The organism is Chengkuizengella sediminis, assembly GCF_010078385.1.
In the GTDB taxonomy this organism is placed as follows: Bacteria; Bacillota; Bacilli; order Paenibacillales; family KCTC-33759; genus Chengkuizengella; species Chengkuizengella sediminis.
The window spans coordinates 173,015-230,685 of the sequence record NZ_SIJC01000005.1; the positions used below are offsets into that span (position 1 = coordinate 173,015).

At 33.2% G+C, this 57,671-nt stretch carries 57 protein-coding genes and 1 pseudogene (2 of these 58 running past the window's edge); 15 read left to right on the forward strand and 43 right to left on the reverse strand.

Annotated features, from left to right (window positions below; all coding sequences use genetic code 11):
* From EPK97_RS12190 to EPK97_RS21870, 11 genes and pseudogenes are all read right to left on the reverse strand, one after another.
* On the reverse strand, positions 1–813 hold the 5' portion of the coding sequence (locus EPK97_RS12190) for an MATE family efflux transporter (RefSeq protein WP_162036898.1). 537 nt of this gene lie to the left of the window's left edge; the window shows 813 of its 1,350 coding nt (coding positions 1–813); it begins with the start codon at positions 811–813; the stop codon falls past the left edge of the window.
* 17 nt (positions 814–830) lie between these two features.
* On the reverse strand, positions 831–1,100 hold the full coding sequence (locus tag EPK97_RS12195; protein ID WP_162036899.1) for a metal-sensing transcriptional repressor: 270 nt from the start codon (positions 1,098–1,100) through the stop codon (positions 831–833).
* A gap of 162 nt (positions 1,101–1,262) precedes the next feature.
* Positions 1,263–1,736 carry a hypothetical protein gene (locus EPK97_RS12200; protein WP_162036900.1) on the reverse strand — a complete coding sequence of 158 codons (474 nt, stop codon included), beginning with the start codon at positions 1,734–1,736 and terminating at the stop codon, positions 1,263–1,265.
* A 263-nt stretch (positions 1,737–1,999) separates the two neighbouring features.
* Positions 2,000–2,479 (reverse strand): hotdog domain-containing protein, encoded by a 480-nt coding sequence (locus EPK97_RS12205; RefSeq protein WP_162036901.1) that lies wholly within the window; start codon positions 2,477–2,479, stop codon positions 2,000–2,002.
* Between the two features lie 30 nt (positions 2,480–2,509).
* Positions 2,510–3,049: a hypothetical protein gene (locus EPK97_RS12210; RefSeq protein ID WP_162036902.1), complete on the reverse strand. Its 540-nt coding sequence runs from the start codon at positions 3,047–3,049 to the stop codon at positions 2,510–2,512.
* A 250-nt stretch (positions 3,050–3,299) separates the two neighbouring features.
* Positions 3,300–4,154: a S8 family peptidase gene (locus EPK97_RS12215; RefSeq protein ID WP_162036903.1), complete on the reverse strand. Its 855-nt coding sequence runs from the start codon at positions 4,152–4,154 to the stop codon at positions 3,300–3,302.
* A gap of 335 nt (positions 4,155–4,489) precedes the next feature.
* Positions 4,490–4,789 carry a thioredoxin family protein gene (locus EPK97_RS12220; protein WP_162036904.1) on the reverse strand — a complete coding sequence of 100 codons (300 nt, stop codon included), beginning with the start codon at positions 4,787–4,789 and terminating at the stop codon, positions 4,490–4,492.
* A gap of 3 nt (positions 4,790–4,792) precedes the next feature.
* Positions 4,793–5,350 (reverse strand): thioredoxin family protein, encoded by a 558-nt coding sequence (locus EPK97_RS12225; protein WP_162036905.1) that lies wholly within the window; start codon positions 5,348–5,350, stop codon positions 4,793–4,795.
* Between the two features lie 551 nt (positions 5,351–5,901).
* Positions 5,902–6,330: a metallothiol transferase FosB gene (fosB, locus tag EPK97_RS12230; RefSeq protein WP_162036906.1), complete on the reverse strand. Its 429-nt coding sequence runs from the start codon at positions 6,328–6,330 to the stop codon at positions 5,902–5,904.
* Positions 6,327–7,127, reverse strand: coding sequence for an inositol monophosphatase family protein (locus EPK97_RS12235; protein WP_162036907.1), 801 nt, complete (start codon positions 7,125–7,127; stop codon positions 6,327–6,329). The genes fosB and EPK97_RS12235 overlap by 4 nt, the downstream gene beginning before the upstream one ends.
* Before the next feature lie 148 nt (positions 7,128–7,275).
* Positions 7,276–7,540 (reverse strand): annotated as a pseudogene (locus tag EPK97_RS21870) (D-cysteine desulfhydrase); the annotation flags it as partial.
* 141 nt (positions 7,541–7,681) lie between these two features.
* Between EPK97_RS21870 and EPK97_RS12245 the strand changes: the two are divergent.
* From EPK97_RS12245 to EPK97_RS12255, 3 genes are read left to right on the forward strand one after another with little or no spacing between them, the layout of a single operon-like run.
* A complete protein-coding gene (locus EPK97_RS12245) occupies positions 7,682–8,566 on the forward strand; it encodes a LysR substrate-binding domain-containing protein (protein ID WP_162036908.1) in 885 nt (294 codons plus the stop codon).
* Positions 8,567–8,592: 26 nt separating this feature from the next.
* On the forward strand, positions 8,593–9,306 hold the full coding sequence (locus tag EPK97_RS12250) for a TSUP family transporter (protein WP_162036909.1): 714 nt from the start codon (positions 8,593–8,595) through the stop codon (positions 9,304–9,306).
* Positions 9,307–9,336: 30 nt separating this feature from the next.
* On the forward strand, positions 9,337–9,606 hold the full coding sequence (locus tag EPK97_RS12255) for a GIY-YIG nuclease family protein (protein WP_162036910.1): 270 nt from the start codon (positions 9,337–9,339) through the stop codon (positions 9,604–9,606).
* Positions 9,607–9,772: 166 nt separating this feature from the next.
* Here the strand turns inward: EPK97_RS12255 and EPK97_RS12260 are convergent, their stop codons facing one another.
* From EPK97_RS12260 to EPK97_RS12285, 6 genes are all read right to left on the reverse strand, one after another.
* A complete protein-coding gene (locus EPK97_RS12260) occupies positions 9,773–10,522 on the reverse strand; it encodes a metallophosphoesterase family protein (RefSeq protein WP_162036911.1) in 750 nt (249 codons plus the stop codon).
* Between the two features lie 208 nt (positions 10,523–10,730).
* Positions 10,731–11,924 (reverse strand): hypothetical protein, encoded by a 1,194-nt coding sequence (locus EPK97_RS12265; RefSeq protein WP_162036912.1) that lies wholly within the window; start codon positions 11,922–11,924, stop codon positions 10,731–10,733.
* The gene (locus tag EPK97_RS22420; protein WP_162036913.1) at positions 11,917–12,942 is read right to left on the reverse strand and encodes a DUF58 domain-containing protein; all 1,026 of its coding nucleotides are present in this window, start codon (positions 12,940–12,942) and stop codon (positions 11,917–11,919) included. Before EPK97_RS22420 ends, EPK97_RS12265 begins: the two co-directional genes overlap by 8 nt.
* Positions 12,943–13,127: 185 nt before the next feature.
* Positions 13,128–14,072, reverse strand: a complete 945-nt coding sequence (locus EPK97_RS12275) for an AAA family ATPase (protein WP_162036914.1) — start codon at positions 14,070–14,072, stop codon at positions 13,128–13,130.
* A gap of 208 nt (positions 14,073–14,280) precedes the next feature.
* Positions 14,281–14,589, reverse strand: a complete 309-nt coding sequence (locus EPK97_RS12280) for an MDR/zinc-dependent alcohol dehydrogenase-like family protein (RefSeq protein WP_162036915.1) — start codon at positions 14,587–14,589, stop codon at positions 14,281–14,283.
* Between the two features lie 248 nt (positions 14,590–14,837).
* Positions 14,838–15,296, reverse strand: coding sequence for a site-2 protease family protein (locus EPK97_RS12285; protein WP_162036916.1), 459 nt, complete (start codon positions 15,294–15,296; stop codon positions 14,838–14,840).
* Between the two features lie 232 nt (positions 15,297–15,528).
* On the opposite strand from EPK97_RS12285, the gene fadR reads away from it, so the two are divergent.
* The 6 genes from fadR to EPK97_RS12315 all read left to right on the forward strand — a co-directional run bounded on the left by fadR (position 15,529) and on the right by EPK97_RS12315 (position 22,902).
* On the forward strand, positions 15,529–16,236 hold the full coding sequence (gene fadR / locus EPK97_RS12290; RefSeq protein WP_240903799.1) for a fatty acid metabolism transcriptional regulator FadR: 708 nt from the start codon (positions 15,529–15,531) through the stop codon (positions 16,234–16,236).
* Between the two features lie 91 nt (positions 16,237–16,327).
* Entirely contained in the window at positions 16,328–17,917 is a 1,590-nt protein-coding gene (locus tag EPK97_RS12295) for an FAD-binding oxidoreductase (protein WP_162036917.1), read from the forward strand.
* Positions 17,918–17,939: 22 nt separating this feature from the next.
* Positions 17,940–19,520: a glycerol-3-phosphate dehydrogenase/oxidase gene (locus tag EPK97_RS12300; protein ID WP_162036918.1), complete on the forward strand. Its 1,581-nt coding sequence runs from the start codon at positions 17,940–17,942 to the stop codon at positions 19,518–19,520.
* Positions 19,521–19,629: 109 nt separating this feature from the next.
* Entirely contained in the window at positions 19,630–21,189 is a 1,560-nt protein-coding gene (locus EPK97_RS12305) for an FGGY-family carbohydrate kinase (protein WP_162036919.1), read from the forward strand.
* A gap of 35 nt (positions 21,190–21,224) precedes the next feature.
* Positions 21,225–21,548 carry a hypothetical protein gene (locus EPK97_RS12310; protein WP_162036920.1) on the forward strand — a complete coding sequence of 108 codons (324 nt, stop codon included), beginning with the start codon at positions 21,225–21,227 and terminating at the stop codon, positions 21,546–21,548.
* A 466-nt stretch (positions 21,549–22,014) separates the two neighbouring features.
* Positions 22,015–22,902, forward strand: a complete 888-nt coding sequence (locus tag EPK97_RS12315) for an NAD(P)-dependent oxidoreductase (protein ID WP_162036921.1) — start codon at positions 22,015–22,017, stop codon at positions 22,900–22,902.
* Between the two features lie 73 nt (positions 22,903–22,975).
* On the opposite strand, the gene EPK97_RS12320 is transcribed toward EPK97_RS12315, so the two are convergent.
* Both EPK97_RS12320 and EPK97_RS12325 read right to left on the reverse strand, forming a co-directional pair.
* A complete protein-coding gene (locus EPK97_RS12320; protein WP_162036922.1) occupies positions 22,976–23,353 on the reverse strand; it encodes a DUF1499 domain-containing protein in 378 nt (125 codons plus the stop codon).
* Between the two features lie 94 nt (positions 23,354–23,447).
* Complete coding sequence (locus tag EPK97_RS12325; protein WP_162036923.1) at positions 23,448–24,383, reverse strand: alpha/beta hydrolase; 936 nt, start codon at positions 24,381–24,383, stop codon at positions 23,448–23,450.
* A 361-nt stretch (positions 24,384–24,744) separates the two neighbouring features.
* On the opposite strand from EPK97_RS12325, the gene EPK97_RS12330 reads away from it, so the two are divergent.
* Both EPK97_RS12330 and EPK97_RS12335 read left to right on the forward strand, forming a co-directional pair.
* Entirely contained in the window at positions 24,745–25,674 is a 930-nt protein-coding gene (locus EPK97_RS12330) for a stalk domain-containing protein (RefSeq protein WP_162036924.1), read from the forward strand.
* 226 nt (positions 25,675–25,900) lie between these two features.
* Entirely contained in the window at positions 25,901–26,398 is a 498-nt protein-coding gene (locus EPK97_RS12335) for a hypothetical protein (RefSeq protein ID WP_162036925.1), read from the forward strand.
* 144 nt (positions 26,399–26,542) lie between these two features.
* On the opposite strand, the gene EPK97_RS12340 is transcribed toward EPK97_RS12335, so the two are convergent.
* The 19 genes from EPK97_RS12340 to EPK97_RS12430 form a co-directional block, all read right to left on the reverse strand.
* Positions 26,543–27,505, reverse strand: a complete 963-nt coding sequence (locus tag EPK97_RS12340; RefSeq protein WP_162036926.1) for an ABC transporter permease — start codon at positions 27,503–27,505, stop codon at positions 26,543–26,545.
* 1 nt (position 27,506) lies between these two features.
* Positions 27,507–28,577 (reverse strand): ABC transporter permease, encoded by a 1,071-nt coding sequence (locus EPK97_RS12345; protein WP_162036927.1) that lies wholly within the window; start codon positions 28,575–28,577, stop codon positions 27,507–27,509.
* Positions 28,574–30,112 (reverse strand): ABC transporter ATP-binding protein, encoded by a 1,539-nt coding sequence (locus EPK97_RS12350; RefSeq protein ID WP_420826793.1) that lies wholly within the window; start codon positions 30,110–30,112, stop codon positions 28,574–28,576. Before EPK97_RS12350 ends, EPK97_RS12345 begins: the two co-directional genes overlap by 4 nt.
* A 25-nt stretch (positions 30,113–30,137) precedes the next feature.
* Positions 30,138–31,166, reverse strand: a complete 1,029-nt coding sequence (locus EPK97_RS12355) for a BMP family lipoprotein (RefSeq protein WP_162036929.1) — start codon at positions 31,164–31,166, stop codon at positions 30,138–30,140.
* Positions 31,167–31,551: 385 nt separating this feature from the next.
* The gene (locus EPK97_RS12360) at positions 31,552–31,851 is read right to left on the reverse strand and encodes a hypothetical protein (protein WP_162036930.1); all 300 of its coding nucleotides are present in this window, start codon (positions 31,849–31,851) and stop codon (positions 31,552–31,554) included.
* Positions 31,852–32,015: 164 nt separating this feature from the next.
* Complete coding sequence (locus EPK97_RS12365) at positions 32,016–34,322, reverse strand: thiamine pyrophosphate-dependent enzyme (RefSeq protein WP_162036931.1); 2,307 nt, start codon at positions 34,320–34,322, stop codon at positions 32,016–32,018.
* Positions 34,323–34,350: 28 nt separating this feature from the next.
* Positions 34,351–35,355, reverse strand: coding sequence for a 2-oxoacid:acceptor oxidoreductase family protein (locus tag EPK97_RS12370; protein WP_162036932.1), 1,005 nt, complete (start codon positions 35,353–35,355; stop codon positions 34,351–34,353).
* A gap of 634 nt (positions 35,356–35,989) precedes the next feature.
* Positions 35,990–37,339 (reverse strand): ABC transporter permease, encoded by a 1,350-nt coding sequence (locus EPK97_RS12375; protein ID WP_162036933.1) that lies wholly within the window; start codon positions 37,337–37,339, stop codon positions 35,990–35,992.
* Positions 37,323–38,024 carry an ATP-binding cassette domain-containing protein gene (locus EPK97_RS12380; RefSeq protein WP_162036934.1) on the reverse strand — a complete coding sequence of 234 codons (702 nt, stop codon included), beginning with the start codon at positions 38,022–38,024 and terminating at the stop codon, positions 37,323–37,325. The genes EPK97_RS12375 and EPK97_RS12380 overlap by 17 nt, the downstream gene beginning before the upstream one ends.
* Before the next feature lie 35 nt (positions 38,025–38,059).
* Positions 38,060–39,154 (reverse strand): MFS transporter, encoded by a 1,095-nt coding sequence (locus EPK97_RS12385; protein ID WP_162036935.1) that lies wholly within the window; start codon positions 39,152–39,154, stop codon positions 38,060–38,062.
* Positions 39,147–40,028, reverse strand: coding sequence for an ABC transporter ATP-binding protein (locus EPK97_RS12390; RefSeq protein ID WP_162036936.1), 882 nt, complete (start codon positions 40,026–40,028; stop codon positions 39,147–39,149). Before EPK97_RS12390 ends, EPK97_RS12385 begins: the two co-directional genes overlap by 8 nt.
* Entirely contained in the window at positions 40,015–40,413 is a 399-nt protein-coding gene (locus tag EPK97_RS12395) for a GntR family transcriptional regulator (RefSeq protein ID WP_162036937.1), read from the reverse strand. Before EPK97_RS12395 ends, EPK97_RS12390 begins: the two co-directional genes overlap by 14 nt.
* 218 nt (positions 40,414–40,631) lie before the next feature.
* Positions 40,632–41,270, reverse strand: a complete 639-nt coding sequence (locus tag EPK97_RS12400) for an MOSC domain-containing protein (RefSeq protein ID WP_162036938.1) — start codon at positions 41,268–41,270, stop codon at positions 40,632–40,634.
* A gap of 232 nt (positions 41,271–41,502) precedes the next feature.
* Positions 41,503–43,065 (reverse strand): glycosyl hydrolase family 18 protein, encoded by a 1,563-nt coding sequence (locus tag EPK97_RS12405; RefSeq protein ID WP_162036939.1) that lies wholly within the window; start codon positions 43,063–43,065, stop codon positions 41,503–41,505.
* A 222-nt stretch (positions 43,066–43,287) separates the two neighbouring features.
* Positions 43,288–45,183 (reverse strand): glycosyl hydrolase family 18 protein, encoded by a 1,896-nt coding sequence (locus EPK97_RS12410; protein WP_162036940.1) that lies wholly within the window; start codon positions 45,181–45,183, stop codon positions 43,288–43,290.
* Between the two features lie 268 nt (positions 45,184–45,451).
* The gene (locus EPK97_RS12415) at positions 45,452–46,342 is read right to left on the reverse strand and encodes a PhzF family phenazine biosynthesis protein (RefSeq protein WP_162036941.1); all 891 of its coding nucleotides are present in this window, start codon (positions 46,340–46,342) and stop codon (positions 45,452–45,454) included.
* A 28-nt stretch (positions 46,343–46,370) separates the two neighbouring features.
* Positions 46,371–47,117, reverse strand: a complete 747-nt coding sequence (locus tag EPK97_RS12420; protein WP_162036942.1) for an SDR family NAD(P)-dependent oxidoreductase — start codon at positions 47,115–47,117, stop codon at positions 46,371–46,373.
* 34 nt (positions 47,118–47,151) lie between these two features.
* Entirely contained in the window at positions 47,152–47,919 is a 768-nt protein-coding gene (locus EPK97_RS12425) for a DNA polymerase beta superfamily protein (protein WP_162036943.1), read from the reverse strand.
* A 27-nt stretch (positions 47,920–47,946) separates the two neighbouring features.
* Positions 47,947–48,525, reverse strand: coding sequence for a GNAT family N-acetyltransferase (locus tag EPK97_RS12430; protein ID WP_162036944.1), 579 nt, complete (start codon positions 48,523–48,525; stop codon positions 47,947–47,949).
* A gap of 310 nt (positions 48,526–48,835) precedes the next feature.
* Between EPK97_RS12430 and EPK97_RS12435 the strand changes: the two genes are divergently transcribed.
* Positions 48,836–49,495, forward strand: a complete 660-nt coding sequence (locus EPK97_RS12435) for a Type 1 glutamine amidotransferase-like domain-containing protein (protein ID WP_162036945.1) — start codon at positions 48,836–48,838, stop codon at positions 49,493–49,495.
* An 85-nt stretch (positions 49,496–49,580) separates the two neighbouring features.
* Complete coding sequence (locus EPK97_RS22425) at positions 49,581–50,087, forward strand: DUF6886 family protein (protein WP_338075708.1); 507 nt, start codon at positions 49,581–49,583, stop codon at positions 50,085–50,087.
* Between the two features lie 16 nt (positions 50,088–50,103).
* Here the strand turns inward: EPK97_RS22425 and EPK97_RS22430 are convergent, their stop codons facing one another.
* The 3 genes from EPK97_RS22430 to EPK97_RS12455 all read right to left on the reverse strand — a co-directional run bounded on the left by EPK97_RS22430 (position 50,104) and on the right by EPK97_RS12455 (position 52,019).
* Positions 50,104–50,781 carry a carboxylesterase family protein gene (locus tag EPK97_RS22430; RefSeq protein ID WP_338075704.1) on the reverse strand — a complete coding sequence of 226 codons (678 nt, stop codon included), beginning with the start codon at positions 50,779–50,781 and terminating at the stop codon, positions 50,104–50,106.
* Positions 50,782–50,819: 38 nt separating this feature from the next.
* Positions 50,820–51,353 carry a DUF1572 family protein gene (locus EPK97_RS12450; RefSeq protein WP_170295521.1) on the reverse strand — a complete coding sequence of 178 codons (534 nt, stop codon included), beginning with the start codon at positions 51,351–51,353 and terminating at the stop codon, positions 50,820–50,822.
* 78 nt (positions 51,354–51,431) lie between these two features.
* Complete coding sequence (locus EPK97_RS12455; protein ID WP_162036946.1) at positions 51,432–52,019, reverse strand: TetR/AcrR family transcriptional regulator; 588 nt, start codon at positions 52,017–52,019, stop codon at positions 51,432–51,434.
* Between the two features lie 157 nt (positions 52,020–52,176).
* On the opposite strand from EPK97_RS12455, the gene EPK97_RS12460 reads away from it, so the two are divergent.
* Together EPK97_RS12460 and EPK97_RS12465 are read left to right on the forward strand one after the other, a co-directional pair.
* Positions 52,177–52,890, forward strand: a complete 714-nt coding sequence (locus EPK97_RS12460; RefSeq protein WP_162036947.1) for an ABC transporter ATP-binding protein — start codon at positions 52,177–52,179, stop codon at positions 52,888–52,890.
* Positions 52,883–55,306, forward strand: coding sequence for an ABC transporter permease (locus EPK97_RS12465; RefSeq protein WP_162036948.1), 2,424 nt, complete (start codon positions 52,883–52,885; stop codon positions 55,304–55,306). The genes EPK97_RS12460 and EPK97_RS12465 overlap by 8 nt, the downstream gene beginning before the upstream one ends.
* A gap of 233 nt (positions 55,307–55,539) precedes the next feature.
* On the opposite strand, the gene EPK97_RS12470 is transcribed toward EPK97_RS12465, so the two are convergent.
* Both EPK97_RS12470 and EPK97_RS12475 read right to left on the reverse strand, forming a co-directional pair.
* Positions 55,540–56,262 (reverse strand): MBL fold metallo-hydrolase, encoded by a 723-nt coding sequence (locus EPK97_RS12470; protein ID WP_162036949.1) that lies wholly within the window; start codon positions 56,260–56,262, stop codon positions 55,540–55,542.
* Positions 56,263–56,599: 337 nt separating this feature from the next.
* Positions 56,600–57,671: the 3' portion of a DUF6382 domain-containing protein gene (locus EPK97_RS12475; protein ID WP_162036950.1), read on the reverse strand. 380 nt of this gene lie beyond the right edge of the window; only the last 1,072 of its 1,452 coding nucleotides appear in the window; the start codon falls outside the window, past its right edge — the gene reads right to left on this strand; the stop codon is at positions 56,600–56,602.

A 57,671-nucleotide genomic window follows, 5' to 3' on the forward strand; every position in this document is an offset into this window, starting at 1 on the left:
TCCAATTGCAATAATCATTCCAAAGTAAAGCACTTGTCCTACTCTCATCACAAGTCTTTCTCCAGCAGCAGGTGTGCCTAGTCTCATTAATTTTAGTTGTGATTTCTTATCAATCTTCCAATTATCTTTTTTAATTTGGATGGATTTTGATTTAAATATATAGATAGATAGTCCAATAACTCCAATAAATCTAGATAGAACTGTTGCCCAAGCTGCTCCTGCTAAACCAAAAGAAGGGATGAAGAAAAAACCAAAAATAAGTATATAATCTAATATGATATTCAATAGGTTTGCCACAATACTAACTTTCATCGGTGTTTTTGAATCTCCTGTCCCTCTTAAAATACTACTTAGGACAAACATCAATGAAATCAAAATAGATGGGATAGCTACTATGCGAAAATAAGTATAAGCATGGGAAAGAACATCTTTTTCTACACCCATAAGTTTCAGAAGTGGTTCAGCAAAAAAGATAGAGATGATCCCAAACAAAACTCCTACAATGGCAGATAAAATAATAGCCTGTTGTCCAATTTGACTCGCTTTGTCTTTATCTCCTGCCCCAATATTTTTAGCAACAAAAACATTTGTTGCTACCCCTAGCGACATAAATACAGCAAAGTATATAGCTAATATGGCATTAGTTACACCTACTGCTGACACTTGTATTAAGCCTAATTGAGAAACAAACAGAGTATCTATAAATCCAAGGATGGTTTGAAAAAAATTTTCAATCACTGCTGGTAAGGCTAATACCAATATGAATTTAATAACTTGCTTATTGGTTTGGGATGAACCTAAAGGATGTTCCATAAAAAATTCTTTCCTCCCTAACGTATAAATTTATCAATCGCATCGTTTAATTTTTCAATAACTTTTTCATCACCTTCTTTAATTGCTTCTACGACACACCCTTCTAAATGATCTTTTAAAATTAATTTCCCACAATTATCTAAAGCAGATCGTATGGCTGCAAGCTGAATGAGCAAATCTCCACAATCCCTACCTGTACCTGCCATTTCTTTTACAGAACGAACATGCCCTTCAATCCTGGCTAACCGATTCACTATGCTTTTTCGATGTTTATGATGATCTGACATTTTTATCACCTCATGTTCACTATATCCCCCATAGGGGGTTATTTGCAAGACAAAAATATATAAGAAAAAAAGCCGAATTCCAATATAAGATAAAGGATACCGACTTTCGATAATTCTACTATTTTACAAAAACCCTTTTTTACTTTATTCGTATTTTATATTTTATATCTCTACTAAACTAGCACCCCAAGCATAAACAGGGTCGGTTGTTCCATTAAAACCACCTGGCCAGATTATCACTGTAACCATGTCACTATATTTTATAAACTTATTTGAAACTTTATAGTAACTCCACTCTCTAGTTACTTTAAAAGATTCCAAGGTATTACCTTCACTACCATTTATGTTTTGTATTTTTATTGTTGCAGTATGAGGATGATCAGATTTTAACCATATACTGAATTTCAATTCTTTATTTATAGGGTTCATCTTAATGTTTTGAAAAATCATTGAATTTAACCTCTTCGGGGTGACTTTATTAATTTCCAAAACATCTCCTACAATAGATGATTCTAAATTTGTTTCTACTTTTGAATCTGAGAACCAATATCTCCAGTTGGTAAATTCATTTCTAGCTTTCAAAATTTCTCTTCTACTATATGAGTAATCCAATGCTTCGTTGTAATTATATTTCAATTATGATCTACTCCCTTCATTCCTAAAAACAAAACATAATAATTCGTTATTATTATGAATAAATGTATAATTAATTATATCGTTAGTTGTAACTAACTAAATTATACTTTAAAAAAACACATTTTTCAATGAATTTTTATACATTTATAAGTGTTTTTTTGAATAGCCAGAAGTATAATATTTTCATATAAAAAAAGCTCCAATCGGAGCTTCTCTAAGATGTCGAATCCCTTTTCGTCGCTTTTTTCTACATACATAAATATTCAATAAATTTTCTCTTTCTTCATTCTTTGTTTTCTCATTTCATAACGTTCTGGAGCAGATTCAAATAATGTCCTTTCCTCATCTGTTTCAGGAATAACTTGTGGCACAGGAACAGCCTTTCCATTTTCATCTACAGCAACAAAAGTTAAAAAAGAAGTCGCTGTTTTTTTAAATTCACCTGTTAATAAATCCTCAGATTGAACCTTAACATATACCTCCATTGAACTTCGATGTGTCCAAGTTACAAAAGCCTCTAAAACTAAAGCCTCACTTAGCTTTGCAGGAGCTAAAAAATCTAAAGTATCACTTGATGCTGTTACAATGGTTTTTCTACAATGCCTCATACTTGCTATAGAAGCAACTTTGTCGATGTATTGCATAACTAATCCCCCAAAAACAGTTCCATGATAATTAGTGTCCTGTGGGAAAATAAGCTCTGTCATATAAGTTCGAGATAAATGAACTGGTTTCGCATCCACTAAACAATCCTCCAATATTTTTTATGTATACTAATTCACTTTATCATTTAATGTATTTAATGATAAAATCACCTGATCGATTAAAACCTCTAAATCTGACAATTGATTTTCATTAATTTTTCTTTTGAAATCCAATTTAATCTCATTTTGAATCAAAACCCCTGATACCTCCTGATTGGATTCAAAACTAAACTTTTGTGTGATATGAGGTCTGTTATCCCATATTTTTTGTAATGTCTTTTCTATTATTTGCGCTTGATTACTTACTGCATCAATGGATTGACCAACAAAATCTATAACAAAATTAACCTCAAGTTTACATCCAGGCTGGTGCACATCATGTTCTAATATTTCCATACTTAAATCCTCTACACTTGTTGATAAACTACATTGAGCACTTATTTTTTTATTTTGTTTATTTGAAAATTGTATGGAATACATTCTAGACATGGAAGCTAAATCAACTTGATCTTTACGGTCTGTAATTTGAATTATTTCTTCAAGATCTAAGTCATACACAATCCCTTCCAATACTACTTTAATATTGTCAAAAATCGTTGGATCAAACAATTTCAATCCTCCTTACTATCGTCATCCTCAAATACCAATTATATACATCTTTTTTACCACAAAAACTACTGCTAAAGAAAACTCGATGATTGGCAAGTATTTAACGTAGTCAGAATCTCAAGTTGTCAGCTCATGGATGTGATTAAATACAAAAGAACCTTAAAGAAGTGTTTCCATCTCCCTTAAAGTAGAATTAGTACTTATCTAAATTTATCATAAAAGATATAAAATCACCACTTGTTGATTTATTTTAATCAGTATACATCGAATTTGTAGCTAGCTCGTTGACAAAATGATCTATTACGTTCTTATAATCTATTAGGCTGTATTCTGATATTTGACCCTCATTAATATTCTTTGTTGTAACAATCTTTGATATTACATTTAATTGATCTGTTAGTTCCTCATTTTGTAAACTGGGTTCATTTGATTTCAAATAAGCAATCACACCGGATACATAGGCAGCCGACATACTAGTACCAGATTTTTCAACATATCCTCCATTCAGATCAGCACTTCTAATGTTGATTCCTGGCGCTATATAGGATACCAATTCACCATAATTCCCAAATATCATTTTATTGTTCTGGTCATATCCTGAAATACTATATACTCCCGAATATTTTGCTGGGTAAAATACAGTTTCAATGCCCTGATTTCCCGAGGATGCTACAAAAATAACACCTTTTGATTGACCATATTTTATAGCTAAATCAGTTAGAAGACTATATGATTCAGCATAACTCATGTTTATGATATCGGCTCCATTCATAACAGCATAAATGATACCTAAATAAGTATTTTGTACTTCATCCTTATCTGATATTACACGAATTGGCAAAATTTTAACATTCGGAGCATTTGTAACTATAATCCCAGCCACATGTGTTCCATGACCCACTAAATCTTCAGGTTGTGAATCAAAATCTATGAAATCATATCCTTCCAGCATTTGAGTATTGATTAAAGGATGAGAATCGTCAACACCCGTATCTAAAATTGCAACAATGACTTCGTTCGTTCTATCAGTTGGAAATACAATATAAATAATAGGATACAAAATAAATGTTAAACTCAAAATTATGTTCTTGTATTTATTTCTCATGTGAGTACCCTCCTCTAGTAACATAAAAAAAAGTGCATAAATTTATATATTTACAGTATATTCTGACTTTGAGGATATTGTTTTAACATCAGTTTTACACTTTGTTTACATTGTATTTACAAACTTTTAAGCCATAATAACAACCGTATATGTTCTATATTCAGAGCTATGCAATCATGTTGAAATGTGAAAACATTAAAATTTGGAGCGGAGATAAATGAAAAAACGAACCGGATTTGATCGCACTAGTACGTCAAATATGTGAACTAAGCAGGGGTAAATGTAGAATTTGATAAAAAAGCTGCCAGATATGAATGACCTTCATGTCTGGCAGCTTATTTTAATATTTGATACAAATGATCTACTGAATTCATAGAATATTCTTTTTTAAACAATATTCTATTTTTAAATAAGAGTAAACATGGAACACTTGTAATTTCATAAGTGTTTGTTACATGTGGTAAATAGTTTATATTGCTTTTATAAATTGTTTTGTTTATGTTCATTTGAACTGTGATATTTAACATTCGTTCAGAGAGTTTACAGGTTCCACACATTGGCGTATAAATAAAAAGTGCAAATTCTCTTTGTTCATTCAATATATTTATAAATCGTTTTTCTGAGATTTCTTCCATTGATTACTCTATCCATTTAATATTACAACCAATACTTGGTATTTGGTTGCTATCCACTGATTCTCCAATTAAAATTTGATCTAATGCTTTTCGAATATCTACTCCTGTCACTGGTTTACCATTTCCAGGACGAGAATCATCTAGTTGACCTCTATATATACAAGTCAAGTTTCCATCATAAATGTAAAAATCAGGAGTACAAGCAGCTTCATACGATTTTGCTACTTCCTGCGTCTCATCATATAGATAAGGAAAAGGATATTGAAGTCGCTCAGCATCCTCCTTCATTTTTTCTGGTGAATCATCTGGATAATTCTCTACATCATTCGAACTGATTGCAATGAAAGAAATCCCCTTTGGAATGTAATCATTTGCTAAATTCACCAACTCATCCTGCACATGTTTAACAAACGGGCAATGGTTACAAATAAACATAATAACCGTTGCAGTATCCGACTTTAATTCTTCTAAAGTACGTTGATTACCAGTTAATGGTTCTAATAAACTAAAAGCTGGTGCATTTGATTTTAGTGGAATCATATTTGAAGGTGTTCTGGCCATTAAATCAATCCCTTTCATTTACATTTTGAAAAAGCTTTTAATCTAATCATAAACATAATCAACATGATTGTTCAAGTATATTTAAGATTACACTTTACTATACTCTATACCTTGATCGAAATTATGAAGAACCACATTATCTTATTTGTTTCAAAAAATTATAGTTCAAAACAAAGTAACATATGTATGATAGGTATATTATATATAAATTGTAATTATTTTTGGAATATTTAAATTATTTGAAAAATTTTCAAAATATTGTATAATTATGTACAGGCACAATTTGTTTTAGGGGAAAATCTATCATTTAGTCAAAGGAGGTTATAAACATGGATTTTGATTGGATTGAATTTTTTGTTAACTTTTTTAATTTCGTTATTTCAATTCTAGAATTACTAGGGTAATTATATTGGTATTTTTATTTTATACTTAAATTTTACAACCCCAACAAATTTATTGTGTTAAAACATACTAAACATAGACCAATATGAAAGTTCCCTCAAACCCCCAACAGACGCTTGTTGGGGGTTTGCATATATTTGTTTAAGTAATCATGATTCATCATAAAAAATCATGTGATGTTTTTCTTGCTTATAGTATTCCAATCTATCATTTAACGTTCCAGTATGAAATTCAAACTTATGTCCGTCTGGATCTGTAAAATAGATAGAACGTTTATCTTTTTCATCTCTTTCACGACCTGGAAGTATATGTACATTTAATTGTTTTAATCTATTTAAAGTTTCTTCAAAATCTTCTTCTTTTATTGAAAAAGCGATATGTGTATACGATTGTTGTATTTCATTTCTTGGAATATCTGATTCTTCATTTATAGCTAACCATAAACCATTCAAATCAAAATACGCAAGTTTTCTTCCCTTCACCAATGGTTTTGCACCAAATACGCTCTTATAAAAATCAATCGATTTATCTAAATTTGAAACCGAAAACAATAAATGATTAATTCCCGATATTTTCATAATAGTCCGTCCTTTACGATCTCTATAAACTTCTCTTTATGATCTGGATGGCAAGCAATAATGTAAGGTTCAGAATTCATACCCTCAAATGAATTCCCTTCAAAATCCATTATAATTGCCCCAGCTTCTTTTGCTAGAAGTAGACCTCCATAAAGATCGTCACCTTCGGAATTATAAAGAATAATACCATCAATATCTCCTCTAGCTAACATGGCCCAAAGTATGGATGGTGCCCACAAACTAAGCGTTCTTTTAAACTTTAAATCAAGGAACTGTTTTAATCTCATGGCTTCTGGATTATTTTGGACAACATGTCCTTGGATCCAACCCACCGTCATTTTTTCAATGGATGAAGAAGATTTAACATGAATAAATTTATCTTCACAAATGGCCCCTTTATTTATTTCAGCCATATATATCTTATCTACCATTGAATCATAAATAACCCCTAATACAGGTTCTTTTTTATACAATAGTGTAATGGCGACACCAAATATCGGCAAACCAATAGCGAAGTTGTTCGTACCATCAAGTGGATCTACTAACCATAACCACTCACCTTCAATACCTGACCACCCTTTTTCTTCACTTCTTATTTGATGGTTTGGAAAATGCTCTTGAATTTTATATAATATTACTTTTTCAGCTAAATAATCCACTTCGGTTACTACATCACCATTTGATCCTTTTTCTTCAACCATGACATCATCCCGATTGAATTTCTGACGAGCTACTCTTCCTGCGCTGAGAATTGCATCCACTGCAACCTTTTCAGCAATTTTCAAAACATCTTTCATGGGACACCTCATATTCATCTCTATTAAACTATGACTACCTTTTATAATAATAAACGATATTTGTTGGAGAAAGTTTCTATTTTTTTAAAGTAAAAAATTCACTTCTTCGTTAAATTATATTAATGTTAGTTCGGAACTATCTTTTTTTCTCAACCCCCATCAATCTGTTCAAAAAATGATTACCATTCCCATTCGGATCATATTTACGATTTCTTTCTTCAAAAAGCAATCTGCAACGAAGTCCTTCTTTCACAGCAGCGGCAAGAGTTAACCTACAATGGTTAGATTGAACAGCTCCAGTTGTTATCAAAGTATCTGCAAGTAAATCATCCCTTTTAACGTATATGACGCAATGGTTGAATCGGGGTTTTATATTCAGTATATATATTTCTAGGAAAACGATTTAGATTCATAACTCCTTCTCCTTTTCATGATTTCAATTTTTTTGTTTTTTGTGTATACTAAGGGTAATTTTAATCGTATCATTTGTAAAATTTATTATTTTTATATCTATAATGAGTAATATTAATGATAAAATGAAGGATGTGAAAAGTGTGGACCACCATTTGCATATTTTTATTGCTGTAGCTGAAAAGAAAAACTTTACCCGAGCAGCTGAAGAACTACATCTAACTCAATCTGCAGTAAGTATCCATGTAAAAACACTAGAAGAAAAATTCGGTATTAAATTATTTGAGCGTACAAATAAATTTGTCAGATTAACAAAAGCAGGTGAAATTTTATATTTTCATGCTAAGAGTATTATAAATCAATATGCTCACATTCAGAGACTAATGGATGATTTAAAACTTATCCCTAGCGGACCCCTTCATATTGGCTCTGGTTATACATTTGGAGAGTATCTCTTACCTAAAATCATTTCACGGTTCACTGAAAAACACGCGATGGTTATTCCTAATATTACAATAAAAAATTCACAAGATATCGTTAATCATGTTATCAACCATGAAATAGAACTTGGTATCGTAGAAGATCATATTGATTTTACTGAGTTAGAAACATTTACATTATCAAAAGATGAATTAGTTGTAATAGTATCTTCTAAACACCCATTAGCACATCAAAAGGAAGTTGAATTTGAACAGCTGCATAACGAACAATGGATTTTAAGAAAATCAGGTTCAGGGACTAGAAATACAGCAGATAAAGTATTTGCTTATTTTCAATACTCACCCAAATCAGTCATGGAATTCGGTACATCTCAAATCATAAAAGAATCAGTAGAAGCTGGATTAGGGATTTCGATTATTTCAAAATCAGCAATTCAAAAAGAAATCATTTTAAACACAATCACACCCATCCAACTCAAAAATTATCCTATTGAAAGAGAATTTATATGTATAACACACTCTACTAATTTGAAAACAAAATCAGCAGATTTATTTTTACAATTTTTACAAGAACAAAATTCAATTTAAATCATATACTGAAAGTTGGGCGTCTCGTGGAATGGATTATTTTAATTAGTATCGTATTTATTGCTACATCCTTACAAACAAGTACAGGCTTTGGTTTCTCTATTCTTGGTACACCTTTTTTATTTTTAATCTATCCTGTGCATACAGCAATACAAATCAATATCATTCTTTCTCTTTTTATCTCTATATTTATGATATATAAAGTAAGGAATGAGATAAATAAAACACTAGTAACAAGGTTAATCCTTGGGAGTTCGATAGGCATTATTCCAGGTCTATTCGTGTATTTAACCTTTAATGTAGAAACTTTTAAATTATTGATCGGGATTTTGATTCTAGTTTTAACGTTGCTTCTAATATTTAAATTCACTATGACACAAACTCGATTAAAGGACTTCTTTACAGGAGGTATTTCTGGTTTACTTACAACTAGTATCGGGGTACCAGGTCCTCCCTTGTTATTATACTTTTCTGGTGTAAAAACTGACAAAACAACATTGCGCAGTACAACATTAGGTTATTATTTGTTTATATATTTGATCAGTCTCATCATGCAAATGATTTTTGGAGGAACAAATCAAGTAGTTTGGAGTTCAGCATTAGCAGCAATCCCAGCAGTAATTGGAGGTATATTGTTTGGCCAGCTCTTATTTAAATGGATTGATCAAAGTACTTTTCGTATTATCACTTATGTGATCCTTTTAATTACTGGTAGTTATATGGTGATTTCGAGTTTGTAAATAACTAGAAAATTAAGCGGAGTGGTTCTTATGTTTTACGTTTATATATTAAAATGTTCAGACAATACCTTATACACTGGATATACTAATGATTTGAATAAGAGAGTTGAAGTTCACAATCAAGGAAAAGCTTCAAAATATACTAGAGCAAGGTTGCCAGTGAAGATGGTATATTTTGAACAATGTGATACTAAATCAGATGCATTAAAAAAAGAATATGCAATCAAAAAATTAACTAGAGTAGAAAAATTGAGGTTGATAAAACAAACCAATGAAGATCACACCACGTCCATTCGGTAATTTGAATACCAATACCAACCTTACCATACAAAATAACGGTAAATAGTGGTCTAATCGAAGATTTTAACTATTACAAAAAAATAGAGGACTTTCATGGTCTCACGAAATAAGACCGTTATTTCCCTCTATTTATAAAGTAAAAACTTGAAAGGATTATTGCTTTAAGTCACACACGACCTAGCTTAATCCATTTCGCCCAATCATCTCTGCCATTTTCTATTGCTCTTGCTGCCGCTGCATTCCAATTATAGGGTACTGCAAGATGTTCGATAGTCCACGGTCCTTTGTTTTTAGTTAAAACTATATAATTTGCATGGGGATTTCCAGACTCCATATGATGAGGATATGGTTGGTCATCTATGTATGCTGGCATCCCTACACTCCCAGGATTTAAAACAATTTGTCCAGTTGGTAAATAAACCGTTCTTGGCACATGGCTGTGAGCACAACAAATTATGGATTCCTTTATTTCTTTTACATCCTTCTCAATTTCTTCAGAATGTCTAAGAAAAACACCATGTTGTGCAACTTCCTCAAGTAAATGTGCTTCATCAGAAGTCGGAGTTCCATGACATAGAAAGATATCTTCACTCAATGTTAATGTTTCAGACTGTTGATCCAACCATAACAAGTCGTCTGAGGTTAACTGTTCTTTTACATATGTATAAGTACTAGATTCTATGAATTCTTTAGTAGGTTTCAAGATAAGTCTATCCTGATTGCCTTTAATAGATGTGATTTTATGCAATTGAAGTATTTCAGCAGTCCCACGAGGATCCAATGGACCAGTTAAGCTATCACCCAAGTTTACGATATTAGTGACGCCTCTTTTATTTATATCTTCTAATACAGCGTCTAAAGCCCATGAATTTCCATGAATATCTGCAATAATTGCTATTTTAACTTGGTTTATCATATGTATCTACTCCTTTTTTAATTTTAGGTTTCAGTATACGAATCACTTAGGTGTTATTGCAAATATACCATTTGAATTCACTTCAATTTCAATTTTCCCAAAAAAATTACTAGGCATAGCCTCATCATTAAAACTAAGGGCTTTGACATTATCAACTCGCATTGTTGGAGAAATATTTTCATTTGCAAGAGTTGAAAGTTTAGTTTCATTACTTTTTCAAACTACCTTTGACTTTTTTTATAGAGTGTATAAACCTACTTTTATCTTGTTTATTGATATCTTCTGCACCATATCTTACCCTCTTATAAACTTCTATGATTTCTTTTGATTCATTTTCATCTACTTTAATTCGTGTGAGCCAGTTATCTATGGTTTCGAACGGTTTCCTTCCTTTTCTATGCTTAGCTAAATCATGTTCCAGTCGATCCATTTTCTTTCGAATCAGTTTATTGTTGTGGGAAGAGTATTTTTGACTGACGTAATCTAATCTCTCTGGCCCCTCCTCACTATAAAAGTCAACTGGTAATAAGTAATTTCTAAGTTTTGGAGAGATCGATACATTTTTTAAACGTTTGTACAAATACGATAAAATGAATCCGATGATGATGATTGTTACGACATAACCGAGGATTACAAGTATTGAATTTGAATCCATAGCTTCCTGAGTAAACATAGGAATAGGTTCGTTACTTTCATCACCATGTGTTTTGGAAAATAATTCATTAACACTTCCATTTTGTGAAACGATTGATAAAAGCCATTCCATAATCCTTCCAAACACATGGACAATAATAAAAGAAGATAGGTAGATGAATCCTTTTAATAAAAATGGGAAAATCAAAAAAATACCGAAGGCAATAAAGAAGCAAAAGCTGACTAAGGACAAAAACACCCATAAATAACTATCTTTCCTCCCTTCTTTTGTTCTAATATTTTCTCTTCTAATCAATGGGAAACATATAATTTGTATAAAGAATAAATAAAAAACTTGTTCAATTGAAAAGTTAGCATTCAACAATAAACAGAGAGGTATGATAAAGATGGAAATGAATATCTGTTTTTCAAAGTTATCTATTCTTCCCTCTTTTACATGAAATGAAAATCTCCAGATCGATACGATTGCAATTAAAGTTGAAATAAAAATAGAAAAATCAAAAAGCATTGCAGTCATATATATAAATGGTACGGCAATCAATAGATGTAAATAAGTAACCGCCCCATTTTTCTTATAAATCATCCATCCCATAGGGATTGTTCCAATGAGATATGTAACAAGAAAAGGAATAAATAACGGTGCTTGATCTTCATACATGGAAAACACAATAAATACAAAATACACAAGAAAAGCCTCGTACAAGTAGTTTAACCAAGGAAGGCGGTGATTTTTAATGAAATTAAACAAATGAGCCCCTCCTTGCTTCAAATGGTTTTATATAAGCAGTTTCTTCTTGTTCCTCAACTTTAAAGATCGTACTCCCAGCTAGTAACCAAGAGTGCAAAAACTCTGTGGTTGCTCTTCCTTGTTCTCCAAAATAAATAATAATGGCATCTTCATCCAACCTTTTTTTCAAAGATGTATAAAAATGCTTTGGTTTGATGGTAATGTTTCCTATGGATATTCTTGCAAGCATCTCCATTGCCCTTAATAGATGTTTTTCTCCTTTTCCTGATTCTAAATGAAACGCTGTTTGCGTATGGTTCATAACAACATTTGCATACATTTCAAAAGGAATACCGTGTTTGTGTGCATACTGGCACATAAAAGTTATATAACTAATATCATTTTCCATGTTTAGTGAAAAGCTATTAACCGACGATGGATGATCTATCAATACATTTAAAATAAATGTCCATTTTATATAATTTGTATGATCAAATTCTTTGGTCATTAATATATTATTTTTGGCGGATAATCCCCAATGAATACGAGAGAATGGATCATTCGGTACATACTCTCTAGCACCTCGAATGAGAGAAGTATCCTCAAATAATGAATATCGAGTTATATGATCCCCACCCTTCATTTTCTCAAGAAAATGAACGTTAACGACGGGTTTTGGTTCTGGATAAACCAGTACTTCTGTTCGATAGTTAGATTGATAAAAAAGAAAAGCATAACCGATGTAAAATGGATCAAAAGCTTTTACTTCCATGTTTTGTAATCTTGCAATGCCACGTTTTTGTGCAATAATTTCAATCGGATAAGATTTTTTTGAGTTATATTGGTATGAAATTGAAAACTTATAGGTCGATTTGAAATCATCATCTAACAGTTTAGTTATATTTACACATTTTATAGAATTACTAGATTGAAATGAAATGTCTCCTTGTACAAAAGGAATAATCCCTCTATGTTTAATGCTGACTGGAATGGTAGCTACTTCATTAGGAAATAATTTAATCGTTTTTTTCTGATTCACAAGTTGAACATCATTCTGAACTTTATAAAGATAATGGTAAACTAATGTGTAAATACAAATTAAAAGTAGAATAGATAATATTAAAATAAACGATGAAACCAAAAAATATTCTAACACAAATAAGATAGGCAAAATATAAATTGAGCGCTTAAATATTTCTGGAATATGAACTTCTGTTCTCCACATCATGATAATGTAGACCCTGATTCAACAGGAACTTCAATAGATTGAACAATTTCTCGTATAATTTCGCTTTTAGTGCTTTTTAACATACCTTCAGTTGATAACATAAGGCGGTGGCTTAAAATATATGGTGCTAATTCTATCACATCTTCAGGCAAACAATAATTTCTTCCGTTCAAAAATGCCTTCGCTTGAATCGCTCGCATAAATGCTAACGTTCCTCGAGGACTAACTCCAGTTTCAATTAGTTCTGATTCACGAGTAGCATAAATAATCGCAAGCATATATGTTTCAATATCTTCTGTTATTTTTACATTCTTAATTTCATCTTGTAAACTAGTAATTTTCTCAATGTCTATCACAGCCTCAATTTCTGAGAGAGGGTCTTCCATACGATATCTGTTCATCATTTCTTTTTCTTGATCAAATGTAGGGTAACCTACTGGAATCACCATTAAAAATCGATCAAGCTGGGCATCTGGTAATGGAAAAGTTCCATGTGATTCTGATGGGTTTTGAGTTGCAAACACTATGTATGGTTCAGGAAGTTTAAAGGTTTGTCCATCAATCGTAACCTGCCTCTCCTCCATTGCTTCCAGTAAGCTAGATTGTGTTCTTGGTGTAGCTCTGTTTATTTCATCAGCTAACAAAATATTAGTATGAACAGGACCTAATCTTAATTGAAATTCCTGATCTTTTGGATTAAAAAATTGTATTCCTGTCACATCACTTGGAAGCACATCTGGTGTAAATTGAATGCGTTGGAATGAACCATTTATAAGAGTTGCAAATGTTTTAGCTAATTTTGTTTTCCCAGTCCCAGGGACATCTTCTAGTAATACGTGACCTTTACTTAATAATGATATTAGCAATAATTCAACCACTCTATCTTTACCAATTACTACTTTGCCTACTGAGTTTTGGAAATCGTTTAGAAAATTTGACATCCTAACAGCTCCTTCATTTTGAGTAAAATTTACATTGATTATTTGATAGTGAGAATCCAAAAGTTCAGTTTTCATCACCAATAAGGTTGTTCTCTTTTTGAACTTTTTAAACAACCTCTAATAGGTTACTAGTACTTTTAAAGGACTGATTGTCCCTACACTTAACTCTTCAAAACATTTTATAAGTTCTAGATATGTAATTTTGTGTTCAAAAATATCTTTTATGTAAGGTGAGTGGCATCAATATAAATTCTTCTTTATTACCATCAGAAAGGATACAAATCTCACCTTTGTGTTTTATCACTTTTTGTAAAACTCCAAATGCCTTGTTTCGTGCTGAACATTCGATCCCAAAATCATATATATTTCCAATAAATTCGGATGGTTTAAAAATGTTTGTTACCCCAAAAGATAGTGCATCTTTATGCCTGTATATGTCTGGTTCTACTATATCTACTTGCTTTACTTTATAATAGTTTTTCAAAAAATGAACGGCTAACAACCCCATTGTTCCCATCCCAGTAACCATCACTATATCACTTACTTTTGGTTTTAGTTTTAAAACCCCTTTTGCTGCATCACAAGAAAGAATAGTTAATAAGGCTTCTGAAGCTATTAAACTTCTTCCATTCTAATGATTTTTTACCATTTAATTCTAGTGATTGAAGTTTCAAGTCTAGTCCCTCATTTACTAATGTTAATATTATAGGTTGTATCTCCATTAAAACGTTCCCAAATTTAATACGATTTAATTGGTTGTTGGTTTCAACCTTTATTAAACCTACTTTTAATCGAAAAATAGATTACCTCCAATACTTGCCACCCATCACTTTTAATTAATACAAATTTAAATGGAAACGCATTGATTATAACTAAAGCATAGGAATACAAAACAAAAATGAGGAAAAAACCGTAACCTATAGAAAACGAAGACATCAATAATAAAACAATACTGGCACTTACTAAATTAAAAATAATTCCTCCAAGGTGAATTAAACTTATTTGAAAACCTTTTAGATGTTCCTTTTCTTCCCAATTACAATAACCACCTAAAAAGAAACCGAGTCTAATTGTTAATGTGCTCTTTCTATATATAATTGGTCCTGCCCCAATTGAAATTTCATTCACTTGAGCATTCAATAATTTTGCAAAAAAAGCATGACCAAGCTCGTGTAATAAGTGAACCAAAAATACTGAAAATAAAATGACAACAATAGAATTCATTGTATAATCTCCTGCAGTAGATAGATGTTATATAAAACTACATTATACTACATATGGTTGTGGTTTTTACAACGTTATCTAATTAAATAGGGATCTTACATTCTTTAGATTACCCCTTTACATACAGAGGTCAATGTTATATATTTGTGGTATGACCACAGATTCAAAGAGGACTGACCATAAACCGGAGAATAAATTTCAGAATATTTCAAAAATACTGGAGGCTTTTCATTTGGAAAAAAAACAAACCTTTGTTAACCCTGCTCAAATTATAGATCAACTATTAATGAAAGCGATTTTAAATGGTCAATATCCACCAGGAAGTACACTTCCACCAGAAAGAGAGCTATCATCCAAGTTAGGTATTGCTCGTACTACATTAAGAGAATCCCTACAAAGATTAGCACGAGATAAGTGGCTAACCATTCGTAAAGGACAACCCACACGAGTGAATCATTTCTGGCAGGAAGGCAATCTAAACACACTAGAGCATATTATCGCGAATACGGAACATCCAACTGAAAATTTTGTAGTTCACCTTCTTGAAGTTCGCTCTTCTTTAGCACCAGCATTTGTTCGCGACGCAGTTTTAAAAAACCCCGCGAAAGTCATTGCCATCCTTGCTAAAAGTGATGAACTAGAAGATGATCCCACCAGTTTCACATTATTTGATTGGGAACTGCAAAAACAATTAGCTGTTCTTTCTGAAAATCCAATCTATGTACTGTTAATTAATAGTTTTTCTCAAATTTATGAACATATGGGGCAACTATATTTTTCTCATCAACAAAACCGAGAAGCTACCCACTTGTTTTATACACGTCTATTATCAGCAGCAATGTCAAAGGACGCGACTCAAGCTGAACAAATTACAAAAGAAGATATGTTAAAAAGTATCACGTTATGGAAAAATGCTATCAACTCTACTGATCAGACATAGAGGCTAAAAAGATGATCTAGAAGTATTACAAAATAGATTTTGTAAGCGATTACTTTAATCATTTATATTTATTAACCAAGGGGGAATTAAATTGAGAAGATGGAATGGCTGGGGCGATGAATCTGTAAATGTTGAGTTGCCTGAATCAGCAAAAAAATTTTTAGAAAATGAATTAGGTCCTGGTAAAAAACCAAAAGATATATCATTAGAAAAAGCGCTTAACAATGTACCTGCATCACGTTTACCTGAACATCATCTTATAAACACGGATCCACTGGAAAGACTTCGTCATGCTGCTGGGCAAAGTTTTGGTGACTGGAATGCCATTCGAAGTGGCACAATACCAACTTATCCTGATGGTGTAGCGTTTCCTTTAAATGAACAAGAAGTGCGAGAGTTGCTTCAATTTGCAAAAAAAATAGATGCACATATTGTTCCTTATGGTGGAGGTACGAGTGTTGTAGGTCATTTAGCAGCACTCGAAGGAGACAAACCTACTATCACAGTAGATGTAAGTAGAATGAATAAATTACTTGATTTAGATGAAGACGGGTGCCTTGCTCAATTTCAAGCAGGTATTAAAGGACCTGATCTCGAGGCAGCATTACAAGCTAAAGGATTTACTTTAGGACACTTTCCTCAGTCATTTGAGTATTCCACTCTCGGGGGTTGGATTGTCACACGTTCAGCAGGACAACAATCATTAAAATATGGGAGAATTGAACAACTATTTGTTGGTGGAGAAATGGAAACACCCGTTGGTAGTTTAGAAATATCAAATTTACCAGCATCGGCCGCAGGACCTAATTTACGTGAATTTGTTTTAGGCTCTGAAGGTAGATTAGGCATAGTTACTAAAGCAACAGTTAAAATATCTCCCTTACCAGAAAAGGAACAGTTTTATTCAGCTTTCTTCCCAACTCCTGAGCAAGGCATGGCTGCCATTAGACAAATTGCACAATACGGTATTCCTCTTTCAATGATGCGCTTAAGCTTACCAGAAGAAACGATCTCTACTTTAACTATGGCAGGAGAAAGCAAAGTACTCGCTTTGTTAGATAAATGGTTGAAAATGAACGGTGTAAATGAACAAAAATGTATGCTTGTTTATGGGGTTACTGGAAGTAAAAAAAGTGTGAGATCCTCACTGATTCAAGCCCAAAGTATTATTAAAAAATACAAAGGTGTTCTTGTAGGTACCAAACCAGGGCATCAATGGGTGAAAAACCGCTTTCGTTCTCCATATTTACGCAACAGTTTATGGAACGAAGGTTATGCAGTAGATACATTAGAAACAGCAACAACATGGAATAGAGTGCCAGAAACGGTTCAATCCATAGAAAGTGCTTTAAGAGAAGGGTTACAAGATATGAATGAAAATGTATTTGCTTATACTCACCTCTCTCATATTTATCCACACGGCTCTAGCATTTATACGACCTATCTTTTCCGTGTAGGTAATAACCCCGCTGAAACGAAACGTCGCTGGGAAAAACTAAAAAAAGCTGCAAGTGAAGCGATCGTAAAACATGGTGGAACGATAAGTCATCAACACGGAGTTGGAGCTGATCATCGACAATACCTTGAAAATGAAAAAACGAAATTAGGCATGGAAATGATTCGTTCTCTTTGTCATACGCTTGATCCTGAACAAAGGATGAATAACGATAAGCTAATATAATAAGTCGAAAGGAGTGTTAATTATGAATAACCGCGAAGAAGTCTGGGATCAATTAAGTGAACCATGGGATGTCATCGTGATTGGTGGAGGAATTACTGGGGCCGGAATTTTGAGAAAAGCAGCTAGTCAAGGTCTCCGCTGTTTACTTTTAGAAAAAAAAGATTTTGCATGGGGAACATCCAGTCGTTCAGGTAAACTAGTACATGGTGGTTTACGTTATTTAAAACAAGGGCAATTGAAAACCACCTGGCATTCCGTTCATGAAAGAGAAAAGTTACTCAGTGAATGTGATGGTCTTGTAGAGCCTCTTGGAATTTTAATGCCTTTTTATGAGGAAAATCGATTTGACCCTATTTTGTTAAAAGCAGGATTAACCCTGTATGACATGATGGCACATCGAAAAAATCATCGTAGTTATGATCCTGAGAACATAAGCAAAATGGCGCCAGGAATTAAACAAACAGGTCTAAGCACAGGTTTACAATATTATGATGCAAGGACAGATGATGCAAGGCTCGTATTAAGAGTGTTAAAAGATGGAGAGTTACTAGGGGGCACTGCAATAAACTATTGCTCAGTGGAAGAACTATGTCGAGATCAAAATGGTCATGTGCGCGGAGTCACAGTGAAAGATATAATGTCAAATAAAACAAAAGAAGTATTTGGGAAAATAGTTGTGAATGCAACTGGGGTCTGGGTAGATCAACTCCGAGCTCAGGTAGGTGAGACACCAAAAATGCGTCCCTTACGTGGAAGTCACTTGATTATCCCGAATTGGCGTCTACCACTAGCGCAGGCTATCAGCTTCACGCATCCAGAAGATGGACGTTATATTTATGCACTACCATGGGAAGGTGTTACCTTAGTTGGAACAACAGATATTGATCATAAAGATTCTCTAAATGTAGAACCGAGTATAAGTTTTGAAGAAGGAAAATACTTGTTAGAAGCCCTTAATGATATGTTTCCTTCGTTTCAACTAAAAGCTGAAGATATTTTATCAACATTTGCTGGTGTAAGACCAGTCATTCATACAGGCAAAAAAGATCCCTCTAAAGAATCAAGAGATCATTGTATATGGGAAGAACACGGTTTGTTAACAGTAACAGGTGGGAAATTAACCACCTTCGATTTATTATCTCGTGAAGTCTTAGATAAAATAAAACCACAAATAACCCATATTAATGAATATCATAATAAAATCCAGGATACACAACAAAATATGACAGATCATACAATACTCCAGTCCCATTTAGGGGAATCTATGACACGTCGGTTATACGGACGTTACGGAAATAGATGGGATAGTTTTATAGAAGAAATTGAAGAAAATGGTTGTGAATTTATACCTAGTACGAATATATTATGGTCAGAGCTTCGATGGGCAGCACGACATGAATCTATTTCTCATTTAGATGATCTATTACTGCGAAGAGTACGTATTGGTATGTTATTACCTTCTGGAGGAAGAGAAATAATAAATCGTTTAAAAGAAGAGATTCAACCTGTGCTAAACTGGGATGAGGAACATTGGAATGATGAAATAACTCGTTACCATAAAATATGGAAAAATAACTACAGTCCTGATTTAATACTAAAATGACCTAATAAGTATGCCCACATAATTAAAAAGAGTTTATGTTACAATCTAGGGGTTATCCCTCTTCTATCACAGAGGAGGATTAGGGATATAAAAAAGGGGGATTCAATCCATGAATGAAAGCGTTTTAACAATAGATATTGGAACTCAAAGTGTACGAACACTTGTATTTGATGGGAAAGGTCATCTTATAGATTTTGCCAGAGTGATTTTCAGTCCTGCATATTTTTCTCCTGAATCTGGTTGGGCTGAGCAGCATCCAGAGTATTATTGGAAGTGTGTGGCTGAGTCCTCAGAAAAACTATTTAGTCAAGGTAAAGTAAAAAAAGACTCTATTGTTTCAGTAAGTATCACAACGCAAAGAGGAACAATGGTAAATCTTGATGCCGAAAAGAATCCTTTACGTTCTGCTATATTATGGTTAGATCAACGTAGATCGACAAAATTACCAAAAGTGGGTGGAGCTTGGCAACTCTTATTTCATCTAGCAGGTCTTAATAAAACATTACATTACCTTCAAGCAGAAGCGGAAGCCAATTGGCTCAAGGAATTTCAGCCAGAAATTTGGGAAAAAACTTCCCACTATTTGATGATTTCAGGATACATTAATTATAAATTAACAGATGAAATTGTTGATTCTATCGGAAGTCAAGTTGGATATCTTCCATTTGATTATAAAAAACTAGCTTGGTCTAAAAAATCACACTGGAAATGGAAGGCAATTCCTGTCAAGGAACAGATGTTGCCAAATCTAGTTCAACCAGGTGAGCAGCTAGGTGTGATTACGAAAGAAGCAGCTAAACAAACAGGTATACCTGAGGGACTACCTGTGATTGCAGGAGCTACAGATAAAGCATGTGAAGTACTTGGTACAGGTTGTTTGTTACCACACCAAGGAAGCATTGGTTATGGTACTACAGCAACCATCAATGTAAACTCGAAAAAGTACCTTGAACCTATTAAACTCATTCCCCCTTATCCAAGTGCATCACCAGGAGAATATAATCTTGAAGTACAAACCTTCCGTGGGTTTTGGATGGTTTCATGGTTCAAAGAACAATTTGCTAACGAGGAGTTACAACTAGCCAGTAATTTAGGAGTACCTGCAGAGGAAATACTAGATGATCTAGTCTCAGATATTCCGCCAGGATCTTTGGGACTGGTACTCCAACCATTCTGGTCACCTGGCATAAGATATCCTCGTCCTGATGCAAAAGGTGCTATCATTGGTTTCGGTGGAGTTCATACGAAAGGACACTTTTATAGAGCTCTTCTTGAAGGCTTAGCTTATTCGATACGTGAAGGTCGAGAAAGAATTGAAAAACGTACAAAAGTGCCCATGACAGAATTGATCGTATGCGGCGGGGGTTCAAACAGTGATAAAATGATGCAAATTACAGCAGACGTATTTCATTTACCTGCAATCAGACCAGCAATTAGTGAAGCATCTGGTTTAGGGGCAGCCATCTTAGCTGCAGCAGGAGCTGGACTTCATCCAAATATTGAAACAGCGGTGAAAGAAATGACAAAAAAGGCTCAGGTTTTTGAACCCATGAAGGAAAACGTGAAAATATACGACGAACTTTATAGCCAAGTTTATCAAAAGATGTATAAAAAATTAACTCCATTATATGAATCTATTCAAAAAATTACTGGATATCCTGAGCATTAACTTATTTAGATGGATTCAGAGATAAATTCTCTGTTTTGTTTTCAATCGGATTCGCCATCTGTATTATATTGATTTCATCCTTAAGTAAAAACTCTATGCAATCCATCATTATCTGTAGCATTATTTTTTTTGTTCCGATGATTTTATCCTCTTTTGGAATTAGTGCTTTAGAAAACTTCTTTCGGTATGGTTACATTTATATGATGCAAGTAGATCAGTTTTTCCTAGACTTTAAAGTCTTTAATATATTTGGGACATTTGTATTAGAACCTATTGTAGTTTCCATTGTATTTGTTTCTGTTACAATCATCTTCGCACTTTTATTGCATCCTATCCAAAAGAGAAAACAAGTGAGTTAATCAATCTACAATAAATATCGTTATTTTACATCTCACACTGTATCGTTTTATAGCTCAGTTTACTCTGAGCTTTTTTCCTATAATTCATCATTCTAATTTTCAATGACAATCACCTGCTCGACCTTTTCCCCCATTTCCACCCCCTCACTATCTCCATGATGCTTTAAAAAATTGGTCATTTTCACCATTTTTCACTTTAAAAGCTTTTAATAGGCGAAACAATTATACAAAGAGGACGTTCCTAACATATGATGGTGTATAGAGTTTGTTGGATCCTTGAGTATAATAATTTTTTATGGGTTCTATCTACAAATATAGATAACCAAACTAACAAAAAAAAACCATCGGTTCGGCAAACTCTTTTATGATTTTAAAAAGTAAATAATCTTGTCAAAAATATAGTTTAAGAATATACTTATACAAATTAATATAAATTTTAAACTTATATGTAGAAAAAGGTGAAGCAATGAACATTGAAAAAAGCAATATAACGATCGGATTTATTGGCATTGGCGTGATGGGAAAAAGCATGGCAGGTCATTTGTTGAAAGCTGGATATAACTTACATATTTATACTCGAACGAAAGATAAAGCAACTGATCTCATAACTCAAGGTGCAGTATGGAAAAACTCAGTGACAGAACTAGCTAAGCAAGCCAATGTGATAATCACAATGATTGGATATCCCCAAGATGTAGAATCCATTTATTTAGGTTCTAATGGAATTATTTCTAATGCTAATAAAGGAACTTATCTAATCGACATGACAACATCTACACCTACTTTAGCTCAAAAAATAGCTCAAATTGCTAAGGAAAAGGACATGTTTTCTTTAGATGCACCTGTTTCTGGCGGTGATATTGGAGCAAGAGAAGCTCGTTTAACCATTATGGTAGGAGGAGAATCTCAAGCCTTTGAAGTTTGTAAACCGATACTTGAAAAATTGGGAGTAAACATTACCCTTCAAGGAGAAGCAGGAGCAGGACAACATACAAAAATGTGTAATCAAATTGCTATTGCCACTAATATGATTGGGATTTGTGAATCAGTTGCATATGCGCAAACTGCTGGACTTGATCCTGAAAAAGTATTGCAAAGTATTTCTGCTGGAGCAGCAGGGAGTTGGTCACTAAGCAATCTAGCTCCAAGAATCATCAAAGAGGATTTTGAACCTGGTTTTTTTGTAAAACATTTTATTAAAGATATGGGGATTGCACTAGAGGAAGCATCGTCTATGGGAATGGAAATGCCGGGGCTCGAACTAGCAAAAAAATTATACGATAAGCTAGCTAATCAAGGAGAAGAAGATCGAGGTACTCAAGCGTTATATAAACTATGGGAACAAAAAACATAATAAATAATTTTGAGCCCCCGTAACCTTAATAATGAATGAACAAAGGGGCTTTTTTTCACCATTAAATTCTCATTTAAACAAGAAATCTTTTCGATATTTCAATCATACGTTTTCGATTCACGCCCATATCAGAATAGCCAGTTCGTGAAGCTGAACGGTAGTGAATCACCTTCTCGTGTTCATCAAGGTAGAATTCAACATCGTCTACAAAACGAAATAATTTTGTTGTGAAGGTTACATGTAAGTAAATATTATCCTCACTAACTATATTCGTTCTAGGCATTTCTTTTATTACTTTTTTCATTTTTTCCATTGCTTTTTCATTTGAAATTGTATATGGAATTGGCTCCATTTTCTTGGATTCATCCACTGTCTGAGTCGACACACAATTCGGAGATTTTGGACACTCTGCTAGTTTTCCCTCTGTTATTCCAAGTTGAACTTTAGGCATTACAAATCACCTCGTTTAATTTATAAAAATAACAATACACACATCATCATAGTCTTTATTTTTATACTAATTCATCCTTTTTTAATTCATGTTATTAAGTATCCATTTTGTTTAATCTTTCCTGTAACCAGGATCTTATATCATGAGTCACTTCATCAAAATTCAATTCATTCAATAATTCATGTCTGGCATCTTTATATAATTTATAAGAAATATCTTTTACACCTGAATTTTGATATAAACTAACCACTTTTTTTATATCCTTGCCAAAGTTACCCACTGGATCCTTATCACCACTTAGAAAATATATTGGCAAATTCTTAGGAGTCTTTTGAATATTCTCCAACTTATGCAATTCTTGCACTCCGGATAACATATCATAATAAAAACTGGCTGTACATACACCACCTGTGAAAGGGTCTTCAACGTATTTATCAACTTCATTTTCATCTCTTGAAATCCAATCAAATTCTGTCCGATTTGGATGAAAGTTTTTATTAAATTTGCCAAAAATTAGTTTATTCATTCTTGGGCTTCTTCCGCGTGCTCCCTTTCTTTTCACCTCATATTTAACAATATGCACTCCTAGTTTACCTAATAATCCTCCATCTCCCCCACTTCCAGACAAAATTACTCCATCTAATTCTTCACCGTACAGTTGAATATATCTTCTAGTTAAAAAAGAACCCATACTATGTCCAAAAATAAAAACAGGTAAGTCCGGATATTTTTCTTTAATCATCAAATTTAAAGAATACATATCTTCTACTACGAGCTTCCATCCATCTTTCTCAGCAAAAAATCCTAGATCTTCTTTTGTAACTGCTGTTTTTCCATGACCTCGATGATCATTCCCAAAAACAGCATAGCCTTCATTAACCAGTGTTTTAGCAAAACGATCATACCTGTCAATGTGTTCGGCCATCCCATGAGAAATTTGAACTACTGCTTTTGGTTCTTCATCAGGTAACCAGCATTTCACATGAAAAAATGAACCCTTTGATTGAAGTGACAAAATCTCTGTCTTCATTTCTCTGAACTCCTTCCTAATTGATCCTTTTTTAATAAAATAAATAGTACTTATTACTTTTTTTCAAAATCCTGAATTGAAATCTATAATATGTATATTGATTCTATATTTTACAAGTTAGTTGCAACTTCATTTTACTATTACGCATGTTATACTAGTTATATAGTTAAACATACATAAAGATTGATTTATAACCTTATCATATTCAATTACATAACAATTTAGCGAGATATCACCGAATCGGAAACCTATATCATCTTGGTATATTTTGATAATATCATTTTGAGATGAACAAAGATACATTATCTAATCAAATATTATGTATGTTCCTATAATAAAAACATGAATAGGAGTTTACAAGATGATTAAAAAGTTTAAGTTTGTACTCATAATATTATTATTGTCTTCATTAATCATGCCTTCGTCTTCACTTGCAGCCACGAATATCTCAGTCGTTGTAGATGGGGAAAAAGTGAATTTTCCAGATTCAGAACCTATTATTGATGGGAATAGAGTATTAATTCCACTTCGAGGTGTTTTTGAAAAAATAGGAGCAAAAGTAGATTGGGATAACAATTCGGAAACCATCACTTCAACATTACATAGAGGAAATGAACAAAAACAAGTGATTATGAAAATTGATTCTAAATTTGTTCATCAAATGGATCAAAACTCTGGGTCAAAGAGTAAAATTTCTAAAATTGATACAACGGCTAAATCAATAGGCAGTCGAACTTTGATACCTTTAAGAGCAGCGGGAGAAGCATTTGGTTATGAGGTTTTGTGGGATGAGAATCTTTCAACAGTCATCATGGAAAAGGGTGAAAGCTTAACATCGAAAGAATCCAGCTTCCAACAATATGAATATATTCAAAGTGATACATATATTCCAGATGAATTTGAATTTGAAGTATTTTTTTTAACAAATGAACAAAGAGTAAATAACAGATTAACACCATTAGCTTTAAATGCCAATATAAGTAATGTTGCTAATATTAAATCTAAGGATATGTTGATTAATCAATATTTTGATCATACTTCCCCAACTTACGGATCACCATTTGATATGATGAAATCCTTTGGTTTGAATTATCGTGCAGCAGCAGAAAACATTGCTGCTGGGCAAAACACTCCAAAACAGGTAGTGAATGGATGGATGAACAGTTCTGGTCACAGAGCAAATATATTATCAAGCAACTATACTCAAATCGGTGTTGGGTATTATTATGGCTCAAATAGCAACTACAGACATTATTGGACTCAACAATTTTTATCTCCTGTCTCTTCATAAACTAAGACTAAGATATTAACGATCAAGTCGTCCACTTTGGACGGCTTTTTTGGATAGTAAAATTAAATTTTGTCATACTTTCTTACTCATAAAAATCTACCGTTATAGAGGGACTCGAAAATCATCAACGAAAGATTTTCTTATACTTATGATTGAAAAACACTTGCTTTTTTATGCATTTCATATATCATTTTATATAAAAATACTTATGAACATGGGTGAGAACGTGAAAATAGCGGAAAAAAATTTAATTGAAATGTTTGAAACAGCAAAATCTAATTCTGAATATGATTTTGTTAGTGAGCAAATGAAAGAAAAAGGATATTCCGGTTTTAGTCATTTTTTATATTGGATGAAAGAGCAGCTTAAAACTTATGATGACACAAATGTTTCTGAAGCTACAGAATTGCTTAATAAAGCAAAGTCCATATTCCCGAATCCGAAAGAGTATAGTCCTTCTTGGGTGAACATCTGGACTCAGCTAGAACAAATTATGCAATATAAAAATGAAGTATTGAAACAGATTCCATTAAAGAGTCGTACTGGAGAATGGCAAGTGATAATGGATAATCCTTATACACATGAAGCTATAGTTTGTTATCCTGGACTTTCTTTTATAGAAGCAGCCTACCTTTATGGTTTCTTCCGATTAGATTTAAAACATAATGAGTACATTCGTTTACAAAGAGTTGAGAGCCTTGTTGTATTTAAAAGGGAAGAGTAATTATTTAAGACTTTTTCAGGAAAAGGAATATTAGGTTTAAATGTTTCAGTTGTTAGTTGGACTGGACTGGTTAAATAAATAGGCGGAGTATTTACATCAATGTAAATACTCCGCCTATATGTTTCTAAATATTAACTTCCTGTACTATCGACTTCCTAGTTCGTAAGGTTTACCTAAAGCAGATGGTGCATCTGCACGTCCAATTAATCCTGCTAAGACTAATATCGTAAGAACATAAGGAAGTATAAGTATAAAATCAACTGGAACATAGTCTGTAACACCCGATTGCTGCAGCACTGATCTTAATGCTGTTGCCATTCCAAAAAATAATGCAGCAAACATCGTTTTCGTTGGATGCCACTTACCAAAAATGAGCGCAGCTAATGCGATAAAACCTTGTCCAGATATCGTACTATGAGTAAAGTTATTTGTTGTAGTTAATACAAGAGTTGCACCACCCATCGCTGCTAAAGCTCCGCTAATCATCACCGCAATATAACGAGTGCGGAAAACATTAATCCCCATCGTATCAGCAGCTTTAGGATGCTCACCAACAGCTCTCAATCTCAAACCAAATGGTGTTTTAAATAAAACCACATAAGAGATAATAACAACGAATAACATAATGATGCTGGTAGGGTAAGCTCTAAAAAGTGCGCCTACGGCTGGGAGATCTGCAAGAAATGGTATCTCCCATTTATCAAAAGAAGCTTTTAAAGTTTTAGTTTGCGCAGAACCATTAAATAAAACTTTAGTAAAGTAAATAGCTACTCCAATTGCTAAAAAGTTCAGTGCAATACCGCTAACAACTTGATCTGCACGATATCTGATAGATGCAACCGCATGTGGCAAGGAAAAGATAATACCCGCAACTATCGCACTAATAAAACCGATCCATGGTGAGATAATGCTACCTCCTAAGGCTTGATCCACAAAAAAGGTAACCACTGCACCTGTAAAAGCTCCTATGATCATAAGCCCTTCTAACGCAATGTTAACTACTCCGGAACGTTCAGAAAACATGCCTCCTATGGCTGCAAATACTAAAGCCGTAGAAAAAACTATAGTATTGTGCGTAAGATCAACAATCAATTTTAGCCATTCCATGTTATTGTTCCTCCTGTTTATTCACATTCAATGCATTCATTAGCTTTTTAAAAATTAACCTTGCCGCTACAAAGTAAATGACAAGCGCAATGACAATATTGATTATTTCAAATGGTACGCCAGCTCCAAGTTTCATCCCAGTAGCTCCAAAGGTTAAAGTCCCTAATAAAAATGCACCGACGACTGAACCAAACGCAGCGTTCCCACCTAATAATGCGACAGCAATTCCATCAAAACCATAACCCTGGAAGGCTGGCAATATAATCACACTATGAGTCACACCAAGTACTTCTACAGCACCGCCTAGTCCTGCGAACATTCCGCTAATAACCATTGCCTTCATGATATTCCCTTTTACATTAATTCCTGCATATTCGGCTGCATGTGGATTTAGACCTACAGAACGCAGCTCGTATCCCTGTTTCATTTTCTGTAATATCACATAAAACACAACCGCACAAAGAAGTGCAATTAAAAATCCAAAATGTACACGTGCATTATTAAACATGTCAGTCAAAAATGAAAAAGATAACCAAGAACTTTGAGCAAGTGTTTCTGATTTCTGTTGACCTTTTTCTAACAAATGTACACGAATTAAATAATTTGATAAATATAAAGCAATCCAGTTCAACATAATGGTAGTGATAACTTCATGAACTCCTCTAGAGGCTTTCAGAAAACCAGCAATGCCTCCCCATAAACCACCAACGATACCTCCGACAATAACGGCTAACGGCATATGAATGATCGCTGGAAGATCAAGCATAATGCCTACGTATGCTGCAGCGAGAGAACCCATAATAAACTGTCCCTCTGCACCTATATTGAAAAGTCCAGTCCTAAATGCAAAAGCAACAGCTAGTCCAGTAAATATAAGCGGAGTGATCGTTCGAATTGTCTCCCCAATTCCATAAACATTACCAAATGCTTTATTAAATAAAGCTTGATAAGCTTCAAACGGGTTATAACCACCAAATAACATAATAATGGCCCCTATTATAAGCCCAGCAAACACTGAAATAAGAGGAATGATAATCGACTCTTTTAATAACCAACGTGATAATGTTTTCATTGTTCTTTACCTCTTTGGTTTATTTTTCCTCCTGACATCATCAATCCTAGTTCTTGTTCATTCGTTTCTTTTGGATCTACGATGCCAACGATGTTTCCTTCATAAATAACTGCAATTCGATCAGATACATTTAATAATTCATCTAATTCCAATGAGATTAACAAAACAGCTTTTCCATTATCGCGTTGTTCGATTAACTTTTTATGAATAAATTCAATCGCACCTACGTCTAACCCTCTTGTTGGTTGACCCGCAATCAATAAATCTGGATCACTGTCAATTTCCCGTGCAATAATTGCCTTTTGTTGATTACCACCGGACAACGCCCTTGCTGGCGTTTTATGACTCGGTGTACGAACGTCAAACTGTTCAATTAAATCAATTGAATACTGATCAATTTCATCAAATTTAAGGAATCCATTTTTATTAAATCGAGGATGATAATAATTTTTCAATACCATATTTTCACTCATAGAAAAATCAAGCACTAAACCTCTTTTATGACGATCCTCAGGAATATGTCCGACTTTTTCCTCCGATATTTGTCTCGGATTAAGCGTTTGCAGACTGGAACCATGTAACGTAATTTCTCCAGAAGTTACTTTTCTTAATCCAGTTAATACTTCTATCAACTCACTTTGACCATTGCCGTCAACACCTGCAATCCCTAGTATTTCACCAGCATGAATTTCCAAAGAAAGTTCATTTAAAGCTGGTAAGCCCCTGGTATTCTTAGCATTAACTTTTTCTACGGAGAGAATCTTATCTTTAATCTGAGCCTGGTTTTTTTCTACTGAAAAACTTACCTTACGTCCAACCATTTTTGCAGCAAGTTCATCTGGGTTTGTAGTTTCAACGGATACGCTATCGATAACCTTCCCTCGTCTAATAATCGTCACATTATCAGCAACTTCCATGATCTCTTTCAGTTTATGAGTGATTAAAATAATCGTTTTTCCCTCTTTAATTAGATTTCTAAAAATATTCATTAACTCCACAATTTCTTGAGGTGTTAAAACAGCTGATGGTTCATCAAAGATTAAAATATCTGCTCCGCGATATAACGTTTTCAATATCTCAACTCTCTGCTGCATACCTACTGAAATATCTTTGATCTTAGCATGAGGGTCAACGTCTAAGCCATATTGTTCTGATATTTCATTTATTTTCTTAATTGCTTTACTTTGATTAATGATAAGACCATTTTTGGGTTCGATGCCTAAAATTATATTTTGAGCAACTGTAAATGGTTCAACCAGCATAAAATGCTGGTGAACCATTCCTATACCCAATTCATTTGCCATATTAGGGTTTGTTATTACAACTTTGTTGCCGTTGATTAATATATCTCCCTCTTCTGGCTGATAAAGGCCAAATAAAACATTCATCAAAGTAGATTTTCCCGCACCATTTTCTCCAAGTAGAGCATGGATTTCACCATGTTTCACTTTAAAGCTAATGGAATCATTTGCTACGATACCAGGAAATCTTTTGGTAATCCCTCTCATTTCTACTGCTATGTTTTCTTTATTCACCTTCATCACCTAAATCAAATATTTTTTATTCAATACCAGAAGGGACTACAATCTCACCATTAATGATTTTTTCTTTATAATCATTTACTGCATTCATAATTTCTTCAGAGATATTTGGATTTTCAGATGGTAAACCAACACCATTTTCCGCTAAACCAAGCTCTCTAATTCCACCTTCGAAATTCCCCTCAGAATAATCTCTAGATACTTGATATACAGCTTGATCCACATATTTCATCATTGAAGTTAATGTAACTTCATTACCAAAAGTAATGGATTGGTCTTTATCTACTCCAATTACCCAAACACCAGAACGTTCATTTGCTTCACCAAATACTCCGTCACCTACGCCACCTGCTGCGTGGAATATAACATCAACGTCATTGTCATACATCGTAGCTGCTGATGCTTTTCCTAAACCAGCATCCGTAAATGAACCTGTATATTCAACTACAACTTCAAGATCTGGGTTAACAGCTTTTACACCTTCAACGAAACCAGTTTCAAACTTCTTGATTACTGGAATGTCCATTCCACCTACGAAACCAATTTTGTTCGTTTTTGTTGTCATTGCTGCAACAACACCCACTAGGAAAGAACCTTCATGTTCTTTAAAAACAGTAGACACTACATTTGGAGCATCAACTACTGCATCAATGATACCAAAATTAGATTCAGGATTTTGCTCTGCAATCGCTCCAATAGCATCACCCATTAAAAATCCAATACCCCAAGTTAGATCCCATCCGCCGTTTACGAATTCATTTAAGTTTGGCTCAAAATCCCCTTCGCCTTGGCTTTCTATATAGTTTACTTCAGCTCCAGCTTCTCCTAAGCGTTCTAAACCTTCCCAAGCACTTTGGTTAAAGGAATTGTCATTAACCCCACCAACATCAGTTACCATACCAACTCTTACTTCATTCTCTAATGGTTCATCTGCTACAGGTTCCTCTTTTGGTTCCTTTGTTGGTTCTGACTCTTGAGCACACCCAATTAGTGCCATAGAGAACACTAGAATCAAAATTAGTGACTTCAACATAAAATTCTTTTTCATTTCTTTTTATCCCCCTTCTTTTTTTCGCCTGACAAAGTAGTATGTATTTATTCGCCAGAATAGAAACCCCTTTTTTATTTTATACCATGATCAGTACAACATAAGGTATCTAAGAATATATATAGCATAGTTTATTGTAATCTCCAAGCTAATTTTAGTTAATTACAGTGGCATTGCGTTAAATAATTACCAATAATAAACTTTTTATACAATTATCACTTACATCTACCACCCCTTGTAGGGTAAATAGTCTAATAAAATAGCTAATAAAATAGCTAATAAAATAGGTTTTATACCTAAGTGTGTCAAATTTAAGGATTTTCATAGTCATGCAAACTTCTATTGTAGCGTTCGCAATTATCAATTTTTTATACTGTTTCAAAACCTATTCGTCCTTTTTATTTTTTACATATGGCGAATTTGATTTTTCATCAATAAATAGTAAGTTAGAGCTGTTGTTATTTAATTTTACATTAAAGACTTTCAATTTCTGCTCACTTGCTTCTAACACTTTCCATAGTTCAGAATCATTTACTTGATGTTGTTCTAGAAATGTAGGAGCTTCCTCTTCTGCTTCTTTGAACGTATCCCAAAATTTTGTACCGTAATAAGGAAGCTGATAAATATTAATTAAATTGCAGGTGAAAATCTGTGAACTCTCCCTATGTTTTAATACAAAAGGCATATCCCATTCCTCCTAAATTTATAACTAATGAACTTCTAAATCGAATGTAAAAGAGCACAATCTTTATTATGATTGTGCCCTGAAGAATATTTATTTCCAAAACCCTATTATACCTCTTAAACTACTGTGTGATCATAATCACAGTTATGAAACAATGAATTTGTTTATAAATAAGGGTTTTCGTGTTTAGCTTTAAGTTTCTGCCAACGGCGATCAACTTCATCTTCAAAGGATTTATATGCAGTTTCGTATTCTGGTTTTGTCATATGTTTCGTTTTACCCATAGTTTTTAACCAATCAGACAATGGAATCCGTTTGTTTTTTGCTTCGGGATCGAACGTAATTGTTGTGATGCCTCTCTCAATCTCGTACAGAGGAAAGAAACATGAACCGACTGCTGCATCTATGATGGTTGCTCCTTCTTTTTCCTCAGACAACCAGTTTAATGGACAAGTAATTAATATTTTACCATAAACTAACCCTTCATTTTGAGCATACCACTGTGCTTTTGCAGCTTTCTTTACCAAGTCTTGAGGATAAGCTTCTGATCCAGTAAACACATAAGGAATATTTGTAGCTGCCATAATTTGAGCAGTATCTTTGTGGTGGAATAATTTACCACCTTGATGTTTACCTACGTTTGAAGTAGATGTTCTATGCCCTAAAGGAGTAGAATAAGATAATTGCGCTCCAGTATTCATATAACCTTCATTATCATACTCTAAAATAATCATTTTATGATTACGTAATGCGGCACCAATCGCTGGTCCCATACCAATATCCATACCACCGTCACCAGTGATCATTACAAAGGTGAAATCATCTTGTAAACCTAAATGATCAAGTTCTCCTCTACGTTTACGCTCCCAGAACATCTCAACAACACCTGATAACGTTGCAGCCCCATTTTGGAATAGATTATGAATGTAAGTTGCTTTATGAGCTGAATAAGGATATCCAGTCGTTACAACCATCGCACAACCTGTATGGAACAATGCAACGATGTCCCCTTCAATTCCTTTAAAGAATAATTCTAATCCAGAGAATATACCACAGCCAGGACATGCTCCATGGCCAGAAGCAATTCGTTTTGGTTTTTTTGTTAATTGACGTAATGGTGGAATTCGAACCTTTAACTTACCAGCTTCCTCATCCTCCGTTACCTTAATAAGACCTGTATTTAAATCCTCATATTTCATAGGCTCGAGTACACGTTTAGGTGCTTTATCTGGATTTCCAGGTGTATGACCATGATAATCAAAAGGTACTTCTACTTTATCTTTTTCTACAGCATCAATCGCAAGCTGGAAGAATTCGTGCCCATCTTCAGCATAAAAATCTTTTCCGCCTAATCCATAAATACGACTGATCACTTTAGTTGTTGTATTCCCATAAGTAAATAATGCCGCTTTAATTTCCATTACCATATTACCACCGTGTGCTCCATAAGAGTCCGCGCGGTCACCAACTGTGATTGCTTTCACATTTTTTAATGCCTCTGCAATTTGTTTTTGCGGAAATGGTCTAATTATATTAGGTGCAATAGAACCTGCTTTGATTCCTTTTTCACGTAATTGGTCAACTACATCTTTTACAATTTCAGATGAGGAGTTCATAAGAAATACAGCTACTTCTGCATCTTCCATACGATATAAGTTTAATATAGGATATTCACGACCCGTTAATTCAGAATATTCTTTTTGAATGCGGTCAAAGACATCTTCAGCTCTATAAATCGCTTCGGATTGCTGATAACAGTTATTAATATAATCTGGCTCATTCATGTATGGTCCTACGGTAATAGGATTATTACGATCCAAGGTATCTGGATATCCTTCTGGAGGGTTTTCTCCAACAAAATCAAGCACATCTGAACGATCTTTCATCGTCATTACACGACGTTTTTGATGTGAAGTGAAGAAACCATCCTGTGCAACTATAACGGGTAAACGCACTTCAGGGTCTTCAGCAAGTTTTAGAGCAATGATATTCATATCATAAACGGCTTGAGGATCACTACACATTAAAATTGGCCAACCTGTATTTAAAGCATAATATAGATCCGAATGATCTCCATGAATATTAAGTGGTCCTGAAACAGAACGACAGACTAAATTCAAAACCATTGGTAGTCGGGTTCCAGATTGCACTGGCATTTGCTCCAACATATATAAATATCCGTTCGCACTCGTTGCGTTAAATACACGTCCTCCAGCTGTAGAAGCTCCGTAACATACACCTGCTGAACCATGTTCACCATCCGCTGGAATTAGAACGATGTCATGCTGTCCACTTGTTTTCATTAAGTCTAAATATTGCGCAACCTCCGTTGATGGGGAGATTGGGAAGTATCCCATGATATGATAATTAATCTGGTGTGCAGCATAGGCTGCCATCTCGTTACCAGATTCGTACACCACTCGTTGTTCTACTTTTCCTTTTGTTTTTTCATTACTCATTTCTATCGCCATTTGAATCTCACCTCTTCACTATTCAAATTTATTTAGCAAGGTTAAACACATGAGGGACTCTATGTTTATCAGAATAACCCTCTTCTTCACGAGCAGAAGATAATGCTTCCGTCGGGCATGCAGTTACACATTTTAAACACCCTTTGCAATATTGGTAATCTATACCTTGTAAAAACATTTGAGGTCTTCCTTTTTTGTCAGGCTGCTCATCCCATACAAAACAATAATCAGGACAGACATTATCACAAGATGCACAATGAATACATGTATTTTCGTCAAAATGTGGTAACATACCTGATCTCGAAATACTTAAATCCTTCAAAATGCTATTCCCAGGGTTCGTGATCATACCACCCATTGGTTGAGTTTCATACCCTAAAACCGATTCATCACTTCGTTTAAACTCAGGCATTTTCTCGCCTTCAGCTAATTTAATAGTTTTGAACTTCACCTCATTATAACCACGATCAAAAGTACGGATAGCTGGTGCAACTGCCTGTGGGTACTTTTTACCCAAGGATTTTTCGATGACATCACGCATGATTTGTGGGTCAAGAAACTCACATAACCTGAATAATCCACCAAGCATAGCCATATTTACTCGATTTTTCTCTTCAAGTGCTATCCCTGTTGCATCAATCACAGCTATAGTTCCGCCTAACATATTCATGTTTTCTTTTAACTGATCAGGTGCTTTATTGGAATTAACTAAGACAATGCTGTCTTTATAAATACCACTGGTTACGTTAATTGTTTTGGAAAGAGCTTCGTGAAATACACCTACAACATGTGGTCTCTCAACTGGTGTAGTATCACGAATATTTGCATTTATATCGCAAAAGCGAATGTGGGCTTTTACAGGTGAACCCTTTTTCTCTGATCCATAAGATGAAAAGCTTACTCCATTAAAACCAGCACCAACAACGCCTGCTTCTGCTAGCATTTTTCCTGCTAAGTTAGCACCTAATCCCCCTATGGACTCCAAACGAATTTCAAAAAAACCTAATTCGTTAACTTTTGGAAGTGAACTCATCCATTTATCCCCTTTCTCTTATATCATCATGTTCATCATTTTCAATGATTAGTTATCGATCAAATAAATAAATATGCATCTATTAATTTTATAATAACAGGACGTTGAAATTATGGCAACAATTATGTTTTATATATAAAAAAACAGTCTTTATACTGTATCATTGCCACATGTCTTGATATATAACAGATTATAACGTGTAGTATAACAGGATAAATATAAGTTGTTTTTTATGAATAAACCCTTATAATGTAAGCACTTTCATCATTTAAAGATAGACTTTTTAACTTACATGAAAAAGAAAAAAGTTACTTTGTTTTCAAAAAAATTTGAAAAAATATATATAAATGGATTAGGGCAAAAATAAAAATTCACTACAAATAAATAAATATTTATCTATCTGGGTTGATACTTTTTAAGAATTCAAACTTGTAAAACCTTACCATTAAACAAAAAGTGACATCTATCACATTTTGAGAGTATTTGCATAAATATACACTTATATATTGATGTTTGTATAAATATAAAAGCACCCGTTAGGGTGCTTTTATATTATTTTATATATTTTCTATATTTTCTATATTTTTCCGTTCGCGTTTCTAACCTATCTCCATAACTGCTTTAGGGAAAATAGTTATATATCCCTGCGCATGGCTTTTAATACATCTACTGATGTTGCTTTTTTCGCAGGTCTCCATCCTGAGAAAACGGCTACTAGAATACTAATTGAAGCTGAAATCACAACTAAGGACAATGGGATGTATGAGAACATCAATCCTTCAGGTGAAGTTTCTTCTGACATCGTTTCAATAAGAAATGGTAATCCTAAGTTAACTGCCTTACTTAAAACAAATGCACTAACAGTACCTATCAATGCACCTAAAATTCCTATATAACTGCTCTCAATTAAGAAGATCTGTCTGATTGTAGAGGGATGAGCTCCTATCGCTTTCATGATCCCTATATCTGATGATCTTTCGGTGACTGCCATAGTCATCGTATTAAATATTCCGATGGATGCAATAATCAAAGCAATCGTACCTACAAAAATTAAACCTATTTTCATGACTAAAAATAATGCATTAATCTCTTGAATTTGATCAGTTACAGAAGTATTAATATATCCCTTTTCTCTTATTTCTTCACTTACGCCTTTCACTTGCTCTACATTTTGTGTATAAACAGAAACTCTATCATATAGTCTCTCTCCATTTAATTGTACACCCACTAAATAATCTTCTTCATATTCTATTTCTTGAAATAAAACTTCTCCTTTTTTCGTTTGTGTGAACTCTTCAATTTGCTGGAATAGAGCATCAGATATTGTGATATTTGTATCCTTATCAAACTCATTTGCCAACTTTTCTTTAATACCCACAACTTTTAGGGGAATTGTTTTGTATTCAATATTCCCTGTCTGATCAAATTTTCTTATTTTTAATTGTAAGTTTTGTCCTATTAATTCTTCTTCATAACTTACCTTAGGTTCATTAGTATCCTCTGAGGGTTTCTCCAAATATTCTTTAAAATTATAACCCACAAGTATTTCATTATCAGTGGAAGGGAGCCTTCCTTCACTTAATTCCATTCCCATTTCAACTTCTGCTGGAAAATAAGAAACAGCTACTCTTGGTTGAATTTTGTAATCTTCTATACTTACAACCGCTTCTTGACTGTAATGTAAATATTGTAATCTTGTAACAGCCTTTACATCATCAATAGATTCAAAGTACTCTATATCTTCATCGTTCATAAATGACTTATTCTCAGTGCTTTGATCTTCTTTTCCATGAATATAAATTTCATTTAAAACTTTACCTTCCGTAAGATCTGTAATGATACTTTTTTGCAAACCAAACCCTACAGATGCTAACATAATTAAAAATGCACACCCAATTGCAGTAGCCAAAACGGTCATAAAAACACGCATTCGATTTTTCTTCATATTTTGTCTTACAAAACGAATTTTATCTATGAACTTCATAAGCTTTTTCCTCCTGTAGTTTTCCATCTTTGATGAGAAGCGTGCGATGTCCAATGGCTGCCACCTGATCGTCATGTGTAATAATTAAAAATGTAATGTTTAAATCTTGATTAAGTTTTTGAATGAAATTTAATAATTCCTGTTCATTTTCACTATCTAAACTACCTGTAGGTTCATCAGCTAAAATAATAGGTGGTTTTACGATTAATGCTCTAGCAATGCTAACACGTTGCTGCTGACCACCTGATAACTCACTTGGATAAAAATCAGCATAATCAGATAAGCCAACCATCGCTAACATGTCCAATGTTTGCTGTTTCCTTGCAACCTTACTAGCCCCTTTTAAAATCAAAGGAAGTTCGATATTTTGATAAGCTGTCATACTCGGAATCAGTTGGAAACTTTGAAAAATAAACCCTAAATTCTGAATTCGAAAATCAGCCCACTCTCCTTCACTCAACCCAGTGACGTTTTGATCTTTAATAAAGATTTCTCCATTAGTCGGTCGGATATATCCACTTAATAAATTTAATAAAGTTGATTTTCCAGACCCACTCTTCCCTACAATCGTTACGATTTCTCCTTGTTTAATATGAAAGTTAACATTGTTTAAAACAGGTACAATTGTTTTTCTTTTCTTTTTTCCTATTTTAAATTGATGATTAATTTGTTTCACTTGAATCACGAAAATCCCCTCCACTATCTTGATGTATAAATTCTTTATCTGCTGCTGATTTTCAAATTCACATTATATAATTTCCTAGTTAAATAATAAGATAAAATCCCAAATCCAATAAATCCAAAGATATAAAACAAACTATCTAAATAATTTAAGCGATATGGAACAAATGCTGTTCCAATTATCCCTCCTAATAACGCAAAACAAATAACGATGCCAAACATAAAGAATTTATTTAATTGTGGAAACAATAAAAATTTTCCATTATTCTCTACTTTGTTTCGCTCATATAGAAATACACTTAATGGTAATAAAATCAGTGTATAAAAAACTGGAATAAGCAAGAAGTAATAATAAACCTGATAGTCATATGAAATAAAAGAATAAAAGCCATCTTCTACAACATTGTTTTGATGAATTACATTAAAAAACAAGTTTTTAATAGAATTTGTATCGAAATAATTTCCCAAAAACAATATATCCATTTCGTAAAAGAAATCGTATAAATCCCTTTTTAGTACATTTTCAAAGAAACTTCCCAATAAGAAATAAATACCTAAAGGAAATATAAAAAAAATAAAAGTTAACGCAGCTTGATATATGAAACCACCTGTAATCGTGCCAAAAAATAAGGCAAAAACATAAAGTGCCACAAAAGCAATAAAAGGATAAATAAAATATATAAACGACCATTCAAAATTTAACATGTTTTGATATTCAGAAAAATAAATAATAACTTGAGTGAATATAAAATTTAATATAAACGCTGAAACAATAAATGTAGTTCCTATCATCCATTTTGATAAAAATATTTGTTTACGTGAAAAAGGAAGTGAAAATGTAAAATCATTTGTTTTATTTCCTCTTTCAGACCCGATTAATAGGCTTGCCAATATAAAAATTAAGATTAATAACACAACATAGATGGAAGTGAAATTAAGAACATTATCATAAAAGTAGTCTGTATGGATTTTGAAATCTGGATTGATAGAAAGTTCGTTTTTTTCATATTCCGTAAGATTTTGCAATCGTGTAATCACCTGAATTGGCATTCCCAAAAATAATACTATCCACATAGACCATAAGATGAACTTTGCTTGTTTATACTCTTTATTCCATAGTGCTTTATTAAACATGTTCCTCACCTCCTAGTTTGGCTACAAAGATATCCTCTAACGTTATCGGGAGTTCTTCGAAAAGTAATGGTTTTTCCTTTTTTATCAATTGAGATATATCATCTGTTTTTTCTTCAAGTAACAAAGTGTATACACGTCCTATTTGATTAAGCTGCTTTACCTGACCTAATACTTCAATCCATTCTGGTAAATGCTCTTTAAAAACAACCTGGATTTTTTTATATTCCCTCTTCATATCCATGAGTTCATTATGGGACTCAATCCTTCCCTCTTTCATTACCATGATTGTATCTGCAATTTGTTCTAATTCTTCTAAGCGATGGGATGAAATCAAAATCGATGTATTCCCTTCAGACACTTCTTCTAAGATATATCGTATAATTTGTTTTTTTATAATGACATCTAAACCATCCGTTGGTTCATCAAGAATGATCAGTTTTGCCTTTGTTGAGAAAGCAAGCACAAGAGAAAATAAAGCCTTCATCCCCTTAGAGTACTTTCCTATCTTCTTCCCCTGATTTAATGAGAATTTTTGTAATAAACTATAAAAATAATTTCGATCAAAATCGGGATATATCAATTCATAAAGTTTCACAATCTCTGATATTGAATAATTTTTTAAAGCCTCAGGAGAATCAGGAACAAACACCATATGTTGTTTCATGTTTGGATTTGTGTAAACACTTTGACCTTCAAAACTTGTATCTCCATTATTGGGGGTTAATATCCCTACTATCGTTCTTAATAATGTTGTTTTTCCAACACCATTTCTACCTACTAAACCTATGATTTTTCCAGGTTCAATCTCAAAGGATATATTGTCTAGAATTTTATTATCTTGAATTTTTTTACTTAATTTTTCAACTCTTAACATCTGTTTCGCCCCCTAACTCCTTATCCAATTCATCAAGCCATTCTGTTATTTGATTTTTTGATATCCCATAATACCTTGCTTCAATTAAAACTTGCTTTAACGTATTTTTTAACTCTTCCATTTTTTTTGAATCTAAATTAGAAACAGGTTGATCGGAAATGAAAGTCCCTTTTCCTCGAAGTGTGACTATCACCTCTTGCCGTTCCAATTCCTGATAAGCCTTACTTACAGTATTAGGATTGACCAATAGATTGGAAGATAATTCTCTAACAGAAGGCAGTTTCTCATTCACTTGAAGAATTCCTTTCACTTTAAGTTCTTTAATCTGTTTAATAATCTGTTCATAAATGGGAGTTTGACTTTTTTGATCGATATGTACTAACATATGATTTCCTCCCTTATCTGTATTAAGTGTATCACATCAAATAGTACACTTAATACAATACTGGATTTTCTTATTCAAGTCAACGATTTATGATATACAATTGTTTCCAAAATTAAATATGATTATGATAAATAGCTATCCAAACATAAAAAGGAAGACTCTCAAGGAGAATCTTCCAATATTAAACATATTCAGTTCAGTATTTCTTGAAGGTGATTTTAAATAATTTCATTTAATCTTTTTTTGAACTTCTCACGTAAAGAAGCTTTTAATTCCACAACTTCTACAACTCTTTTTAACAAATCTACATTTTTTTGATCAGAATAATGCAATTTATTCACATCAGAAATGGAAACTTGTTTGGGGTGTCGTTGGATAAGACTTAAAGTTTGTCCTGGTTCAATATATCCTTCTTTTAACACACGAAAATAAAAACCGGTATAACCGCTGTCACTAACCTTCTTTGCAAATTGATCATTATTAAATTTCTTTGCTAAAACTCTACATGGTTGTCTAGGCAAACTAACTTGTAGCCTGGTTTCCCCTAGTTCAAAAATATCACCAATACATACGTCGTCCTCGGAGATATTCTTTACAGTCAGATTTTCACCAAAAGAGGGAATATCTACTTTATGATTCAATTCCTGCTCCCAATGTTCGTAGTGATCATAAGAATATACACACAAGACCTGGTCTTCTCCACCATGGTGTTTCAAATCAGCTTGTTCATCTCCAATAATAATTGTTGAAGATACATATACCTTTTCTGTTATTGGGAATTTATTGATGGCGGAATTTAAACCTTCTTCAATTTGTTTTGACTTCCCAATATTAATTGATTTCACTTCATAATTCATGAGCTCTCCCCACTTCCTTATGTATGTTATATAAGATAATAATAAACCTATCTTAACAAGGAAGGGTTTACTTTACAATGCATAAATAACCCACAATTGTAACGTGATTCAAGATCAAAAAAAGTGTTTAAAGAGCTCAATATATTATTGAAATGATTATTTTTAAAAAAAGATATGCAAGGAAGTCCAGTAAGAGCTTCCTGCATATCTTTTCCCAACAAAAGATAAATTATTATTGTAATCCTTTTTCAATGGCCGTCCATAAACCATCATTTGTCAAACCAATTTCCCAAACTGATACACCTGCTAAACCATATTGATCAATTAATTCGACTTTATCTATTATACTTTCACTGTCTTCATACCAAACGATATGTTCTTGTCCATCAGCATCCGTATATGTTAGATACGGAGAATTTGCAGCTTCATCACGGTACATTTCTGTACTTTCATTATTGGTCATAATATTAGAGAGTTCACTCCATAATATCGTTTTATTTTTTGAAGCATCATTTAAATTCCAATCATAACCATAAGAAGGGATTCCTATTAATATTTTATCAGAATCTATTTCAGATACTGCATATTTCACTACGTCTTCTACCCAATTTAATCCTGAAACTGGACCTGCAGAACCCCAAGGACCATTTTGATCATAAGACATTAATTGTATATAATCTACAATTTCTCCTAATGCATCGTAATCAAAGGCTCCACTCCAAGCCGCATTTGGATTGTCAGATGATTTTGCTGAAACTGAAACGATAACTTCATATCCTTTAGGTTGTAATTGATCAGCTAGTTTTTGCACAAACTGAGTATATACTTGTCTATCCTCAGGGTGCATATTTTCAATATCCAAATTAACTCCATCATAATCATATTCTTTCAATAACTTTTCAATATTATTAATGGTTTTCTCGCTTAATTTTGTATCGTTTAATATAAGGCTTGCCAAATCTGGATCAAAACCATCTCCATTGTTTATTGCAGCATAGGTTGAAATGTTATTTCCATTTGCAAAATCCACACCTTCGCTTGCAAATAAGCCATCGATTTCCCCTGATTCAGTTAGAGAAAATGTAGATGTAGCAATTGAATTTATAGATTTTTCATATAAAATTAATGAATCATATGATGACACGTCTTGCGGATTATATTTCGTATAAAATGCAAGTACTTTTTTATCTTCTATTTTAGATATTAAACCTTGTTCTTTTGCTATACCGTATACTGAATAGGCTGACTCTACTAAAAACTTACGATTGGCAGAAATAGTATAATCCTCATGAGTTTCTATAAAGTTCCAATCTAGGGCAGCTGCAATATAATCTACAGCCCAAGTACTCACATTACCTTTAACAGTTTGGTTTTTTGCAATTTTTTCATCGGTTAATTTTTCATATCCAACGGTTAACATTTTGGCAAACTGCTCATAAGTAACAGTTTCTTTAGGTGCAAACTTACCATCACCCATTCCATTAATAATTCCAATTTCAGCTGCAGCTTCTATATATTTATAAGACCAAGTACTCATTGGAACATCAGAAAAAGTTGGACTCTCGGAAATATTTGATAAATCTAAATCAAACAAAAGTGCGATAATTTTTGCTGCTTGCTCTCGGTTCATTTTATCTTCTAAATGAGGTAATCCATCATCATACCCACTAAAAATTCTTTCTTCTTTTAATTCATCAAACTTCTGTTCTGTAGTTTTTGCTTCAACAGTAGTGAATGTAGTCATCAATGCAAATACCATGGCTGATGTAAGTAACATAGATAAACTTTTCTTCATGGTAAAATCTCCTTCATATATTTATTTTAATCAAAAGATGAATATCATATGAAATACATATTACTCTATTACAGTAATCTAAAATATTGAAAAATACAGTTAATATGATAACAACTATTATTTTATATTTCTACCAGCAAATGTTTCCACGAATATGAAGTAATTATAGTTGCAAAAAAAATAGCCTTTCGGCTATTTTTAGTTAACTTTTAATTCTATCATTTAGTTATTTTCTAAACCTTTTTCGATGGCTTTCCAAAAATTCTCGTTACCATAGTCAATTTCCCATACGGAAACACCAGCAAAATTATAATCATTAACTAAATCTACTTTTTCACTAATACTTATATCATCATCATACCAAACGACATGTTGATTCCCTACATTATCTTTATATTCATAATATGGTGTTCTTGAATTTGAATCTCTCTTTACTGTAATGCCTCCTTCAGAAAATCTTCTAGTTACTTCTTTTTGACTTATTGCTTTATTATCAGAAGTACCAGATAAATCCCAATCAATTGCGTAGCCAGGGATTCCAATTATTATTTTTTCTGATGGGATCTGTGAATCTGCATAATTAAATACATTTTGCAGCCAATCATAACCTGAAACTGGACCAGGTACGCCCCAGGTTCCATGTTGATCATAGGACATTAGTTGTACATAATCTACAATTTCACCAAGTGCAGCGTAATCAAAAGCTCCACTCCAAGCCGCATCTAGATCGTCATATGTTTTTGCTGTAACTGAGACGATCACTTCATATCCCTGAGGTTGTAATCTTTTGGAAAGTTCATCTACAAATTGAGTATAAATTGCTCTATCGTAATAATACATATTTTCAAAATCTAGGTTAACACCTGAAAAGTTATAATCTTTCACCAAAGCTTCAATATTGTTAATCGTTTTGAGCCTCAATTCACTTTTGTTTAAAACTTCATTTGCTAGATCACGGCTAAAAAATCCGTCCTCATCATGATTCCCAATGGCTGCATAGGTTTTAATATTGTTATTTTTAGAAAAATCTAACGCAACTGTTGGATAATCTCCTTCTATTTCACCTAAATTGGTAATACCAAATGTTGCAGTAGATATAGAATTCATATAATTGTGATACGTTTTTAATGCTTGCAGTGAGGTACTGTCTTGAGAACCATATTGAGTATAATACGCTAAAACCATTGGTTCTGATCCGTCACCTGCATCTGGTTCTGATCCGTCACCTGCATCTGGTTCTGATCCGCCACCTGCATCTGGTTCTGATCCGCCACCTGCATCTGGTTCTGATCCGCTACCTGCATCTGGTTCTGATCCGCCACCTGCATCTGGTTCTGATCCGCCACCTGCATCTGGTTCTGATCCGCCACCTGCATCTGGTTCTGATCCGCCACCTGCATCTGGTTCTGATCCGCCACCTGCATCTGGTTCTGATCCGTCACTTGTGCTCGTTTCTGTTTTATCACTAGTATTTGAACCACTATCATTTCCTTCAGATGGGGAAACTACTGGTTCTACTTCTACTATAACGTTATCCAATAATTTCTTTTCTGTTATATAAGCTGCCTCTACCAAAAATGTACGATTAGCAAAACTTCTATAATTTTCAGTTTCTTCGATTAATCCCCAATTTAATGCGGATGAAACATACTTTTTAGCCCATTTACTCACATGATTTTCATCTGCTAGTTTATCTTCAACAACTTCTTCATTTGTAACTTGAATATATCCAATACTTAACATCTTTGCAAACTGTTCATAAGTAACTTGATCAGTTGGAGCAAATTCATTGTTTCCTATTCCATTAACTATCCCGTAATTTACAGCAGCTTCAATATATTGATGAGACCACCGCTCTATAGGAACATCAGAAAACGTCTGTTCACCTGAAGATTCAGAAATGTTTAAACTAAAAAGAAGGGTAATAATTTTTGCTGCTTGTTCACGAGTCATTTGATCTTCTAAATGTGGCAATCCGTCTTGATATCCACTAAATATGTTTTTTTCCTTTAATGAATCAAACTTTTCTTCAGCACTTAACGCACTGACTATACTCAAAGAAGTGAATAACAAAAACACCATGGACGTTGTAAGTATTAACAATAAGATTTTCTTCATGGTTTCCCCTCTACTAATCTATTTTTTTAATATTCATTTACATAGATACGTACGAATTAAAATACATATAGATTATTCCTGCTCAAGCTATATCATTTTTCATTATAAAATATTGATATAAAAGTATATTCATATAATATATGTATTGCTAAATTCCTAATGATCATATCACCTATTTTTTTAATAGACTACTAGTAAATCATGCCAATTCTTGAGCAAAGAAAAAAACCACCGTTATCGGTGGCTTATAATTTTAAGTACTCCATTTTTATATAGAAACTTTAAAATCTTTTACAAAAACAGCAGTACCATATATTCCAACTTCATAACCCTCAGAAGTTTGATCTACTTGGACTGATACTCTGCCATCCCTATCTATTTCTTGACCTTGTTCAACTAAAATTGATAATTTGTTCGAATCTCGTTCATTATTAATATATTTTGCAAAATACGCGCCCATTACGCCAGATGCCGTACCTGTCACTGCATCCTCAGTTGTTCCTGAGTAAGATGAAGAAAAATGCCTACCATGCATATCGGCTAATTCGTCGTATGTTTCTAAGCAAAAAGGATGTACAGATGACTTTGGCATTTCATTTAAAACTTTTGGAAGAAATTGATTATTAGGTTTCATTTTTTGAAAAGATTCTAGTTTTTTAATAGGTATCAATAACGTCCAAACCCCTGTATTGCCATATACAATTGGATATTGCAAGTCTATTTCATGTTTGGTTAACCCTATAGATTCAGCTAACTTGCTTATTGGAGATTTAAAAGGTAAAAACTGAGCAGGTTTTTGTTGCATGAATATACTTAATTGTTTTCCTTCTTCATAAACACGAATAGGTAAATGACCTACATTCGTTTCAATTGTAATGGAATCTTGAGTTATTTGTTTATTTGTTCGAAGCGCATAAATGCTTGCTATCGTTGCGTGACCACATAAATCTATTTCATGTCCAGGAGTAAAATATCTTATACGTACATCTGAGTTATCAGACTTAAGAATAAATGCTGTTTCATTAAATCCAGCTAATTTTGCAATTCTTTGCATTTGATGTTCATTTAAATGGTCTGCATTTAATACGATACCAGCAGGATTTCCTTTGTTAGCAATTTCACTGAAAGCATCGATATGTAAAACCTTAATTTCATTCATGGTGTCTATCCCCTTGTTTGTTTTTCATTTACCTCATATAACAACCGTTATTAATATCAAATACAGAACCAGTAAAATTACGAGCAGAGTCCGATAGAAGAAAAGCAACCGTGTTGGCTACATCTTCAGGTTGTAATCTTTCATTTAATAGTTCCTTTTCTCTGTATTCATTCATCCGCCATTCCGGAATATCCTCTAACATACTTGTTTCAACTAATCCAGGTGTTACGGCATTGACACGAATATTAGGAGAAAAATTAAGTGCACAACTTTTTGTTAACCCAATAAGTGCAGCTTTCGTTAACCCATACACCGCATCCGTACTACCTTCTTGCCCAGATACAGATGAGATATTCACAATAGAACCCTTGTCTTTACGCTGTAACAATAATTCCCCAAAAAGTTGTGAAAAGTAGGTAGAGCCCTTTATATTTACGTTTATGACCTTATCCATTAGTTCTGGAGTATAATCTAGTAAATCTCTTCCTAAATAAATTCCAGCATTGTTTACAAGACCATCAATTTTAGAAAATTTCATATTAATAAGTGAAAAAAATTGCTTAACGTCCTTATGATCCGAAACATCTACCGGAAAAACAAAAAGTGGATTATCGTAATATCTATACTTCAATTTTTCAAGTTTTTTTAATTGTTTATTATTAAGGTCACAGGCAATTACGGTCGCACCTTGCTCTAAACATTTAATTGTGATTGCTTCTCCTATTCCCCCAGCAGCTCCCGTTACGATCATCGTTTTGTTTGTTAATTCGTTCATGCTCATCACCTTATGTATGTAATATATTCTAATTTTACCAAACTTCTTGTAAAGTCTCTAAAAATATTTTATCTAATATATCATCGTTATTCCATACGACTTTAGAAACATTTTGAGTATATTGTTCATAATATTGTATTGTTTCCTCTATAAACAGGTGAATTTCATTGATTTTAGGTTCCTTATCTAGTTCCTCACTTGCTTTTTTTCGATTTAACAAGTCAAAAATCTGACCTTGTAATTGCCCTTTTGGAACTAGAGATGACACTAATAATTCAAAATTCAATGGGGGAGGAGTTTGCTTTATCTCCATCCATTTACAAGCTAATAATGGTCTTAGAACATAAAAGTATTTTTTGATTCTCAGTTCGTTTCCTTGTAAATAGTCTCTGAAGTTGCCTTTTGCCATATTTAAATAATGGTGTAAACATGATTTTGGAGAAAACAATACAGGACTTAGATTTCTAATTTTTTGAGCTGTTGTAAAGGGTTCTGAATACACAATATCGGATTGTAACCATTCTAATAAAGGAGGATTTGACTTTTTAAACAGTTTTAATGCTTTTTGTAAGTCCCATCCATTTATATCTAACAAATCATCAATGGGTAATTCAATGACATCTCTCTTTTCTTTAATGGACAAATACCAATCTTTAGGATGGATATAAATAAACCTTACATCGTAATCACTGTCCTGTGATGGAAACCCCCACGCCCTGCTCCCTGATTCACAAGCATATAAAATTTTTACTTGATGTTCTTTTTCAACCCTAACAAGTTCCTGTTTAATTTTATTTCTCACAGTGACCTACTCCTTTAGAGCTTTCTCTTATCGTTTTTCATATTCCTTTTTTAAAAGCGAGTACATCTTTACATCTTCATAATTCTCTTTAATATATATTTGTTCTCTTAAAATCCCTTCATAAGTCATCCCTAACTTTTGCATGACCCTTTCAGAACCTACATTTTCAACATTACATCTCGCTTCAACTCTGTTGACCTTCATTTTATCAAAAGCAAATTTGATCAAGGCTTGTGAAGCTTCTGTTATTAGTCCTTGATTCCAGTAAGACCTGGATATAGAATATCCTATCTCCGTTCGTCCATGATCAGGATTCCAATAAACAAATCCACATCCTCCTATTAATTTTTGATCTTGTTTATGTTCAATTCCCCATGTACTAATTTCTTTATTTTCATATTTCTCCAATGTCATTTGTATAAATTGTTTTGAATCTTCAACCGTCTTATGAGTATCCCAAGAAGTATATTTTGTCATCTCAGGGTCAGAAGCATATTCAAACATATCCACTGCATCTTCAAGCCTCATTTTTCTTAATAGTAATCTTTCAGTCTCTATTTCGGGTATGTTTGTAAAAACATCTTCTATATTTATTTTATCATTCATTTTTTCCACCCCATCTTCATTTATAACTCAATTCCATCGATTTTTTGAAGCTATTTTTAAAAATGATGCATGTTCACCCGTTCCACAAGCTTCATCTAAAATTGAACTTACCATTTATACTACTGCATATATTAATGAATCGTAACATATGTAATTTGAATGTAATAAGAGATTTTACTCTGTTTAGTAAATGTTGTCAACAAAAATTTAATACGGTTATTCCTTATTTCACCTTTCAAAAAATTGTAATCATCAGTTGCCAAACGATTGTAATTTGTTATAATACTCCAATAGTGAAAAGAGGGAAATTATGAATAAACATTTATTTCTATTCGGAGGAGGACCTCCATTTACAAAAAAAATGGCAAAGAAATTTGTACAGGAAACTTCAAAAAAGAACTCACCTATATCTTTTCTAGTAGTGGAACGTGTTGGATGGAAACAATACATACCCAATTACACGAGTAGTTTAAAAGAACTTGGCGTTGAAGATATTCAAATTCTTCCCCTACCATCTACTCCTACCAACAAAGTAATAAAATGTTTAAATGATAGTTCAGGTATCATCATAGGTGGTGGAGATACCAATGTATATGCAGATTACATTGTAGATACACCCATATCAAAAGTAATAAAGGAAAAATATGAGGATGGAACTCCTGTAGCGGGTTTTTCAGCTGGAGCGTTAATAAGCCCAGAGCATTGTATAATTTCAGCTAAAGATAATGTACATAAAGAATTCCAGCAACGAAGTGGAATAGGGCTTGTCTCGAATGTTTTACTTGCTGTACATTTCACAGAATGGAATGATCAGAATCATTTAAGAGAAGCAGTGAATAGATATGGTGAACAAACCAATTATGGAATTAATGAAGATACGTGTGTTTATTTACTGAATGGTGAGCTTCACGATACAGAAGGGAATGGAGTTTATTCTATTGAAAAAGGTATTTTAAAGAGAAATCATTGATAACAAATTATAATCCAATCAATCGCTAGATTCTATCGTTATTCAATGATATTTTATTGTAAACTATTTTTTAGGAGGAATAATTATTTTATTTCATTTTAGTGAAAATCCAAACATCAACAAATTTGAACCACGAAAAAGCAATGCATTTCCAGAACTTCCATCAGTAGTATGGTCTATAGACAAAAACAATGCACCTCTATATTATTTTCCGCGAGAATGCCCTCGAATTGGGTTTTGGCCAAAACCTGATTCCAAAACAGTTGATTTAGAAGTGTTTCAAAAGTCTACAATTGCAGAAAAAGTAATAGCAATTGAATCTAGATGGTTGCAGTGTATTAAAGAAACAAGATTATATGTATATCATTTTTCAAATGAATTATTTACCTGTTTCGATGAGAGCGCTGGATATTATATTTCAACTGAAACCATCGTTCCATTACAAGTTGAACCCGTAGGTGATTTAATTGAACGTTTAGTGGAAGCCAATATTGAATTAAGATTAACTCCTTCACTATTGCCTTTAAAAATTTCGCTGATTTCTTCTACTTTACATTTTTCAATGATTCGAATGAGGAATGCACAATTATAAGTATTAATCTATAAAATCATTTCATATTCTCATTTTTATGACTCAACAACCATTCATAAATTTCTTCATTCTCATATGTTCTCGTCCATGAGTCATGACCCAAATGAGGGTAAATTGTAAACTTAACTTTTCCACCAACTTGATGTAAAGCTTTGACCATTTCTTCTGAATGTTGGATGGGAACCGCATCATCTTCAGCACCGTGAAATACCCAAATCGGTGTCTTGCTTAACTGATTTATTCCACCCCTAAATTTAATTAAAGGTAACGACACACCACAAATTGGAATTAATGCAGCAAACAACGATGGGTATTTTTCAGCTAAACACCAAACTCCATACCCACCCATGCTAATACCTGTCAAATAAATACGTGAAATGTCCACTTTATAGTTTTGCACAACATCCTGAATTAAAAAAAATAACACATCCAATTCTCTATCCCACACCGAGTCAACTGGACATTGTGGTGAAATTGTAATAAAAGGAAAATCATCTTTTTCTCCAACTATTTTGGGGATGCCATGTTTTTTAATGATTTCAAGATCATCTCCCCTTTCACCTACTCCATGAAGAAAAAGAATCAGTGGTCTCTTTTCATTTGTTTTATGATATCTTTTAGGCAAAGATAATAAATAATTTAATGAGGATTCTTGAGATGTCGTTGTAGTATAATTGAATTTAATTTGTTTCACAAATAGACCCCCAGTAAAAAAATGTATTTTAAAATTACTTAAGTATTCTCGTTCATCATACGTTTATTAAATTCTTTAGATTTTCCTTTTGGAACACTTAAGGAGTCCCATGAACTTGAAAGTTGTTTTGATAAATATACGATTTGACCAATATGATAGGAATAATGAGAGAGCTGTCTTTGGATGGCTTGCATTACACTAAGAGGTTGATTTCGAATCGTAATGGTTTTATTCAGATCATCTTCATTTAAACCTCGAATAGCACTAAATACAAATTCCCAACCTTCATTCCAGATAGATAACAACTCTTCTTTAGTGTTAATAAGTCCTTCAAATTCACTATCACGGTCTCTTCCAACAGATTCTCCATCAACAAATAAAAAGTTCTCCCACCTTGATTTCATATTCCCATGTAAGTGTTTTACAATTATTGCCACACTGTTTGAATCTTCATTTTCAGCAAAATTGATTTGACTTTCATTTACTTGTGCAATCGATTTTTCACCTAATGATTTCAATCCTTCAAAGTTATGTTCGACGGTTTCCAAGTAATGTTTTCCTATGTTGTTCAAATTAATACCCTCCTTGATTATTCTACTTATTTCTATGTCCCTCTATCTTTTATGCAAGTTGTTTTAACTTAATGAATATTAGTTTAATATATCGGATCCAATTCCTGTTAAGACTAACTGATGAAACATCTCATCTACTTCAATAGCAGATACTTGTATATGTTTTTCCCCATCCAACCACCAATGAATAAGGCTCATCAAGGTATTCACTACAAACTCTACCGCTACGTCTTGAGGAATTTTTAACGAGCTAGAAGAGTTCGATATGGTTATTTCTTCACGTATCAAGTCAGAAATTACTCGTTTGATGTGATGAAGAACAAACAAGCCACTTGGTGCAACAGTTGCCTTCCACAAATGTTTACTATCTTGTGCATGTTGCAGAAAACTTAAACTAAATTCGAAACGAAATACTTCCGTTTTTTTAGTTTCAATTTTAACCATCTGCTCTTTTATTAACTCACTTAATATATTAACATTTTCAACAAGCAACTCTTCCTTATCCACAAAATGAGAATAAAATGTCGATCGACCGATATTTGCTCGATCAATTAAATCTTGGACAGTAATCGCTTCGTAACCTTTTTCTACCATAAGATCCTGAAGTGCCTCGTGTAATAAATTTCTCGTTCTTTGAACTCTCCTGTCTTTTTTTTGTTCTTTCAAGAAAATTCCCCCTATTTTAATGAATAATTTAAATGAATCTGTTTCTTTTTGAACAATACAAACTATTTTGATTATTGTTTAATCTCTTTATGTACATTATAGTCGATAATGAACACATTGTTCAATATTTATTTTTATTATATTAAGGAGGTTCACAATGGTAAAACTTAATCATCTCATTTCTCTTAAAAAGGTAAGTAAAGTATATACTTCATCATCAGAAACCTTTACAGCTCTAAAAGAAATTGATCTACAAGTAAACAAGGGTGAATTCGTAGCATTTGTCGGTCAATCTGGGAGTGGGAAATCTACGCTAATCAATATGATAACTGGAATCGATACCCCTTCCTCTGGAGAAGTATATGTTGCTTCAAAAGGTATTCATTCTCTCAATCAAGAACAAATGGCGGTTTGGCGTGGGAAAAATATCGGAGTCATCTTTCAATCCTATCAATTACTTCCCACACTTACTGTTGTAGAAAATATAATGCTGCCCATGGATTTTTGCAAAACGTATCCGAGAAAGGAAAGACGTAAGCGAGCCATTCATCTGTTAAGCAAGATGGGCATTGCGGAAAAGGCCAACAATTTACCGTCTGATTTATCTGGCGGTCAACAACAACGTGCTGCTATTGCTAGAGCGTTAGCTAACGATCCTCCCATACTAGTTGCTGATGAACCGACTGGTAATCTTGATTCTGCAACCACAAACATCGTAATGAATCTCTTTACAGATCTCATTAGCGAAGGGAAAACAATTGTGATGGTTACACACGAAAGAGATTTAAGCCATTTTTTCACAAGATCGGTATTATTGTCTGATGGTGAAATCGTATCTGAAACAAGTAGGGAGAAGATACACCATGTTTAGCCCAAGATGGAAAAAAGCACTAGCTGATCTACGTAATGCAAAAGGCCGAGTGGTCATGATGGTGATCGCCATTGCAGTCGGTATTTTTGGAATTGCAAGTATGTTAAGTTCCTATTCTATTCTCACCCGTGAACTAAATCTAAATTATATGAGCACTAATCCGGCTTCCGCCTATATTGAATTGGAAAGTATTGATTTAAAAAATAGTGATAAAAATTTCCTTGAAAAAGTTAGAAAACAACCTGGGATAGAAGGTGTGGAAGCCACAGTCTGGGTAAATGCTAGAATTGAAATGCAACCTAATGAATGGCAAGAGATCATGTTATTTGGCATTGATGATTTTGAAAATATGAACATCGGAACATTCGAACCAGAGTCTGGTGTTTACCCTCCTCCAGATGGTTCAATTTTAATGGAGAGATCTGCACTTATATTTTTAGAGGCGAATATTGGGGATGCTCTTTATATTCAAACTTCTAATGGAGAGAAGAAGCAAATATCCATCTCAGGTACCGTACATGATCCAAGTTTGTCTCCAGCAGAACAAGATCAAAGAGCGTTTGGATATATTTCTGAATCCACCCTGCAACAACTTGGTGAGACTGAGTCTTTCCACATTCTAAAAGTACTATTCCAAGATCAAACATTGAATAAAGAAAAAGTTGAACAAAATGTTGGAAAACTAGCAGAATGGATTCAACAACAGGGGCTTACTATTGAAGAGATTCGAATCCCGCCCCCTGGTCAACATCCACATCAATCCCAACTTACATCCATTGTAATTATGTTACTTTTGTTCAGTCTAATGGCATTGATTCTAAGTGCTATTCTAATTGCCACAATGATTAACGGGATGCTAGCTGGACAGATTCAACAAATTGGTGTTATGAAAGCAATCGGTGCAAGTACTAGGCAAATTGCTGGTGTTTATTTGCTGATGATCATTGTTTTGAGCATCGTAGCTGTTCTTATTGGTTTACCTGCAGGTATCGCATTTGGACGACTTTTTGCAGAGATGATTGCAGTGATCTTGAATTTTACGATTTACAGTGATGTCATTCCTTTGTGGAATTACATTGTTCTGTTGTTAGCAGGCATTCTAATACCTGTTTTAACAGCACTCATTCCTATCTTAAGAGCAACTCGAATTACTGTTCGAGAAACCCTCAGCGAATTCGGAGTAAGTAGAAAATCACTTCGTACTAGTCGACTTGAGACATTTCTCGGAAAAATAAAAGGATTAGATCGAACGCTGATCCTAGCTTTAAGAAATACATTTCGTAAAAGAGGGCGTCTTATTCTCACTATCAGCTTATTATCAGTTGCAGGTAGTATGTTCCTAACAGGTTTAAATGTTAAAGCAGGTTGGGAAAAGATTATATCTGATGCCGCTTCACAACGTCATTATGATTTGGAAATCAAGTTAAATGATGCTGAACCGAAGCAACGAATGAAACAAATCCTTAAAGACATTCCTGGTGTAGAAAAAGTAGAAGTTTGGAATACAGAAGAAACTGCACCGGTTCGATCAGATGATTTAAATATCGTTCAAACGTATCCAGACGGTGGACATGGAAGCTTCTCACTTCGCTCTGTTCCAATAAATAGTTCTATGGTGGATTTGCTATTAATAGAAGGGCGTTGGCTCAAAGAAACAGATAACAACAATGCTATTGTACTAAACCATAATGCCAAAACATTATTCCCAGATTTACACGTAGGGGATTCCCTGCCACTATTGATTCGTGGAAATTCAGTGCAATTTGAATTGGTCGGCATTGTGAGAGAAGACTTAGCTAAAAATACTGTTTATATATCTTCAGAAGGATATGGTGAAGTTACAGATCAATTAGAGCTATCAAACAAATTGCGTGTAGCTTTAAAAAATTCAGAATCTATAGTTACCATGAAAAATGAGATTGAAAATGTGCTAGCAAAAGAAAACGTCAATGTAGAATCCATCATGTCAGAGATTATGTTAGCCGAAGCATTAACTGGTCATATCTCCCTTCTTATTTTTGCCGTAATTATGATGTCAATGATTATGGCAGTCGTTGGTGGACTCGGTCTTATTTCATCCATGAGTACGAACGTAATTGAGCGTACCCGAGAATTTGGGATTATGCGTACGATTGGTGGAAGGTCTGGAACAATTTTACGAAATGTGGTCAGTGAGGGCATTTTCATCGGTATCATAAGTTGGATCATTGCTCTTCCCATTTCATTACCATTGTCTGCTAGTATTGGAAGGCTGATTGGAAACATGACTTTTAATGTTCCACTGCCGCTCGTTTTATCGCCCATGGCTATTTTCATTTGGCTTATTTTTATCTTGCTAGGGTCCACAGCTGCAAGTTTCTATCCTGCATGGAAAGCTTCACAATTAACTATTCGAGATACACTTGATCACATATAGAAAGGAATGAATCACGAATGAAAAAAAAGGGAATTATTACACTTATTATTTTTGCAGCAATCATTACTGGGTTAGGTATAGTTGCTCATGAGATTGATTTTAAGCAAGTTATATTAGATCTGCATGGATAATCTCTCAAAGATTTATAAATGAAATGAAGAACGGTTTTGATTATGTGATACATTCTAAAAAGTACCACCATTGTTTTCCATAGAACAATGGTGGTACTTTAATTAATTATTAATCAATTCAATTACATCTCCAGGTTTCAATACTTCTTTATTCTCAACATTAAACTTTCTAATATTCTCTACATTATAAAATCCGTCTTCACCAGTGCTAATAGGAATCACTTTTTCAGCATTAATAATTTTTGCTACTTCAGTTGCTTCTTCTGGGTCCATATTATATACCCCATCAACTGGCAATAAAGCATAGGTTATATTTAAATTTGATAATAACTTCATTTCCTCTATATTGGATGTATCTCCAGCATGATATAACAAGACATCTCCTAACTCTAAAATGTAACCAAAGGATTCTTCTTTTTCATGAAACTCATTATAAGCTGCAACAGCATTTATTTTTATTCCCGCTATCTTAATAGAATAACCAGGAAATTCACTAGGGATGCTTTTCCCCTCAAAATCAAAGTATGGAGTAATATATACAGTACTTTTTTTTGTTTCTACTTTTTCAATGTCAGCGTGATCATAATGGAAATGAGTGATTAACACAATATCTGCTGGTTCATCATAGTTCTCACCAGCCCAAGGATCAATATAAATGACTCTACCTTGATCTGTAACAATTTTTATACTGGAGTGTCCTAAATATTCAAGTGTAGTATGTCCTAAGTTAGAATTACTAGTGATACTACATCCAGTTAAAAAAAAGATAGAAATAGTGATAACCAGAAAAATTGACATCGATTTCATTGATTCAACAAAATTCACTATAAATCTCCTCTCACATAAAAGTAAAATACACATCAAATATTACTTTCCGATATGCCAAGTTGATTTATTAAAATTAGCTCATATATTTTAAGAAGATTATTATATTTGTTATAAAAAACATTTTTTGTATATTTATTATATTTTTATAAAATATCTTAGATTTAGATTAACATATTTTAAACCATTTTGTAACGCTTACAAGCAAAAAGTTTAAATTTTTTCATATTTAAAATATGAAAAAAAACTTAAAAGGTCACTTGGAATTCATAATTATACAATTATTTCTAAAATTATTCATGCATAATATTCCTACATTTCTATATTATTCAAAATCTTAGTTGATTACGATGAATTTCATATCAACCGAAATGAAACGAACGTGGTCATTATGTTTTAATGTATATGTTTTATAAGGGATTAGTTTTTCATCATTTAAAAAACTTCCATTTTTAGATCCAAGATCCTTGATCTCGTATTGCCCTTCATTAGCTTTTATAATTTCTAAATGAGCTCTTGAAACCCCCACTTTGTTTAATACATGATTCACTATCGTTGGATCTCTTCCTATCAAAAAATGTTCAATATTCACATCTACTCTTTCAATTTCATCATTTCCTGCATTTGAAATATTCAAATACACCTCGGTTTTTTTTACTTCATTTAATTCAAGTGGATTCCCATTTCCTAATAAAACGGTTTGATCTGATGGAGTTAATATCTTCGTGTGATTGGGTAACTGTTGGAAGTATGTTTCATCTTGTGATTGTTCAAAAATCTCCATTAAATTCACATCTTCTTTTAATGAATTAGATTGATTGGCTACTCCTGCTTCATTTTCTTTATTATTTTGATCATGCTTTTTTCCAATCCAAAATATGAAAAGATTTAAAACAATCATAAAAATGGATATTCCCAGAGCTATAATGTAAAAAGCTGATGTTGCGTATGCTAAATAAAGCCTCCATACCATGGCTACGATCAAAACTGATATCGTTATTATAATCGCGCGATTTTTTCCATGGATAATATCTAAGGGCTTAGCTAATGGAGCTGACCTTATGATTTTATCATTATAAACTTCTTTTAAAGGATGCATGCTGTCATCTAATTTAGGTATGTTTGTTTCATTCATGTCATTCAAATCATTTAATTCATTCAATTCATTTATTTCAATTTCATGATCTTCTTCAAACCCATCTTTTAACCATTGCAAAACTTCATCTTTTATCGTTTGTAAAGAAACATTCTCTTCACTTAATAATGTGAGTGTTTTTTGCAATTCATTTCCTTTCATATCTTGAACATATTCAGTTAATGTTAAAACTAGTTGTTTTACTTGTACAATAACAGGTTCCTTATCATTTAATTGTTTTATTGGTACATAAGTTAAGTAAATATCTGTAACA

What these genes read in the sequence shown, in the direction of transcription:
- EPK97_RS12285 (WP_162036916.1), bottom strand. Translation starts at nt 15,296, where the DNA reads ATGAATTCTATTGTTGTCATTTTATTTTCAGTATTTTTGGTTCACTTA.
- EPK97_RS12360 (WP_162036930.1), bottom strand. Translation starts at nt 31,851, where the DNA reads ATGCCTTTTGTATTAAAACATAGGGAGAGTTCACAGATTTTCACCTGC.
- EPK97_RS12280 (WP_162036915.1), bottom strand. Translation starts at nt 14,589, where the DNA reads ATGGGAACAATGGGGTTGTTAGCCGTTCATTTTTTGAAAAACTATTAT.
- EPK97_RS12410 (WP_162036940.1), bottom strand. Translation starts at nt 45,183, where the DNA reads ATGAAGAAAATCTTATTGTTAATACTTACAACGTCCATGGTGTTTTTG.
- EPK97_RS12430 (WP_162036944.1), bottom strand. Translation starts at nt 48,525, where the DNA reads ATGAATGATAAAATAAATATAGAAGATGTTTTTACAAACATACCCGAA.
- EPK97_RS12235 (WP_162036907.1), bottom strand. Translation starts at nt 7,127, where the DNA reads ATGAAAGATGTTTTGAAAATTGCTGAAAAGGTTGCAGTGGATGCAATT.
- EPK97_RS12315 (WP_162036921.1), top strand. Translation starts at nt 22,015, where the DNA reads ATGAACATTGAAAAAAGCAATATAACGATCGGATTTATTGGCATTGGC.
- EPK97_RS12400 (WP_162036938.1), bottom strand. Translation starts at nt 41,270, where the DNA reads ATGAATTATGAAGTGAAATCAATTAATATTGGGAAGTCAAAACAAATT.
- EPK97_RS12420 (WP_162036942.1), bottom strand. Translation starts at nt 47,117, where the DNA reads ATGAACGAATTAACAAACAAAACGATGATCGTAACGGGAGCTGCTGGG.
- EPK97_RS12465 (WP_162036948.1), top strand. Translation starts at nt 52,883, where the DNA reads ATGTTTAGCCCAAGATGGAAAAAAGCACTAGCTGATCTACGTAATGCA.
- EPK97_RS12325 (WP_162036923.1), bottom strand. Translation starts at nt 24,383, where the DNA reads ATGAAGACAGAGATTTTGTCACTTCAATCAAAGGGTTCATTTTTTCAT.
- EPK97_RS12260 (WP_162036911.1), bottom strand. Translation starts at nt 10,522, where the DNA reads ATGATAAACCAAGTTAAAATAGCAATTATTGCAGATATTCATGGAAAT.
- EPK97_RS12195 (WP_162036899.1), bottom strand. Translation starts at nt 1,100, where the DNA reads ATGTCAGATCATCATAAACATCGAAAAAGCATAGTGAATCGGTTAGCC.
- EPK97_RS12370 (WP_162036932.1), bottom strand. Translation starts at nt 35,355, where the DNA reads ATGAGTTCACTTCCAAAAGTTAACGAATTAGGTTTTTTTGAAATTCGT.
- fosB (WP_162036906.1), bottom strand. Translation starts at nt 6,330, where the DNA reads ATGAAAATATCGGGAATTAATCATTTATTGTTTTCGGTTTCAAATTTA.
- EPK97_RS12435 (WP_162036945.1), top strand. Translation starts at nt 48,836, where the DNA reads ATGAATAAACATTTATTTCTATTCGGAGGAGGACCTCCATTTACAAAA.
- EPK97_RS12385 (WP_162036935.1), bottom strand. Translation starts at nt 39,154, where the DNA reads ATGTTTAATAAAGCACTATGGAATAAAGAGTATAAACAAGCAAAGTTC.
- EPK97_RS12320 (WP_162036922.1), bottom strand. Translation starts at nt 23,353, where the DNA reads ATGCCTAAAGTTCAACTTGGAATAACAGAGGGAAAACTAGCAGAGTGT.
- EPK97_RS12395 (WP_162036937.1), bottom strand. Translation starts at nt 40,413, where the DNA reads ATGTTAGTACATATCGATCAAAAAAGTCAAACTCCCATTTATGAACAG.
- EPK97_RS12345 (WP_162036927.1), bottom strand. Translation starts at nt 28,577, where the DNA reads ATGAAAACATTATCACGTTGGTTATTAAAAGAGTCGATTATCATTCCT.
- EPK97_RS12405 (WP_162036939.1), bottom strand. Translation starts at nt 43,065, where the DNA reads ATGAAGAAAAGTTTATCTATGTTACTTACATCAGCCATGGTATTTGCA.
- EPK97_RS12305 (WP_162036919.1), top strand. Translation starts at nt 19,630, where the DNA reads ATGAATGAAAGCGTTTTAACAATAGATATTGGAACTCAAAGTGTACGA.
- EPK97_RS12300 (WP_162036918.1), top strand. Translation starts at nt 17,940, where the DNA reads ATGAATAACCGCGAAGAAGTCTGGGATCAATTAAGTGAACCATGGGAT.
- EPK97_RS12460 (WP_162036947.1), top strand. Translation starts at nt 52,177, where the DNA reads ATGGTAAAACTTAATCATCTCATTTCTCTTAAAAAGGTAAGTAAAGTA.
- EPK97_RS12275 (WP_162036914.1), bottom strand. Translation starts at nt 14,072, where the DNA reads ATGTCAAATTTTCTAAACGATTTCCAAAACTCAGTAGGCAAAGTAGTA.
- EPK97_RS12415 (WP_162036941.1), bottom strand. Translation starts at nt 46,342, where the DNA reads ATGAATGAAATTAAGGTTTTACATATCGATGCTTTCAGTGAAATTGCT.
- EPK97_RS12375 (WP_162036933.1), bottom strand. Translation starts at nt 37,339, where the DNA reads ATGAAGTTCATAGATAAAATTCGTTTTGTAAGACAAAATATGAAGAAA.
- EPK97_RS12390 (WP_162036936.1), bottom strand. Translation starts at nt 40,028, where the DNA reads ATGTTAAGAGTTGAAAAATTAAGTAAAAAAATTCAAGATAATAAAATT.
- EPK97_RS12220 (WP_162036904.1), bottom strand. Translation starts at nt 4,789, where the DNA reads ATGGAAGAAATCTCAGAAAAACGATTTATAAATATATTGAATGAACAA.
- EPK97_RS12340 (WP_162036926.1), bottom strand. Translation starts at nt 27,505, where the DNA reads ATGGAATGGCTAAAATTGATTGTTGATCTTACGCACAATACTATAGTT.
- EPK97_RS12365 (WP_162036931.1), bottom strand. Translation starts at nt 34,322, where the DNA reads ATGGCGATAGAAATGAGTAATGAAAAAACAAAAGGAAAAGTAGAACAA.
- EPK97_RS12225 (WP_162036905.1), bottom strand. Translation starts at nt 5,350, where the DNA reads ATGGCCAGAACACCTTCAAATATGATTCCACTAAAATCAAATGCACCA.
- EPK97_RS12255 (WP_162036910.1), top strand. Translation starts at nt 9,337, where the DNA reads ATGTTTTACGTTTATATATTAAAATGTTCAGACAATACCTTATACACT.
- EPK97_RS12355 (WP_162036929.1), bottom strand. Translation starts at nt 31,166, where the DNA reads ATGAAAAAGAATTTTATGTTGAAGTCACTAATTTTGATTCTAGTGTTC.
- EPK97_RS12330 (WP_162036924.1), top strand. Translation starts at nt 24,745, where the DNA reads ATGATTAAAAAGTTTAAGTTTGTACTCATAATATTATTATTGTCTTCA.
- EPK97_RS12215 (WP_162036903.1), bottom strand. Translation starts at nt 4,154, where the DNA reads ATGAGAAATAAATACAAGAACATAATTTTGAGTTTAACATTTATTTTG.